This window comes from Colwellia sp. 12G3 (genome assembly GCF_002836775.1).
GTDB lineage: Bacteria > Pseudomonadota > Gammaproteobacteria > Enterobacterales > Alteromonadaceae > Colwellia.
Genome location: NZ_PJAQ01000012.1, coordinates 57,672 through 115,342 on the forward strand (window position 1 = coordinate 57,672; position 57,671 = coordinate 115,342).

The 57,671-nt window shown below is 37.9% G+C and carries 44 protein-coding genes and 1 pseudogene (2 of these 45 cut by a window edge); 30 read left to right on the top strand and 15 right to left on the bottom strand.

Going from position 1 to position 57,671, the window contains the following annotated elements:
• Positions 1-97, bottom strand: partial view of a met regulon transcriptional regulator MetJ gene (gene metJ / locus CXF71_RS04755; RefSeq protein WP_101228919.1) — the beginning only. Its footprint begins 233 nt before the window's first position; only the first 97 of its 330 coding nucleotides appear in the window; its start codon is at positions 95-97; its stop codon lies beyond the left edge, outside the window.
• Between the two features lie 239 nt (positions 98-336).
• Between metJ and metB the strand changes: the two genes are divergently transcribed.
• The 3 genes from metB to CXF71_RS04770 all read left to right on the top strand — a co-directional run bounded on the left by metB (position 337) and on the right by CXF71_RS04770 (position 5,755).
• Positions 337-1,503 carry a cystathionine gamma-synthase gene (gene metB / locus CXF71_RS04760; RefSeq protein WP_101231834.1) on the top strand — a complete coding sequence of 389 codons (1,167 nt, stop codon included), beginning with the start codon at positions 337-339 and terminating at the stop codon, positions 1,501-1,503.
• 106 nt (positions 1,504-1,609) lie between these two features.
• Positions 1,610-4,156 carry a bifunctional aspartate kinase/homoserine dehydrogenase II gene (metL, locus tag CXF71_RS04765; protein WP_101231835.1) on the top strand — a complete coding sequence of 849 codons (2,547 nt, stop codon included), beginning with the start codon at positions 1,610-1,612 and terminating at the stop codon, positions 4,154-4,156.
• Positions 4,157-4,375: 219 nt separating this feature from the next.
• On the top strand, positions 4,376-5,755 hold the full coding sequence (locus tag CXF71_RS04770) for a hypothetical protein (protein WP_101231836.1): 1,380 nt from the start codon (positions 4,376-4,378) through the stop codon (positions 5,753-5,755).
• A 90-nt stretch (positions 5,756-5,845) separates the two neighbouring features.
• On the opposite strand, the gene argE is transcribed toward CXF71_RS04770, so the two are convergent.
• Positions 5,846-6,994 (bottom strand): acetylornithine deacetylase, encoded by a 1,149-nt coding sequence (gene argE / locus CXF71_RS04775; protein ID WP_101231909.1) that lies wholly within the window; start codon positions 6,992-6,994, stop codon positions 5,846-5,848.
• Between the two features lie 157 nt (positions 6,995-7,151).
• Here argE and argC point away from each other — a divergent pair, with 157 nt between their 5' ends.
• From argC to argA, 6 genes are all read left to right on the top strand, one after another.
• The gene (gene argC / locus CXF71_RS04780) at positions 7,152-8,171 is read left to right on the top strand and encodes an N-acetyl-gamma-glutamyl-phosphate reductase (RefSeq protein WP_198559835.1); all 1,020 of its coding nucleotides are present in this window, start codon (positions 7,152-7,154) and stop codon (positions 8,169-8,171) included.
• A 31-nt stretch (positions 8,172-8,202) separates the two neighbouring features.
• Positions 8,203-9,000 carry an acetylglutamate kinase gene (gene argB, locus CXF71_RS04785; protein WP_442871915.1) on the top strand — a complete coding sequence of 266 codons (798 nt, stop codon included), beginning with the start codon at positions 8,203-8,205 and terminating at the stop codon, positions 8,998-9,000.
• 95 nt (positions 9,001-9,095) lie between these two features.
• Positions 9,096-10,037, top strand: coding sequence for an ornithine carbamoyltransferase (locus CXF71_RS04790; RefSeq protein ID WP_101231839.1), 942 nt, complete (start codon positions 9,096-9,098; stop codon positions 10,035-10,037).
• A gap of 230 nt (positions 10,038-10,267) precedes the next feature.
• A complete protein-coding gene (locus tag CXF71_RS04795) occupies positions 10,268-11,524 on the top strand; it encodes an argininosuccinate synthase (RefSeq protein ID WP_101231840.1) in 1,257 nt (418 codons plus the stop codon).
• Between the two features lie 2 nt (positions 11,525-11,526).
• Positions 11,527-13,464, top strand: coding sequence for an argininosuccinate lyase (gene argH, locus CXF71_RS04800; RefSeq protein ID WP_101231841.1), 1,938 nt, complete (start codon positions 11,527-11,529; stop codon positions 13,462-13,464).
• Between the two features lie 41 nt (positions 13,465-13,505).
• A complete protein-coding gene (argA, locus tag CXF71_RS04805) occupies positions 13,506-14,816 on the top strand; it encodes an amino-acid N-acetyltransferase (RefSeq protein WP_101231842.1) in 1,311 nt (436 codons plus the stop codon).
• A gap of 297 nt (positions 14,817-15,113) precedes the next feature.
• On the opposite strand, the gene CXF71_RS04810 is transcribed toward argA, so the two are convergent.
• Complete coding sequence (locus CXF71_RS04810; RefSeq protein WP_101231843.1) at positions 15,114-17,699, bottom strand: penicillin-binding protein 1A; 2,586 nt, start codon at positions 17,697-17,699, stop codon at positions 15,114-15,116.
• 126 nt (positions 17,700-17,825) lie between these two features.
• On the opposite strand from CXF71_RS04810, the gene CXF71_RS04815 reads away from it, so the two are divergent.
• From CXF71_RS04815 to CXF71_RS04855, 9 genes are all read left to right on the top strand, one after another.
• Entirely contained in the window at positions 17,826-18,905 is a 1,080-nt protein-coding gene (locus CXF71_RS04815; protein WP_101231844.1) for a pilus assembly protein PilM, read from the top strand.
• The gene (locus tag CXF71_RS04820; RefSeq protein ID WP_101231845.1) at positions 18,893-19,462 is read left to right on the top strand and encodes a PilN domain-containing protein; all 570 of its coding nucleotides are present in this window, start codon (positions 18,893-18,895) and stop codon (positions 19,460-19,462) included. Before CXF71_RS04815 ends, CXF71_RS04820 begins: the two co-directional genes overlap by 13 nt.
• A complete protein-coding gene (locus CXF71_RS04825) occupies positions 19,462-20,058 on the top strand; it encodes a type 4a pilus biogenesis protein PilO (protein WP_101231846.1) in 597 nt (198 codons plus the stop codon). The genes CXF71_RS04820 and CXF71_RS04825 overlap by 1 nt, the downstream gene beginning before the upstream one ends.
• Positions 20,055-20,612, top strand: a complete 558-nt coding sequence (locus CXF71_RS04830; protein WP_101231847.1) for a pilus assembly protein PilP — start codon at positions 20,055-20,057, stop codon at positions 20,610-20,612. The genes CXF71_RS04825 and CXF71_RS04830 overlap by 4 nt, the downstream gene beginning before the upstream one ends.
• An 11-nt stretch (positions 20,613-20,623) precedes the next feature.
• Entirely contained in the window at positions 20,624-22,717 is a 2,094-nt protein-coding gene (locus CXF71_RS04835) for a type IV pilus secretin PilQ (protein WP_101231848.1), read from the top strand.
• 241 nt (positions 22,718-22,958) lie between these two features.
• Positions 22,959-23,477 (top strand): shikimate kinase AroK, encoded by a 519-nt coding sequence (aroK, locus tag CXF71_RS04840; protein WP_101231849.1) that lies wholly within the window; start codon positions 22,959-22,961, stop codon positions 23,475-23,477.
• A 34-nt stretch (positions 23,478-23,511) separates the two neighbouring features.
• Complete coding sequence (gene aroB, locus CXF71_RS04845) at positions 23,512-24,576, top strand: 3-dehydroquinate synthase (RefSeq protein WP_101231850.1); 1,065 nt, start codon at positions 23,512-23,514, stop codon at positions 24,574-24,576.
• 60 nt (positions 24,577-24,636) lie between these two features.
• Positions 24,637-26,049, top strand: a complete 1,413-nt coding sequence (locus CXF71_RS04850; protein WP_101231851.1) for an SPOR domain-containing protein — start codon at positions 24,637-24,639, stop codon at positions 26,047-26,049.
• Between the two features lie 256 nt (positions 26,050-26,305).
• A complete protein-coding gene (locus tag CXF71_RS04855) occupies positions 26,306-27,115 on the top strand; it encodes a Dam family site-specific DNA-(adenine-N6)-methyltransferase (RefSeq protein ID WP_198559836.1) in 810 nt (269 codons plus the stop codon).
• A gap of 308 nt (positions 27,116-27,423) precedes the next feature.
• Here the strand turns inward: CXF71_RS04855 and CXF71_RS04860 are convergent, their stop codons facing one another.
• From CXF71_RS04860 to CXF71_RS04870, 3 genes are all read right to left on the bottom strand, one after another.
• Positions 27,424-28,518, bottom strand: a complete 1,095-nt coding sequence (locus CXF71_RS04860) for a WD40/YVTN/BNR-like repeat-containing protein (RefSeq protein WP_157826693.1) — start codon at positions 28,516-28,518, stop codon at positions 27,424-27,426.
• A gap of 194 nt (positions 28,519-28,712) precedes the next feature.
• A complete protein-coding gene (locus CXF71_RS04865) occupies positions 28,713-28,937 on the bottom strand; it encodes a DUF2970 domain-containing protein (RefSeq protein ID WP_332871768.1) in 225 nt (74 codons plus the stop codon).
• A 398-nt stretch (positions 28,938-29,335) separates the two neighbouring features.
• The gene (locus CXF71_RS04870) at positions 29,336-29,995 is read right to left on the bottom strand and encodes a TorF family putative porin (protein WP_101231853.1); all 660 of its coding nucleotides are present in this window, start codon (positions 29,993-29,995) and stop codon (positions 29,336-29,338) included.
• Between the two features lie 311 nt (positions 29,996-30,306).
• Here CXF71_RS04870 and rpe point away from each other — a divergent pair, with 311 nt between their 5' ends.
• Entirely contained in the window at positions 30,307-30,981 is a 675-nt protein-coding gene (gene rpe / locus CXF71_RS04875; RefSeq protein WP_101231854.1) for a ribulose-phosphate 3-epimerase, read from the top strand.
• A 48-nt stretch (positions 30,982-31,029) separates the two neighbouring features.
• Entirely contained in the window at positions 31,030-32,046 is a 1,017-nt protein-coding gene (gene trpS, locus CXF71_RS04880) for a tryptophan--tRNA ligase (RefSeq protein ID WP_101231855.1), read from the top strand.
• 295 nt (positions 32,047-32,341) lie between these two features.
• On the opposite strand, the gene CXF71_RS04885 is transcribed toward trpS, so the two are convergent.
• Positions 32,342-33,409: an FHA domain-containing protein gene (locus tag CXF71_RS04885; protein WP_101231856.1), complete on the bottom strand. Its 1,068-nt coding sequence runs from the start codon at positions 33,407-33,409 to the stop codon at positions 32,342-32,344.
• Positions 33,400-34,671, bottom strand: coding sequence for a S1C family serine protease (locus CXF71_RS04890; protein ID WP_101231857.1), 1,272 nt, complete (start codon positions 34,669-34,671; stop codon positions 33,400-33,402). The genes CXF71_RS04885 and CXF71_RS04890 overlap by 10 nt, the downstream gene beginning before the upstream one ends.
• Positions 34,672-34,842: 171 nt before the next feature.
• Here CXF71_RS04890 and CXF71_RS04895 point away from each other — a divergent pair, with 171 nt between their 5' ends.
• The 7 genes and pseudogenes from CXF71_RS04895 to CXF71_RS21485 all read left to right on the top strand — a co-directional run.
• The gene (locus CXF71_RS04895) at positions 34,843-35,709 is read left to right on the top strand and encodes a penicillin-binding transpeptidase domain-containing protein (protein WP_101231858.1); all 867 of its coding nucleotides are present in this window, start codon (positions 34,843-34,845) and stop codon (positions 35,707-35,709) included.
• Positions 35,710-35,888: 179 nt separating this feature from the next.
• Entirely contained in the window at positions 35,889-38,066 is a 2,178-nt protein-coding gene (locus tag CXF71_RS04900; RefSeq protein WP_101231859.1) for a TonB-dependent receptor, read from the top strand.
• A 345-nt stretch (positions 38,067-38,411) separates the two neighbouring features.
• Positions 38,412-40,247 (top strand): S8 family serine peptidase, encoded by a 1,836-nt coding sequence (locus tag CXF71_RS04905; RefSeq protein WP_101231860.1) that lies wholly within the window; start codon positions 38,412-38,414, stop codon positions 40,245-40,247.
• Between the two features lie 182 nt (positions 40,248-40,429).
• Entirely contained in the window at positions 40,430-40,837 is a 408-nt protein-coding gene (locus CXF71_RS04910; protein WP_101231861.1) for an MmcQ/YjbR family DNA-binding protein, read from the top strand.
• A gap of 92 nt (positions 40,838-40,929) precedes the next feature.
• Positions 40,930-41,361, top strand: coding sequence for a hypothetical protein (locus tag CXF71_RS04915; protein ID WP_101231862.1), 432 nt, complete (start codon positions 40,930-40,932; stop codon positions 41,359-41,361).
• Between the two features lie 266 nt (positions 41,362-41,627).
• Complete coding sequence (locus tag CXF71_RS04920; RefSeq protein WP_101231863.1) at positions 41,628-42,515, top strand: dienelactone hydrolase family protein; 888 nt, start codon at positions 41,628-41,630, stop codon at positions 42,513-42,515.
• A gap of 13 nt (positions 42,516-42,528) precedes the next feature.
• Positions 42,529-42,672 (top strand): annotated as a pseudogene (locus tag CXF71_RS21485) (MmcQ/YjbR family DNA-binding protein); the annotation flags it as partial.
• Positions 42,673-42,679: 7 nt separating this feature from the next.
• Here the strand turns inward: CXF71_RS21485 and CXF71_RS04925 are convergent.
• Positions 42,680-45,418, bottom strand: coding sequence for an EAL domain-containing protein (locus CXF71_RS04925; RefSeq protein ID WP_232771384.1), 2,739 nt, complete (start codon positions 45,416-45,418; stop codon positions 42,680-42,682).
• A 333-nt stretch (positions 45,419-45,751) separates the two neighbouring features.
• A complete protein-coding gene (locus CXF71_RS04930; protein ID WP_101231864.1) occupies positions 45,752-47,245 on the bottom strand; it encodes an alpha/beta fold hydrolase in 1,494 nt (497 codons plus the stop codon).
• Between the two features lie 152 nt (positions 47,246-47,397).
• On the opposite strand from CXF71_RS04930, the gene CXF71_RS04935 reads away from it, so the two are divergent.
• Positions 47,398-48,933 (top strand): LytR/AlgR family response regulator transcription factor, encoded by a 1,536-nt coding sequence (locus CXF71_RS04935; RefSeq protein ID WP_101231865.1) that lies wholly within the window; start codon positions 47,398-47,400, stop codon positions 48,931-48,933.
• Positions 48,934-49,060: 127 nt separating this feature from the next.
• Here the strand turns inward: CXF71_RS04935 and speA are convergent, their stop codons facing one another.
• Positions 49,061-50,992, bottom strand: a complete 1,932-nt coding sequence (gene speA, locus CXF71_RS04940) for a biosynthetic arginine decarboxylase (RefSeq protein WP_232771385.1) — start codon at positions 50,990-50,992, stop codon at positions 49,061-49,063.
• Between the two features lie 10 nt (positions 50,993-51,002).
• Positions 51,003-51,944 (bottom strand): agmatinase, encoded by a 942-nt coding sequence (speB, locus tag CXF71_RS04945; RefSeq protein WP_101231867.1) that lies wholly within the window; start codon positions 51,942-51,944, stop codon positions 51,003-51,005.
• Positions 51,945-52,370: 426 nt separating this feature from the next.
• On the opposite strand from speB, the gene CXF71_RS04950 reads away from it, so the two are divergent.
• On the top strand, positions 52,371-53,333 hold the full coding sequence (locus tag CXF71_RS04950; RefSeq protein ID WP_101231868.1) for an adenosylmethionine decarboxylase: 963 nt from the start codon (positions 52,371-52,373) through the stop codon (positions 53,331-53,333).
• Entirely contained in the window at positions 53,323-54,183 is an 861-nt protein-coding gene (gene speE, locus CXF71_RS04955) for a polyamine aminopropyltransferase (protein ID WP_101231869.1), read from the top strand. The genes CXF71_RS04950 and speE overlap by 11 nt, the downstream gene beginning before the upstream one ends.
• Before the next feature lie 142 nt (positions 54,184-54,325).
• Here speE and CXF71_RS04960 read toward each other — a convergent pair whose 3' ends face one another.
• The 3 genes in view from CXF71_RS04960 to CXF71_RS04970 are tightly spaced (at most 24 nt apart) and all read right to left on the bottom strand, a layout consistent with a single transcriptional unit that may run on beyond the window.
• Entirely contained in the window at positions 54,326-56,098 is a 1,773-nt protein-coding gene (locus CXF71_RS04960) for an alpha-amylase family glycosyl hydrolase (RefSeq protein ID WP_101231870.1), read from the bottom strand.
• Positions 56,099-56,122: 24 nt separating this feature from the next.
• Complete coding sequence (locus CXF71_RS04965; protein WP_101231871.1) at positions 56,123-57,355, bottom strand: glycosyl transferase; 1,233 nt, start codon at positions 57,353-57,355, stop codon at positions 56,123-56,125.
• A protein-coding gene (locus CXF71_RS04970; RefSeq protein WP_101231872.1) for an HAD-IIB family hydrolase crosses the window boundary here: on the bottom strand, positions 57,348-57,671 show its 3' portion. It continues 540 nt past the right edge of the window; 324 of the gene's 864 nt are visible here — the last part of the coding sequence; the start codon falls outside the window, past its right edge; it ends in the stop codon at positions 57,348-57,350. The genes CXF71_RS04965 and CXF71_RS04970 overlap by 8 nt, the downstream gene beginning before the upstream one ends.

A 57,671-nucleotide genomic window follows, 5' to 3' on the forward strand; every position in this document is an offset into this window, starting at 1 on the left:
CACGCAAAGGAATAGAAACGGTAATTTTCTTTACTTGCTCGCTCTTTTTACCGTGTTCGGCATAGGGATTTATATACTCGTCATTCCACTGAGCCATGGGTATTCCTCTGTTTTGTTATAATACCCAACAGATCAATAAATTAGTCCAGTTGGTATCGATATTCTATATTGTAATAGGGTAGATTTTACCTGTTGCATAAAACCAGTCAAGTAGAAGTTTAGAAGTCTAAAAATACTTGACCCTATTAATGAAAGTGTTTAGAGTTATAGACGTCCAAACATCTAAACGTAATTTATAATAATTTCACGAAAAAGTGATAATCATTGGAGAAAAATATGTCGATTAATCGCAAAAGTAATATTACTACTTCGGCAGTAAGAGCAGGCATTAATACCGACCAGCACCATGGCGCTGTAGTTGCTCCTATTCATTTGTCCAGTACGTATTCATTAAAAGGTTTTAATGACAAACGTCAATTTGATTATTCTCGAACGGGGAACCCGACACGAGCCACTTTTGGGGAAACTATTGCAAAATTAGAACAAGGTAGTGTTGGTATTGTTACCAGCACAGGCATGGCTGCAGTACATTTACTTTGCCAGTTATTATCGGTTGATGACACGGTTGTTATTCCACATGATTGTTATGGTGGTAGTTTTAGATTATTTACCCATTTAGCGAAACGTGGCCAGTTTAAACTTATTGTTGTTGACCAGAACGATCAACAAGCACTGGATAATGCCTTAGCACACAAACCAAAATTAGTTTTACTGGAGAGTCCAAGTAATCCTTTATTACGTTTAGTCGATATTGAAGAGGTAACCAAAGCGTGTCACTCTGTTGATGCATTAGTCGCGGTAGATAACACTTTCTTATCGCCAGCGTTGCAACAACCCTTGACCCTTGGCGCTGATATTGTTTTTCACTCAACCACTAAATACATTAATGGTCATAGTGATGTTGTTGGCGGTGTTTTAGTTACCAAAACTGCAGAGTTAGGCGAAAAATTAGCATGGTGGGCCAATTGTATTGGTATTACCGGCAGTGCCTTTGATAGTTTTTTAGCGTTACGTGGTTTAAAAACTTTACCTGTACGTATGAAACAGCATCAAGAAAATGCACTGCAAGTGGCTGACTTTCTAAAAAACCATGATGCCATTGAGGCGATATATTTCCCTGGTTTTCCGGAACACAAAGGGCACCATATTGCCAAAAAGCAGCAATCTGGTTATGGTGCAATGTTAAGTTTCGAAGTTAAAGGTGGCGTTGAAGCGGTTAAAAAGTTATTTGATAACCTTGAATTGTTCACTTTAGCGCAATCATTAGGTGGTGTTGAGAGTTTAATTAGTCACCCATCAACCATGACCCATGCGGGTATGGAAATAGCCGATCAGTTAGAAGCGGGGATTACCCAATCCTTAGTACGCATCTCTGTCGGCATTGAAGATATTGAAGATATATTGGCCGATTTAGCGCATGGTTTAGTGCAAAGCCAACAGTAATAGCAACCGGATTAACTCTTACTAAGTGAGTAATAAATTGGTCCGATTGAGATATAAATCAAATAAACAATTGTGATAATAATCTAGCAGTTGAGTAGGCACAGAGATGACACAAGAAAATATTACGCTAAATAAGGTTAATGAAGATAAAGTAGTGTTGAGCAAAAACATTGCTGAGCATGAACTTATTACAGAGGTAACCGCAGAAAACAAATTGGCTAAGCATGCTATTCAAGTACACAAATTTGGTGGTAGTTCATTAGCAACGCCCAAATGCATTAAGCGTGCGCTTGAAATCATCCGCGAAAACTGCCAACTAAATGATATCGTTGTGGTATCAGCCAATGGTAAAACTACTGATAGTTTATTTGCTATTTATTCTCTGGTCGAACGAACCATTGCGGACCAGGCCATACAAACAAGCGATGAGCTAACGAAAGCTATCGCTGACTTAGCAAATGAACAAGCACAGTTAATTACCGAATTATTAAATGACAATAATACCAAGCAATTATTGCTTCGTTTAAATAAAGACATAGAGCAATTAACTACGTGGTTATCGGCTGATATTACTCAGCATCACAATGATATTTTAGCGTTAGGCGAAGTATGGTCAGCAAGGTTGTTGTCAGCGTTACTTAATGAGCAAGTGTGCCCAAGTAACTGTATTGATTCTCGTGATTTTTTGGTTATCGATAATGAACAAAGCTGTGTGGTTGATACTGCGATAAGTGCTGCGCAATTAAGACAAAGGCGTCAGTTTGGTAAATTAGCCGTAATTACCGGTTATATCAGTAAGGACTCTCGTGGTAAAAGCTGCACTTTAGGGCGAAACGGTAGTGATTATTCGGCCACTATTATTGCTTCTTTAGTTGCCGCAGGTAATGTGACTTTGTGGACGGATGTCGATGGTATTTATAGTGCTGATCCTCGTGTTGTGCCAAGTGCTAGAAAATTACACCGCTTACCTAATGGTGTTGCAAAAGAATTAGGTCGTTTAGGTAACCCCGTTTTACATGCCAAAACCTTATTGCCGCTTATTAATCCATTAAGTGAACATCACACCCATTTACATGTTGCTAGTAGTTTTGATGCACAAGTCATAGGCACTGAAATTGGTCGGTTTGGTCAAATAGCCAAACAAGAGTTATCAGTAACTTATCTTAATGATTTACTGCTAGCGCAATCAGTGAGCTTTATCGGAGAAGCTGCAGCGAAGGCTAAAGCAGAGTTTTCTCCTATTTGTATGGATGACCAGCAAGGTTTTATGGTTATCACGCAAGCACAGCAAAAGTCATTAAGTCAGTGGTTGGCGAGTCACGATGTTGAAATAACTTTTAAGCCAGTAGCGATTATCGCAACCGTTGGCCATCGCGTGGCTGAACGTGGTGATATTAGAGCGCGTTTTAAACGTTCATTAAAAACAGCTAAACCATTAAACTTAGTTGGTAGCGATAATAGTCATAGCGTTATCGCCGTTTTACCTGAGTCTTGTTCGATCGAATTATTAAATACCGTGCATCATGAAATGACAAAAGATGCTCGTCATATTGGTTTAGTTGTTGCGGGTATGGGTAATATAGGTGAGCGCTTTTTAGAGTTATTACCCGCACAGCTTAATAAAGTCTACGCATTAGAAAATTTGCATTTGGTTGGCTTACTTTCGTCGAAAAAAGCCTTGATAAACAACGATGGTATTGATGTAAACCAAGCGGCATCACTCTTCGCTCAAGAAGCGCAAGATTATGATAGCGAACAGCTTATTACTTGGTTGACTCAGAACCCATACGACGAGTTAATTGTTGTTGATATCACCCCTAGTGAAGATTTCAGCTTATTGTATGAACGCATGTTTTCTTTAGGAATTCATGTCATCGGTGCTAATAAATGGGCTGCTTCAAGTAGTACGGCTCACTATAATAATTTAGTAAATACTGCGGATAGTAATAACAGTTTATGGTTAGGGAATACTACTGTGGGTGCGGGTTTACCGATTAATTATGCTATTGACGACTTACGTCAAAGTGGCGACAGTATTAGTGAAATATCGGGTATCTTTTCAGGCACACTTTCTTGGTTGTTTGAAACTTATGATGGCAGTTCAAAATTTTCAGAATTATTATTAAATGCTTTAGCACAAGGTATTACCGAGCCAGACCCTCGTGAAGATTTATCAGGTCGAGACGTACAACGTAAGTTATTGATTTTAGCGCGTAAAGCAGGTTTTGAATTAGCGTTAGAAGATATTGATTGTCAAAATTTAGTACCAGAGGTATTACAGTCATTATCAACCAAGGACTTTTTGGCCAGAGCTAATGAATTAGATGCGTACTTTGCTACAGCACTATTTGACGCAAATAGTACCGGGAAATGTATTCGTTATGTTGCTCGTTTTCAGCATAATGAAACCGCAGGCGTTAGCGCAAAAGTGAGTTTAGAAGTATTACTTCAAAGTGATGCTTTCGCCAATTTAACACCCTGCGACAACATTTTCCAAATAAGTAGTCAATGGTACCAAAATAATCCATTAATCATTAGTGGGCCGGGAGCTGGGCGAGATGTTACTGCTGGCGGTTTACATTCAGATCTCGTTAAGGTTTGTCAGCAACTGGCTCACAAACAAAATCAAGTAAAAATAAAGGGCATAAACTAATGCGTTGCTGCGATTAATAATCGTACAACATGATCCTATGACTTATGTCGTCCATTAGGCATAGGATCACTAACATTAAATTGTTATCACTTTGTTAGCAATGTTAATGTAATCATTTAATTTGTTCATCAAAATAACAGCCCTTGGCTAACTATTGCTTTTAGTAATAATTACTAGCATTATAGATATTATTTCTTATATATTTGCTTCAGCGTTGCAATGGCTACAGACTCCCCTAATCAAACACATTACACACGACAAATTCAGCACTTGTTAGCAAAAGTCTACGGGAAAAGTGCCGTTAAAGACTCTTTGTTAGATCGCGCTATCGGATATTTTGAGCAGGAAGAGTTTCGTCCGTCAGATGAAAAAACATCCACAGATGAGTCCCAACTCGAACAAATGCAACGCACTGAACGTCACTCTTGTTTACAGTCTATTTCGCTAACGATTCTTGAATTAGCAGAAGGGGATAGTTATGCTGAAAATAACCGAAAGTCAGCACAATTTCTGGGTACTATTCAATTATTAAGCCCTACTGAAGGCAAACGGATAGCCACGAGTAATGAGCAGAATAAATCGATTTATAAAGCCGTCTTATGTTTACGTTTACTAGACCGTTTAATTATTGATGGTCAGGTTGTTGAGCCTTATATCAATAAATTTTTAACCGAGATTACTCCTGAGCAATATATTGATTTTGCTAGTCATGATAGTGATGGGCATCAACGTTTTATTGAGCAAGTAAAAGTGCCCCTTATCATGGCTGCACTATTACAAGATATAGGTAATTATCATCCTAAAGCGCAAACTATGCTTTGTGGTGCTGATGGTAAATTAGATGCTTTTCGTACGCTTGAAGTTAAACAACGAAAAGAGCTATTACAAATCAATTATCGTGAAACCCTGAAATTTTTAAGTGAAGGTATTGGTATGCCAACCTTTGTTGGTAACACTAAAGCTGAGCGTGATAAATTTATCGTCGATGAGCAAGGTAAATTTTCCTTTATTAAACAGCTTTTAAAAACGAGTGTAAATCCGAAGAATACTATTGGTAACATATTAAAGGTTCCGCAAATTTATACGTCAATAATCTTGTCGACCAAAGCAAGTTATAACTACAAGTTATTGCCCCAAGTCTTCCAGGTGCTAAATAAAAATGCAGAGCTTGGTGCCTGTGCAAAAAGTGTCGTTGATGCCTTATATCAAATTACTGGTATGTTCCCTCAAGGTTTCGGTGTTGTGTATATGCCATTAGGAGAATTTGGCGAGCAAACCGATTGTTATGAGTATGCTATTGTAAATAGCCTTTACCCCGATAAAGCAGAGCATCCGCATTGTCGAATGACAACACGACAACTAACGTTTATCGGCTATGGGCAAAATTTGAAAATATCAAATAACAGTAATCTTTATTTCACTCAAACGGCAAAAAAATTAGCCGCCTTGAGTAAAGAGCGTTTGAATGAAATCTTAGAGTTATTAAGTTCAAATTCTCATGAACGGAAAAAATTAGATTTATTGCCTCGCTGCTGGGATGCCAATGAGTTTTTCTCCATAAAAACCAATCAAAACCTTTGGAATAAAGTTGTTTCATAAGGTTATTCAATAGTTGTATCAGTGAATATACATTTATTTAGGGTGTCATAACTTAAAGATCAACACCCAGGTACTATGTAGTTAAAAGAATTATAAACAGTAATGCTGGATCATTTTTGTTAATAGCAGCTCAGTTTTATCAATTTCGCTATGTGCCAAAAATTCATTAGGTTGATGAGCTTGCTCAATAGAGCCAGGACCTAGCACGATAGTTTGACAACCTAGTTGTTGGATATAGGGTGCTTCAGTCGCGTAATTAACAGCACAACAACTATGGCCACTAATCTCTTCGGCAATATCAATAAGCGTACTTGGTTTCTTTTGCTCAAAACTCGGTGAACTCGGATGTAATTCTGTGAAGGTGATTCGACCGGGGTAAAGTTCCGCCAATGGTTTTAAGGCTTCGCTCAGCCAATTAATTAATTCATCATCACTCATGCCAGGCAGTGAACGTAAATCAATATCTAAATTACAATGTCCGCAAATTCTATTGGCATTATCTCCGCCAGAAATTGCCCCCATGTTTAGCGTAGGAGCTGGAACATCAAAGGCTTGGTTTTTGTAATTGAGCTGAAATTTTTCTTTTAATTCTATCAACTGGCCAATGACTTTATACATGATCTCTATAGCATTAACACCAAGATTTGGCTGACTTGAATGGCCAGATTTACCTTCGACACTAATACGGTGAGACATGTGCCCTTTATGCATAACCACGGGCACTAAATTGGTTGGTTCACCAATAATGGCGACATCAGGTTTTATTGCTTGGCTTTTGGCAAAAAAACGTGCGCCAGCCATAGTGGTTTCTTCATCTGCAGTAGCAAGAATATATAACGGTTTTTTAAGCTGAGTCGCGGGTAAATTTTTACAAACTTGTAAAATAAAAGCGAAAAAACCTTTCATATCACACGTACCTAAACCAAAAAATTTATCATTTTGATTAAGGACTTTATGGGGGTCTGATTGCCAACGGTTTTCATCAAAAGGTACTGTGTCACTGTGGCCTGCCAATAATAAGCCACCTTCACCATTACCTAACTTGGCAAGTAAGTTAAATTTGTTGCTGGTCTCAGGAACTGCTTGAATTTCAATACTAAAACCAAGTTGCTCAAACCAAGTAGCTAATACTTGTATCACTTCTTTATTTCCTTGGTCCCAACTTGGTTGTGTTGAGCTGATGGAAGAACAAGCGATTAACTGGCTTAAGCTTTGACTGAAATTAGGCAGTTGTGTCATATAGAACCTATAAATTATTGAATAAATACGTAAATAGTTATGCTGTTTAGTTGCATAACTACCCATGCGATGTTACCTTAGCTTTATAGTGTAAATAACCTGCTTTAATAAGGCTACTTCAAAAATGACAAAGGCTATACCCGATTCGAATAACAGTATGCAAAAAGTGGCAGTTATTGGCGCCAGTGGCTACGCAGGAGCAGAGCTTGTTGGCTTATTGTGCCAACATAGTCATGTACAACTTTGTCATTTAGTTGTTTCTGAAAATAGTAGTTCAGAAGGTAAGTTGTTTAGTGAATTACATGGTCGATTTCAAAGCATATGTGACTTACCGCTAGAAGCGTTTTCATCAGCATGGTTTGATAAAAATTCAACTGAATTAGATGTGGTCTTCTTCGCTACACCTCATGAATTCAGTGCTGAATGGGCCCAAGCGTTTGTTGATGCTGGCGTTAAAGTTTTTGATCTTTCCGGTGGCTTTAGATTAAAAAACGCTCATGATTACCCTAAGTACTATGGCTTTGAACATGCAAATATTGATGCCTTAGCTGCTGCGAAATATGGCTTAGCTGAATGGCAGCAAGATGATATTGCTAGTACAAATTTAGTAGCTGTACCAGGTTGTTACCCAACGGCAAGTTTACTTTGTTTGAAACCGCTTACCAGTAACAATTTAGTGGTAGAAAACTCATTGGTTGTGGTTAATGGTATAAGCGGCGTGAGTGGAGCCGGCAGAAACGCCTCATTATCGACTAACTTTAATGAAGTAAGTTTAAAAGCTTATAACGTATTGCAGCATAGACATCAGCCCGAAATTTCTCAAGAAGCTGCTATCGAGGTTATATTTAATCCGCATTTAGCACCTTACAAAAGAGGGCTTTTAGCAACAGTAACCTTACAACTTAAGGCAGGAGTTACTCATGCTCAAGTACAGCAGGCTTTTGAACAGGCATATAGTGATAAACCTTTAGTACGATTAGTAGCAAGTTGGCCAGAAATTGGCAATGTCGCTTATACGCCATTTGCCGATTTGCACTGGAAATTTGATGAAGAAAAGCAAGTTGTAGTGGTAAGTTGTGCCATAGATAACTTACTTAAAGGTGCGGCTTCACAAGCCGTGCAATGTTTTAATATTTCTCTTGGTTTGGCCAGTGAATTCTCGTTAATCAATACATAGAAAATTAGCAATAAGACCGAATTAAGGAAGAATGATGAACAGCCTGTTACTTAAACCAGAAGTTAAACCATTAGTTATCAAAATTGGTGGCGCCATTCTTGAAAAAGAATCTGCTCTTAATGCTTTATTTAGCGTGATTTCACAGCTGAGCAATAAACAAGTGGTTTTGGTTCATGGTGGTGGTTGTGTGGTTGATGAAATGTTAGCGCAAGCAGGCTTCACAACCGAGAAAAAGCACGGTTTACGTGTAACGCCCAAAGATCAAATAGCACTCATTAGTGGAGCGCTAGCTGGCACGGTTAATAAAGCTATTGTTGCCACGGCTAACAGTATGGGGTTAGCAGCGGTAGGCTTATCGTTAAATGATGGCGATATGATCAGTTGTACGCTATCTCCGCAAGACCTAGGTCAAGTAGGCGTACCACAAACGAATAACAGTAAATTATTAGACTGTTTGCTAAAGGCAAAGTTTTTACCGGTCATTTCTTCAATTGGTGCACTCGATAATGGTGATTTAGTTAATGTAAATGCCGATGATGCCGCTGTTGCCATTTGCCAGTTACTCAATGCGGAACTTTTGTTACTCACCGATGTTAATGGTGTTAAAGGCGCAGATGGTGAATATTTACCGACACTTAATGCAGATCAAGCTCAAAACCTGATCAAGCAGGGCGTTATTGCTGGTGGAATGACCGCAAAAGTTAATGCGGCCTTGCATGCTGCTCAACAATTACGACGAAGTATCGCGGTTGCCAGTTGGCAATCGCCAGAGCAAATCACCCAATTACTTGATGGTTACGGTGTTGGCACACAAATTCAGCCTAACTAACTAACTAACTAACTAACTAACTAACTAACTAACTAACTAGCTTGCATGCGAAGCGATTATCAAAAGCTTTAAAGAAATATTGAGAGAAAATACTTATGTCGACAAGTACAGCATTACAACACTTAAACAATTTTTTAGCTGATGATCAGTTAAATAAAGACGAATTATTAGCGTTAATCGAATTAGCGATTAACATTAAGAAAAATCCTGCGGACTATAGCCAAGTATTAGCGGGTAAGTCAGTGGCAATGATTTTTGAAAAACCTTCTTTAAGAACACATGTTAGCTTTGATATGGGCATTAATAAGTTAGGTGGTCATGCGTTATATTTAGGTCAACAAAATGGCAAATTAGGTGAGCGTGAGCGAGTTAGTGATTACGCAAAAAACTTATCTTGTTTTGCTGATGTTATTGTTGCTAGAGTTTTTAGCCATGAATCTATTCAAGGTTTAGCTGAGCACGCAAGTATTCCCGTTATTAATGCCTTGTGTGATGTTTATCACCCTTGTCAGGCATTGGCTGATTTTGTCACGCTATCAGAGAGCTACCCAGATTTAAGCCAAGTAAAATTAGCCTATGTGGGAGATGGTAATAATGTTTCTAATTCATTAATGATCATGGCGGCAACGTTAGGTGTAGATTTCACCTTAGTATCCCCACAAGGACATGAAGCACAAGCAGACATCGTAGCAAAAACTAAAAAACTTGCACAAGCGTCAGGCAGTAAGCTAATACTTACCAATGATATCGACACCATTGGTAAACAAGATGTCATTTATACCGATACTTGGATTTCTATGGGTGATGAAGATTCAACTAAGAAAGCTGAGATTTTAGCTAAGTTTGCACCTTATCAAGTCAATCATGACTTGATGGAAAAAGCGCAAGCGAGCATGGTATTACACTGCCAACCTGCGCATTTGGAAGAAGAAATAACGACGGAACTATTTGATAGTGAATTATCAAAAGTATTCCAACAAGCAGAAAATAGAATGTGGGCACAAAATGCCGTATTAGTAGCCCTATTTACTAATTAATCATTGTTCTAACTATTTTATGCAATAGCGGCGTCAAAAGTGCTCACATACAACAGTATGCTCCGTGCTTTTTTCTTGCTCTAGCATTAAATAGCATAACGAACATTGATTAATTAGGAAGAGTTTGAACAAATTAGCTAAGAAACTTATTCGCAGTAACAACCAAATAATTTAGGCTAAGTTGGTAATAATACTAACTAGTCCTATCCAAAAATTTAAGAGAGAAGAAAATGGCTTTAACTAAGAAAACAATCAAAAAAGTAGTGTTAGCATACTCAGGTGGATTAGATACGTCAGCGATCATTCCATGGTTAAAAGAAAACTATGATGGCTGTGAAGTCATTGCATTTTGTGCTGATGTTGGTCAAGGTGATGAAGAACTTGAAGGTGTTAAAGAAAAAGCCATTGCTTCAGGTGCTTCTGAATGTTACGTAGTTGATCTTAAAGAAGAATATGTAAAAGAATATATTTACCCAATTTTAAAAACAGGTTCAGTTTACGAAGGTCAATATTTGTTAGGTACGTCAATGGCACGTCCTATTATTGCTAAAGCACACATAGAGCTTGCCCTTAAAGTTGGTGCTGACGCAGTGTGTCATGGTTGTACCGGTAAAGGTAACGACCAAGTACGTTTTGAATCATGTTTTGCAGCGCTAGCACCAGAGCTTACCGTAATTGCGCCATGGCGTGAGTGGGATATGGTTTCGCGTGAAGACTTACTTGATTACTTAGCTGAGCGTAATATTCCTTGTGCGGCTTCATTAACTAAAATCTACAGTCGTGATGCAAACGCTTGGCATATTTCTCATGAAGGCGGTGAGTTAGAAGATCCATGGTGCGAGCCATCAAAAGAAGTATGGACCATGACTGTTGATCCAATGGATGCGCCAGATGTACCTGAAAAAGTGCAATTAAGTTTTCTTGAAGGTGAATTAGTTGCTATTGACGGCAAAGACTTTTCACCAAGTGGTGCAGGTGCTTATGAAGCGCTAATGTATTTAAACGAGAAAGGCGCAGCACACGGTGTTGGTAGAATTGATATTGTTGAAAACCGTTTAGTCGGCATGAAGTCTCGTGGTTGTTATGAAACACCTGGAGGCACTATTTTAATGGCTGCCTACAAAGGTTTAGAAACGCTTATTCTTGACAAAGAGTCACTTAAATACCGTGAATCGGTAGGACTTGAATTCTCTCATGTTATTTATGATGGTCGTTGGTTTACACCACTTGCTAAAGCACAGTTAGCTTCAGCTGCATCGTTTGCTGAAAAGCTAACAGGTGATGTTGTTGTTAAGTTATACAAAGGTATGGCGCAAGTGATTCAACGTCGTTCGCCAAATAGCTTGTATTCTGAAGCATTTGCAACGTTTGGTGCAGATGATGTTTATGACCAAAAACACGCGGAAGGTTTTATCCGTTTGTTTAGTTTATCAAGCCGTATCACTGCGCTTTCTCAAAAAGACTCTCTAAAAGATAAGGCGAAATAACCATGGCTTTATGGGGCGGAAGATTTAAAGAAAAAGCGAGTTTACAATTTAAGAAATTCAATGACTCGCTACCGGTAGACTACCGTATGGCTGTGCAAGATATTGTTGGCTCAATCGCTTGGGCGCAGGCTATCCATGAAGTGGGTGTAATAAACGATGATGAATTAGTCCGTTTAACTGCAGCACTGCAAGAATTAAAAGCGTCTGTAGAAGAAAATCCTAAGCAAATATTGTTATCTGATGCAGAAGATATCCATAGTTGGGTTGAAATCCAGTTAATTGAAAAAACCGGTGATTTAGGTAAAAAGCTCCATACGGGCCGCAGTCGTAACGACCAAGTAGCGACTGATTTAAAGCTCTGGTGTAAAGAAACTGGAGGTGAATTACTGTTTGCCTTAGTGAATTTACAGCAAGCAATGATGAATTTAGCTGAACGTGAAAAAGACACGGTATTACCAGGTTATACCCATTTACAAAGAGCACAGCCGATAACTTTCGGTCATTGGTGTTTAGCATATGTGGAAATGTTCAATCGTGATATTGGTCGTTTAAAGGATGCACTTTATCGTTTAGATGTTTCACCACTTGGCTCTGGTGCCTTAGCGGGTACAGCATATCCAATTGACAGAAATGCCTTGGCTAGCCGTTTAGGTTTTAGAACGGCGACCATGAACAGTCTTGATGCCGTTTCTGATAGAGACCACGTTATTGAATTATTGGCCTCAGCCAGTATTTCAATGATGCATTTATCGCGTTTTGCAGAAGATTTAATTTTCTACAACTCAGGTGAAGCTGGTTTTGTTGAAATGAGTGACTTAGTTAGTTCTGGTTCATCATTGATGCCACAGAAGAAAAACCCTGATGCGTGTGAATTAATTCGTGGTAAATCAGGGCGTGTTTTTGGTGCGTTAACGGGCATGTTAACCACAATGAAAGCGTTAGCGCTTGCGTACAATAAAGATATGCAAGAAGACAAAGAAGGTTTATTTGACGCGCTTGATACGTGGCAAGAATGTATGGAAATGGCAGTGTTAGTTGCGGATGGTTTGAAAGTGAACCGTTCACGTACGTTAGCCGCAGCACAGCAAGGTTATGCTAACGCAACTGAACTGGCCGACTATTTAGTGGGTAAAGATATTCCGTTCCGTGAAGCACATCATATTGTGGGCGAAGTCGTATTAGCTGCTATTGATAAAGGCGTGCCTTTAGAGGACTTAACCATAAGCCAACTGCAAGAGTTCAGTGACAAAATTGAGCAAGATGTCTATCAACACCTTTCAATTGAATCGACGCTGAATAAGCGTGAAGCACTGGGTGGTACGTCACGTTCACAAGTTCAAAAAGCGTTGGCAACTACGCAATCGGGCAATGAAGCTATTTTAAATGAGCAAGTTGTTGGTGCGCCAGGTAAACAAAGAATTCAAGTGGCGCTTAAACAGGTTAAGCAACGTTTAAATGCTCAGCGAGCCGCGGCTATGTCGGTTCGTAGAGCAAGAATGTCAGATGTTGACAGTATTTTTAAATTGACTACTTTTTGGGCTGATAAAGGAGAGATTCTCCCACGTACTCGTGACAATATAATTCACGACATCCAAAACTTCGTGGTTGCGGAGCTTGATGGTAACGTTGTTGGTACTGCATCACTGTATATATACCAAACAGGTTTAGCGGAAATACGTTCGGTTGTTGTGCAAGATAATGCACAAAAACAGGGACAAGGTGAAGCGCTGGTACAGTATTTATTAGAATTTGCTCATCAAATGGAATTAGAACAAATTATTGTTTTAACTTATATTCCACAGTATTTTGAACAGCTTGGTTTTAACTTAATCGATAAGAACTCGCTAGCCGATAATATTATTGAAGACAGCGAACCAAGCCCACATAAAGATCCTGCTGATGAAGTGGCGATGGAATATATTCTTGGTCAAAGTAAGTAATATTCACTGTAAATAGTTAAGTTATATTAAGAATGGAAAACATGAATAATAGCGAGCAGAATTACGTAAAATGGTTTAGAAATGCAGCACCCTATATTAATGCGCATCGTGGAAAAACGGTGGTGCTTATGTTTGGTGGTGAAGCTGTGACGCATCCAAATTTTGCTAATATTATTCATGATATTTCATTATTGCGTAGTTTAGGTGTGAAATTAGTAGTGGTGCATGGCGCACGACCACAAATTGAAGATCGCATGCAGCAAAGAGGTCTTGAAGAGAACGTTGTAAACAATATTCGAGTTACGGACGCACAAACTTTAGTTGCTGTTAAAGATGCGACCGGCTCCTTACGCCTTCATATTGAAGCCTTGCTCTCTACCGGTTTAGTTAACTCACCGATGCACGGCTCACAAATTCGTGTAAGTACCGGCAACTTTGTTATTGCGAAACCCATGGGCGTTCGTAATGGTATTGATTATAAATATACAGGTAGTGTCAGAAGAATTGATTCCGATGGCATTAACATGCAGTTAGATTACGGTTCAATTGTTTTACTTTCACCAATTGGTTACTCACCAACAGGTGAAGTGTTTAACCTCGCCTTAGAGGATGTTGCCACACAAACAGCTATTTCGCTGAAAGCAGATAAGCTGATTGCTTTTACGGAAGACGAAGGGCTTATTGATAAGTCTGGAAAGTTAATTCGTAGCTGTAGTGTTCGCACGGTAAAAACCTTACTTGATGAAAATGACTGCCATGTTCGTCAGTTATTACTTCGCTCTATCATTCAAAGTGGTGAAAATGGTGTTGAGCGTTGTCATTGTGTCAGCTATCAAAGTGATACTGCACTGTTACAAGAGTTGTTTACCCGTGACGGCGCAGGAACTTTGATTGCCAAAGATCATAAAGAATTAATTGCTACCGCTACAATAGATGATGTGGCCGGCATCTTAGAGCTGATACAGCCACTTGAAGAAGAAGGGGTTTTAGTGAAGCGATCTCGTGAATTACTCGAGATGGAAATAGAATATTTCACTGTTCTTAAAAAAGAAGATGTGATCATAGCTTGCGCTGCCTTATATCCCTACCCGGAAGCTAACTCAGGAGAAGTTGCTTGCGTAGTTATTGATCCTGATTATCGTAAAGGTAATCGAGGTGAAAGAATTATAAGTGCTTTAGAGCTTAGCGCAAAAAAGAAGGGATTAACGTCTTTATTTCTCTTAACAACAGTGAGTGGCCATTGGTTTAGAGAACAAGGCTTTATCGAAACATCTCTGGAAAGGTTACCTGAAGGGAAAAAGAAGATGTATAACTTCCAGCGGAATTCGAAAGTCTTTATCAAAGATATATAATAAATCCATTGGGCTTCTGTGTGTTGCTAAGTAACCTGAACTTCGGATAAGCGAATTTGCCCAATAACGCTATTTAAGCGCCTGTCAGCGTTATTTTTACTCCCAATAACCAGTTATTGGTTTGTAAAAATATCTTAATAGACACTTAAATTTCGTCACTGGAACTTTAAGTTAATTTGTTCACCTAACTTCAATAAGTTACAAAACTCTTATCCAAACCTCAGGTTAAGTAGATACACTGTAAATAACAAAGCCGTTAGCTCAAAAGCTAACGGCTTTTTTCTTATTCAGTGATCGTTAGAACAGTTCTTCTTCTTTTTCTTTACTGCCAGATAATATCTCACTGCTGTTATCTTCAGCAACATACTCTGTTGGCACATTGCCAAGACGGAAGTACTCAAATTGACTCGTTGTATCAGTCTTGGTGGTCAATTTCCCTGTCGCTTTATCAATGCGGACAGATACAATATCAACAGGCGGCTGGAAATCTTCAGCTTCAATATCAGCTAATGCGATGCGCATAAAGTCTATCCAGGCAGGTTGTGCAGATTTAGCACCAAATTCCGTACCTGTTGTTTGATTCTTTCCTAAGTTATTATTATAAACCGATTGTCCAAGCATATGGCGAGGGTCATCAAAGCCTATCCAAGAGGTGGTGATTAAACGGCGGCTAAATCCAGAAAACCAAGCATCTTTAGCTTCATTTGTTGTACCTGTTTTACCGGCAATATCTCGGCGTGCAAGTGTTCTAGCGCGCCATCCGGTGCCTTGCCAACCTGGTTTTACAGACCAATCGGAACCCCAAATAGCACTGTTAAGTGCTTGAGTGATTAAAAAAGCATTTTGGGCGCTTATCACACGAACTGCTTGTTTAATTGCTATCACTGACTCGTCAGCTTGAATGACTAATTCTTCATTATTAACCTCGATCCCATCGGTCAACATCGTATCCGTATGAAGTATTGCTATATCCTGTACTGGTTCTTCAAGTTCAATAATTTCAACACAAGGATCGCAAGCGAGGGCTGGATTGGCTTGATAAATAATCTCTCCATCACTATTTTCAATACGTTCAATTAAATAGGGTTCAACTAAGAAACCACCATTGGCAAAAGCAGCAAAACCGGTAGCAACTTCTAATGGGGTTAAGGAAGCAGCACCAAGTGCTAATGTTTCGCTACGAGGTAAATCACTCTTATTAAAGCCAAAGGTGGTTAAGTGATTTATGGTATTACTGAGACCAATACTTTGAAGTAAGCGTACTGCTATAACATTTTTAGACCGTGCTAAAGCTTCGCGAACTCTAATAGGTCCTGCATAATTTTCTGGGGAATTCCTAGGTCGCCAAACGGCACCTGAACTTCTATCCCATTGGTTTATCGGGGCATCATTAACTAACGAAGCAAGGGTAAAGCCATGTTCAAGAGCAGCAGAGTAGATGAAAGGTTTTATATTTGAGCCAACTTGTCGTTTAGCTTGGGTAACCCGATTAAACTGACTTTGTTCGAAACTAAAACCGCCAACAGCTGCTTTAATGGCTCCATCATCTGTAGATAAAGACACAATGGCAGCACTGGCAGTTGGAAGTTGTCCTAGACGGTAATTACTGTCGGGCATTTTACTAACTAAAATAATATCGCCATATCGTAGGATGTCACTTGCTAACTTGGGGGGATTACCTTGCTTTTGATCATTAATATAAGGACGAGCCCAAGCTAGCCCTTGCCACTTAATGTTCGTAATTTTTTTACTGTGAAGTTGAATGCTAACAGATTGTTCTTCAACGGCAAGAACAACAGCAGGCTCAAGCATTTGGTAATAATCAATCTCTGAAAGGGCTTTTGTTATTTCTTCTTGTGATAACGGTAATGCGTTAGCATTAGGTACATTTGTAGAAACTGTTGATTGAGGCCTAAGTGAAATCAGAGGACCACGGTAACCATGACGCTGATCATAATTCAATAAATTATTCACCAGGGCTTGTTCAGCTGCAGTCTGTAATTTTGCTGTTACTGTGGTAAATACTTTGTAGCCTTCAGTATAGGCTTTTTCTTTTCCGTAACGTTTAAGTATTTCATTATGAGCCATTTCTGCAACATAGGGAGCATTCAACTCAATTTCTGCGCCATGTTTTTTACCTGTTATCGGCTCATTTTTGGCTGTCTGGTATTGTAGGTCAGAGATGTAGCCGCTAATTAACATACGTTGTAAAACTACAGAACGGCGAGCTTTAGCACGCTCAGGAGAGCGGATAGGATTAAGTGTTGAAGGTGCTTTAGGCAGCCCCGCTAATACCGCAATTTGAGCCAGATTAAGGTCGCTAATCTCTTTGCCGTAATAGACTTGTGCAGCTGCACCAAAGCCGAAAGCCCTATGACCGAGTTCAATTTTATTGATGTACAACATCAAAATTTCATCTTTGCTAAGTAAGCTTTCAATATGAAAGGATAAGAATATTTCTCGTATTTTACGTGTATAAGTTACTTCACGAGTAAGGAAGAAGTTACGTGCAACCTGCATGGTAATAGTACTAGCACCACCTTTGTCCTGTCCCATGAGTTTACCTAGTACCGCTCGTCCCATGCCTATTGGGTCAACACCAAAATGCATATAAAAACGGTCATCTTCAGTAGCTAATAACGCATCGATGAGTTGTTGAGGCACTTGCTCTAATGTTAACGGTGTACGCTTTTTTTCACCAAACTGGGAAATTAGCAATCCGTCCTGGCTATAAACTTGCAATGGTGTTTGCCAATGCAAGTCTTTTAATGATTCAACACTAGGTAATTCTGAACGCATTGATAGATATAAACTATAAATGCCAATTGATGTCAAAATAAACAGTATCAGACTGACTTTTAATAAATATTTGATTGAAAACACAGCAAAAGACCAATAAGTGGATTAAAATGTAAGATATTACTAGTATATCGTGTAAAAGCATGTAATAAATGTATTTATGCGTATTTTGCGTCTAAAATAATTACAAAAATAAAATTGTAGGTCTTTATGCTAGACAAACTGTGGAAAAAGAAAAACTCAATGATGGTGGGGATTGATATTGGTTCCCATTCTGCGAAAGCGGTATTGTTAAGTCAGGGAAGTGAAGGCTTCGTAATAGAAGACTTCGCTATTGAACCAATGCCACGAGGTTCAGTAGTAGATCGCGAAATTCAAGATATTGAAGCCGTTGGTGCGGTAATAGCTAAAATACGAAAGAAAATCTCACCTAAGGCTACCGACGCTGCGGCTGCTGTGTCAGGGCAAACTGTTATCACTAAAGTGATCTATATGGATGTTGCTTTGACTGAGGATGAACTTGCTAGTCAAATAGAGATTGAAGCAGATAGCCTCATTCCATTCCCACTTGACGAAGTCAGCTTAGACTTTGAAACCTTAGATGTTAATGAGTCTGACCCAAGTAAAGTCAATGTATTGCTTAGTGCGGCTCGGACTGAATCAATTGAGGCACGTGTTGCAGCATTAGACGCAGGAGATTTCCACGCCAAAGTAATTGATGTTGAATCTTATGCCGTTGGCAGAGCTTATGAACTATGCTTAACACAACTACCAGAAGATGCGAAAGATAAAGTAGTAGCAATTGTTGATATTGGCTCAACGGTTACACTTTTCTCAGCGACGAATGCAGGTAAACATATCTATAGTCGTGACCAAATGTTTGGGGGAGAGCAATATACTCGTTCTATTGTGTCTTATTACAATAAATCATTTGAGCAAGCGGAAGAGGCAAAAACCACTAACGACTTACCACCCAATTATACCTTTGAAGTATTGGCACCTTTCCATACTGTTTTAATGCAGCAAATACGCCGCGCGATTCAAATGTTTTTGACTACTAGTGGTCAAGAAAAAGTTGATTATTTGTTGATTTCTGGTGGTACGGCCGCATTAGAGGGGATTGAAAGCTTACTTACTGATGAATTAGGCATACATACCGTTATTGCTAATCCATTCAATGATATGTCTTATGGTGACTCAATTGAACCAGGCGAACTTGAAATTGTTGCAGCTCAATTAATGGTGGCAACAGGTTTAGCCTTAAGGAGTTTTACGCCATGGCACATATAAATCTACTCCCTTGGCGCGAAGCTGCATTAAAGGCACAGCAAAAAGAATACTTTACCATTCTAGCTGCGGTTGTCTTACTGACTTTAGCACTGGTTCTATCTACAAACTTTTATTTTCAAGCGCGTATTGATGGCCAAAATAGTAAAAACCAATACCTGAAAAATGAAATTGCACAACTTGACATTCAAATTGATGAAATAAAAACCTTAAATGATAAAAAAGCGGCATTACAAAAACGAATTAATGTTGTGGAACAATTACAGCGTAGTCGAAATGTAGGTACGCAAGTACTTGACGAAATAGCTAAAATTATACCAAACGGTATTTATATCATTGAGTTAGAAAAACAAGGCAATACTATACAGTTGTCAGGGAAAAGTGAATCGAATAATCATTTAGCTAATATGATTCGTGCGGTGGAGTTATCTGATTTATTTATTGATGCTACCCCTGAGTCGATCACTGCGGATGACGGTTCACCTAAACTACTTAGTAGCTTCAAAATGAAAGTTAAAATTAAAGGTTTAGTAAATGATGCTAAGAAAGGGAGCAAATAATGAAATTTGATGCATCCCAATTTGACAATCTTGAACTTGATAATATAGGGCAGTGGCCAGCAGCAGCAAAACTACTCTTGGCTGTTTTTCTTGCAGGTACTGTCGCATTTCTAGGTTATATGGGCTTGATTAGCGACCAGATGAAAAACCTTGAACGTGCTTTCACTGAAGAAAGCACTTTAAAAGCATCTTATCGTAGTAAATATCATGTTGCGGCTAATTTAGAGTTGTTTCGTGCTCAGATGGTTGAGGCAGAAGATACCTTTGCTAATCAATTACGAAGTTTGCCTAATAGTCATGAAATTCCAGGGTTATTAGATGATATTACTTTTGTTGGTACAACCAGTGGCCTAGATTTTGTAAAATTAGAATGGCAACCAGAAATTAGTAAAGAAATTTACATCGAGTTACCGATTGATATTGAAGTCATAGGTCCGTATCACTCCTTTGGGCAGTTTGTAAGCAAAATTGCAGGCTTACCAAGAATTGTGACCTTGCATGACTTTAAAATAAGTATTTCACAAGGCGATAGTGAAACTTTACATTTAAAGTTGCAAGCTAAAACCTACCGCTATCAAGAGGAGGCAACCAAATGATAAATCATAATTTAACTTATAATACGTCGAAAATATTTAGCGTAATAGCGTTAACTTTGGTGTCAGGTTGTTTTGACGATACGACTGAAATAAAAACACATATGGCACAAGTCAAAGCAACAACAACTAATTATATTGACCCAATGCCTGAGGTAAACCCATTTAATCACATCGCTTATTCAGCAGATGATTTGCGTAGCCCATTTGTATTACCTAGACCGGAAGCTATTCAGCAAAAAATGCAACAAATGGCAGGGTGTTTAAGTCCTGATACTAATCGTCGTAAACAACCGTTAGAAAAATATGCCTTAAGTGACTTAACTATGCGCGGCACCTTAGGTGATGCAAGTATGCTCTGGGCTCTATTAGAAGCTTCAGATTTAAGCCTACATAGAGTTGCTTTAGGAAATTATCTTGGCTTGTATAATGGCCGAATTACACAAGTGAGTGCAAAGACAGTGAAAATAATTGAATTAGCTCCAGATGGTGCAGGATGTTGGGTAGAGCGTGAAGCTACATTGAATATAGTGCAATCTGAAGAGTCAAATAAGTAAAGGAATTAATAATGCTATTTAATCAAACGAAAAATTATAAAAGCTTTACTGCTATTAAAGAGCTCTGGCTAACCACTGTGTTTTTATTGTCTACAGTCTTGCTGTCATTTTCAGTAAATGCTGCTGATGAAGGTGACTCTGTAAATAACAATGAACTGGTTGGCATCTCATATAACACCATTCAAAGTGACCAAATTGTGCTTGTTTTCAGCTTTGCACAAAATATCACTAGCCTTCCTGAAGTTAAAACATCCATGACACCTGCTTTTGTTGAAGTGATTTTTGATGCTAATGCTTTTGCTAAAGACCAAAAGGAGACGCTAGTTAACCATGCTGGCGTTAAAGCAATTAATTTAGATGCTTCTACAGGAAAAGTTGTCGCGTTAATTAGTTTAGAGAAACTTGGCGTTTTTGATGTTTCATTAAATAACGACAAAGAATTTTCTATCACTTTTAACTATGGAGAATCAGCTGAAGTTGTTGAAACATTGAGCCCAGCAGGTGATGAGTTTATTAACCATATAGAATCAATAGACTTTAGGTTAAATAGTGATAATGAAGGACAAATATTAGTTTACCTAAAAGATAACATGCTCGCTGCAGATGTTAATGATAAATTAGGTAAATTAAATGTTGAATTCCATAACACTGAAATTATTGAAGATTTACTCTATAAATTAGATGTGACTGATTTTGGCACACTGGTTACTAGTATTGAGACTTTTAAAGAAGGTCGAAACGCACGCTTAGTTATCGAAGCAGATAGTGATTTTATTTTTACCCAGAAACAAGAAGAAAATTTATTTATTCTAACGGTAAAAGAAAAGCCTAAAAAAGAGCCTACTTACATCGGTGATACTGACGACTTTAATGGACGCAGTATTTCACTAAGCTTTCAGGATATTCCAGTTCGTACCGTTTTACAGATTATTGCTGATTACAATGAATTTAATTTAATTATCAGCGATACAGTAACAGGCAATATCACTCTTCGTCTAGATGGTGTTCCTTGGGACCAAGCATTAAGTATTATCTTAAAAGTGAAAGGCTTAGATAAGCGAATGCAGGGTAATATCTTAATGGTAGCTCCTGCCGATGAATTAGCGGCTCGTGAAGCACAAACCTTACAAGCAAAGCAACAAGTCGAAGAGTTGGCTCCTTTATATTCTGAGTATGTTCAAATTAATTACGCTAAAGCTGCTGAATTTTCTGAGTTAATCAAAAATGAAGATACTAGCATATTATCTATTCGTGGCAGTGTGTCAGTTGATGAACGTACCAATACACTACTGATACGTGATACAGCGAAAAGTATTGAAGATATTAAAAGAATGGTTACGATTCTTGATGTTGCTGTTCGTCAAGTTGTTATTGAAGCTAGAATGGTTACCGTTAAAGATAACATGAATGAAGAACTTGGTATTCGTTGGGGGGTCACTAATACTGATGGAGAAGGTACAGTTTCTGGTTCTTTAGAAGGGGTTGACACCGCACGCGGTGGTGATGTGCCTTCATTAGTCGATAGATTAAATGTTAACTTACCGGTTGCAACGCCAGCAGGTACTATTGCATTTCAAGTTGCTAGGTTAGCTAATGGAACTATTTTGGACCTTGAGTTATCAGCCTTAGAAAAAGAGAATAAAGGAGAGGTTATTGCTAGCCCGCGTATTACTACAGCAAACCAAAAGGAAGCTTATATTGAACAGGGTGTTGAAATCCCATACCAAGAAGCAGCTTCAAGTGGTGCTACTGCAACACAATTTAAAAAAGCCGTCTTAAGTTTAACGGTAACGCCACATATTACCCCTGATGATAAAATTATTTTAGACTTGGTCGTGACACAAGATACAGTATCTGAAGTGAAAAGCGGCCTCGCACCTGCGATTGATACTCAGCGTATTGGCACACAGGTTTTAGTTAATAATGGTGAGACTATAGTGCTAGGTGGTATATATCAACAAGCGATCATTAGCACAGTATCTAAGATTCCGGTTTTAGGTGATATTCCTTATCTGGGTTGGTTATTTAGAACTTCAAGCCAGTTAAATGAGAAAAAAGAACTGTTAATTTTCGTTACACCACGAATTGTAACTGAACACTTTTAAATATTTGTATTGTGAAAATCCATTAAATGACGTGTTGTTTCGTCATTTAATGGATTTTTTATTTTAATAAGTGGGTTTTTAACAAAGATAATACTATTGTTGCTTGCAATTTATGCATAACAATTGCGATAATTACGCCCTTGAAATTTCCGGGGGAGACCTCTTTTGCGTCAAAAGTACTATTTTATAGTATTTCAACTTTTGACTGTTCTGTTAACACAACGAGTATTAAGTAAATCTAATGGCAGAAAAACGTAATATATTCCTTATAGGCCCTATGGGTGCTGGTAAAAGCACTATCGGTAGAGAAATTGCAGACCGATTACATCTTGAGTTTTTTGACTCTGACCAAGAAATAGAGCGTCGTACAGGAGCAGACATTGCTTGGGTTTTTGATCTTGAAGGTGAAGAAGGTTTCCGCAGAAGAGAAGAAACGGTGATTGAAGACTTGAGTGAAAAACATGGTATTGTTTTAGCTACAGGTGGTGGTTCTGTAATCAGCACCAATGTTCGTAATCATTTGTCTGCTCGCGGTATCGTTGTTTACCTTGAAACAACTATCGATAAGCAAGTTGCTCGTACGCAACGTGACCGCCGCCGCCCACTTTTACAAACATCTGAAGAGCCACGTACAGTGTTGGAAAACTTGGCTGTTGAGCGTAATCCGTTTTATGAAGATATCGCTGATATTATCGTACAAACAGACGATCAAAGTGCAAAAGTTGTTGCTCATAAAATTATTGAGCGTCTCGACTTTTAATTTAACCCGCGTTGGAATCTAGTAGTATCCTAATATGGCAATTCTTAATCTTGATTTAGGTACGCGTAGTTACCCTATCTATATTGATTCAGGTCTGATAAATAAAACAGACCTGCTTTCAGCACATATTCGTGCAAAACGTGTATGCATTGTAACAAACGATATTGTTGCTCCTTTATACCTAGATTCATTAAAAGTGAAGTTAACAGACTTTACTGTAGATGAAGTCATACTTCCTGATGGTGAAGCTGAAAAAAGCTTAGCTAATTTTGAGGTTATTATGTCCCACTTACTTACAAATGAGCACGGTAGAGATACTACCTTAATTGCTTTAGGTGGCGGTGTTATAGGTGATATAACCGGCTTCGCAGCAGCATGTTATCAGCGTGGTATTGATTTTATACAAATTCCAACAACCCTACTTTCACAAGTAGATTCATCAGTTGGTGGAAAAACCGCGGTAAACCATCCTTTAGGTAAAAACATGGTAGGCGCTTTTTATCAGCCTAAAGCTGTTTTTATTGATATTGATAGCCTTACAACTCTGCCGACTCGTGAGTTTAATGCAGGAATGGCAGAAGTTATTAAGTATGGTATTTTAGGTGATAAGTCATTTTTCGTTTGGCTTGAAGATAATATCTCAGCGATTAAAACTGGTGATAAAATAGTATTAGCCCAGATGATTGAGCGATGCTGTCAATGCAAAGCTGACATTGTTGCGAGTGACGAGACTGAAGCAGGTATCAGAGCATTATTGAATTTAGGCCATACCTTTGGCCACGCTATAGAAGCTGAGCAGGGTTACGGTAATTGGTTACATGGTGAAGCTGTTGCTACTGGCATGGTACTTGCTGCTAAGTTAGCAGTAGCAATGAATTTGCTTGAAGTGTCAGAACTTCGTCGTATGGAAAAATTGATAGCAGCGTTTGATTTACCTGTAATTGCTCCTAAAGGTATGGGGTTCGCTGAATTTATTCGCCATATGCGTCGAGACAAAAAAAATATAGCCGGTAAGCTTAGGTTTATAATACCAACAGCTATTGGTCAATCTGAAATTCGTGACGATGTCACTCAGGATACGCTTCAACAAATTCTATAATTATCTTTCTCGTCGGTGAGTAACTGACGAGAAGAATTTTAAGCATAGAAAGGATTAAGCATGTCAGCAGCCGCAAACTCTTCTTCGGCATACCAAACACAACAAAAGCTAACAGAGAGTGATTCAATGTTGGCCGATGGAAGTTTGGGGATCAGTGTAACTTCACGGATCGATTACAACTTACGTTTCACTAAACAAGCTGTGTTAGTCGTAGGTAATAATACTGACCAATATACACAACTGGCTAGCCAGTTTCTTGTTAATCTATCCAATGTAAAGCCTATTGCCAGCCAAGTTGATAACCACATTAATGTGGCGTTTGTCTCAGCTTCTTCAAAGTTAAATGATATCCAAATACGTTGTCGATTAATTGAGCAATTATTTGTAAATACCTTATTTGATCCTGAACAATCTCTCGCTGTAAGTGTTTTACAATTCGGTAAGCAGCATGGTGAGGCTATTTCAATTGTTATAGACCATGCACATGCACTTTCTTTGCAAATTAAATATGAATTGTGCCAGTTAGTAAGTTTAGCCAAAAAAAATAAGCTTACAATTAACGTTATATTTTTTGGGCTAATTGAAGCTGCACAGCAACTTGCGATCAATAAAAGTTTGTTTAAAAATAAAATTGCTGTTATTGATGCTGGAACTGGCCAGGTAATGAGTTTAGATGATAAACAATTTATACTAAAAAAGGATGTGGATCCTTTATCGTTATTACAAAAGGTAAGTTTACTTGGCGCTATGGTACTTCTAGCTATTGCACTCATCTGGGTCTATCTGTTAATTGCAGAGGATGTAAATGTGCAAGCTTTCAACATTACGGAAAAAACTGTTCTGGAAAAGAGTAGTGAACATAGTTTATTACCAAGTAAATTGAACGACACCTCAGGTAATACATCGACCAGACAAATGCAGAAGAAACATAAAACTGAACCCGCGGAAAGTTCAAATAATGTTAGTAAATTGCCAGTATACGTCTTGGCAAGCAGTGAAGAAATTAATCAAGCTCTAATGACTATCTACTTAGCTAATCCTATTGAGAAAATATCCGCAGAAGTTGATGATGTTATGCAAGCCCTAGTTGTTGCAGATGATAAAATCGATATCCATGTTGATAATGCAGCAAGTAAAGAAATAGCTAACCAAATTAAAGTAGCTGAAATTACAAATAACTATTATCTAACTAAAGCAAAAGAATATGAAAATGGATATGTCGTCCAAATTGCTGGCTTTACAGATGAAACATTGTTGCAACGATTCTTAGCGCTTTACCCAGAAGAGAATTTTTATAACTATCAAAGAAAGCTTAATGATAAAAGCTTTACGGTTATCACCTCAAAGGTTTTTCAAAATAAAGCGGAAGCTAAAGCCACAATTCAGTTGTTACCAATACAACTTATCGAGCGCAAACCTTGGGTTAAGTCTATTTCATCCGTTATCAATGAAATTAATACCTTTACGCGATAATTCAAGCTACAATCCGCTCTGAATTTATTAAGTGAAGCTACTGCTTAAATCGGTAGCAAGAATAATAAAGATCGAACTTAGTTGAGGAAGGCTCTTACTAATACTTATTTTTATAAGATTAGACTTCTACACAGGGTTCCTGCACAGATCTATGCAAAATATAATAACTGCTATTATTCTCCTGAAAATAACGCCAGCATAAGTTGCAGTATTGGCAATAAGGCCTAGAGTGAGTAAAGATACATTGCAACCCAATATGCGATCTGCCTTAAAATGGGCCGGTGGAAAGAAACGAGTTATTGGTGATATCATGAAAGTTTTACCTGTTAAAGGTAAAAAAAGATTAGTAGAACCTTTCGTGGGTGGTGGCTCTGTTTTCTTGAATATAGACTTTGATGAATATTTATTAATAGATATGAATAAAGATCTTATTTCTCTGTTTAATATCATTAAAAATCAATCTGCTGAATTTATATTGGATGCTGAAAAATACTTTAATGGTGATAATAATCATTCTGAAAAGTATTATGATTTACGTAAACAGTTTAATGAATCTAATGACTCATACGAACGCTCAGTGCTATTCTTATATTTAAATCGACATGGTTATAATGGCCTTTGCCGTTACAATAAAAGTGGTGGCTATAATGTACCATTTGGAAGATATAAACATCCTTACTTTCCAAAAGCTGAAATAGAGTTTTTCTCACAGAAAGCGCAAAGAGCAACGTTTATCCAAGGTGATTTTGAAACAGCATTTTCTCAAATTAAAAGTGATGATGTTATTTATTGTGATCCACCATACTCGCCAATTAACAGAACAGCTAATTTCACCGCCTATGCAGGGAACTCATTTACGGATCAGGATCAGATACGATTAGTCGCTTGTGCTGAAAAAGCAAAAAAGCAGGGTGTGCCGACGCTTATTTCCAATCATCACGTAGAGTTTACTCGCGAACTTTATAAAAATGCCGATAAAAGAGAGCTTTTCCAAGTGCAGCGCTCAATTAGTCCGAAGGCTAAAGGACGAGTAAAAGTTAAAGAAGTATTAGCGCTTTATAAGTAACCTGAACTCTGGACAAGCAGCACTTGCTCAACATTCCCTTTTATCCCATTCTCAGCGTTAAAACGTCGATAAATAGCCAGCTATTCATAAACGTTTTGCCTTGATAATAGAATAGAATGAAACATTGATAGTGGATATAGCAACCTTGACCTTGTTATATCTTTGTTTTATAAGATAAATCAGTCTCTTCGCTTAAATATCAAGCACTCATTATCCAGAGTTCAGGTTAAGTAATATTTATATAGCTAAGTTAAAAGCATCAAGCTAATCTGCCACTAATTTTGGTGATATTACCTTATTTGAGATACTTAACGCGTTTTTACAGCTATAAATGATAAAACCCCCACTTTACCTTCAGCGCCAGCCGCAAGAAATACACTGTCATCACTGGCTAAACTGTAAAAGCCCTGATCAAATTTACCCGTTTTACTTGGTTGGTTACTAACAAGTGCTTGCCAAGTATTACCCGCATCATATGATATATCTGTGGCCGTTTTACCCGTAGTCAGACAAATCCAAGCTTGGCACGACATTGCCGTTCTCAATCCGATACTGCCAGTTTTTACTGATTGCCATTGACCATTAGATAACCGAGCCATGTTAGCGTATTCACTTTGTCTTTGTAGGTAATCTCCGCCGATAACAAAAGGCTGCTCTAGATGGTTTAATGCGACACCATACCCTCCAGACGTCTGCGTATCTTGATAAAGCGGCACTGAGTTACGCTGCCAAGTTTCACCGTAGTCATTACTTTCATAAACGGATGCGGAAAAACCACCCGTAGCAATCCATGCTTTGCCATTATTGCCAACAATTATACTATTACCACTCGCAGCAAAAGCCGCTTCTTTTGATTGAAGGCTAGGTATATTTTTTTTAGCTATTCGACGGAAAGTTTTACCACCATCAGTTGTTTTTTTAATGACATAATAACCATCAACAGGGTCACCTATTAACAAACCTTGTTGTTGATTCCAAAAGGCAATAGCATTAAAGAAGCCAAGTTTATCCCTATTTTGATAAAGTAATTGCCAATGGTTACCTCCGTCAGTGGTTTTGTATAAAGTTGAAAGTGCACCAGTACCAGCTCCCATTATTATTGCTGTGTGATTATCGAAAAGCTCGATATCTCGAAAGTCTCTTTTTAGCGCTATGGAAATGGATTTATCTTGCCATGTATTTCCTGCATCTTGACTGACAAAAATACTGTTATTGCTACCTGTTACCCAATAGGAGTCTTGTTTTATTGCCGTACCTCGTAAAGAGGCCTTATTTGGGATTGTTGAGTATGCCCATTTGGGTAGCTCACTCACCCTATTTACCTTGCTAATGCTTGCTGAGAATAAAGTTGATGAAAAAGTCGCAGAAATTAGCAGCGTATATAGAACGATTCTATTAAACATATTTGTCTTTTATTACATTATTGGTAGCAAAAGAATAAATTATTAGCTTTTAATAGCAAGGATTTTGTATACGATTTGTTTTTTGTGACGATGAGAGTACTTAGTATGACAAGGATAAACCTTTGTCAGAAGAGATTGAAAGTTAGATCCTAGAAATAATACCGAGCTATTCATTTTTACATAAGAGTGCTGGCTCAGCTTGGCATAACCAAACTAACAACCGCTATCAAGCATGTTATAAAAATTAGCACCGCTATGATGCCCGCAATAATAAAATGAGAGAGTTTACCTTGAGAGAAATCTCTTTTACGGTTACTTTCATTTTGTACGCCAAAGAAAGCCGCCGCAACACTTTTAAAAGTATTGATGATACTGCTTTTGGCGATAAAAGCTAAGGTCGATCTAATGGAGGCTATAATTGATCAACTCCACTAAATCTACAAAATGTAAATGTGTTGATTTGCTCTCACCAGATAACCAAGATATCCAGCTCTTACTGGACATATTGTTTGTGTGGCATGGATGATTTATATGGTTCATCGGTAAATTCGACTCAACAACCATACATGAACTGAGCAACTGTGCTTGTATGCTTTGACTGTTAGCATGTTTGTTCAGAATAAAAAGAAAAACCAGCGTAAGGGTGAAAGCAAAAGATAATTGCTTAAACCTTGAAAAATAGAAGTTTGTCATGATCCGTTTTGACATTTTCATATACTTTAAACTAAAAGAGGTGAACAATTATAAGCTATGTTCACCTCAATGTCTTTGATTGTTTTTTCTACTATTAATTATTCATTACTATGAGTAGTTATGCTTATAGATCGATATCAATGCTATAAGCAACATAGAATTTCATATCATCACTACTGCCACCATCATCGTAATCAGTTTTTGATACACCGAAGGTGAAGTTGTTTTTGCTTAATGAAACACCAAAGTCAGTTGAGTCTGTAGAGAAATCACCACTGTAATTACCAAGGTGAAAATTAACTTCTACTTCATTAGCAAGGGTTAAGGCATAATCGGCATTAACGTAAACAGAATCTCCAGCATCAATGCCGTCAGTTGAAGCCGATGTTAATACAGCTACACCTACTGTTAAGCCAGTAAAAGTAAAGCTACCGTAGATTTCAGAAAAATCAGCATCATCAGCATCGGGGTAAGCGTAATAAATGAAACCGACATCATATGACATACTTTCATTGATATCTGCACCAAAGCCACCGTACAAATCTAATTCAGTACCACCCCATGCATTTGATACCCAAGTACCAGCATAAAAACCTGAATCATTAGCATAATCAATACCACCAGAAACAGCAGCATCACCACCTGTTTGCTCAAGCCCACGCCATAAATAGTTGTTAGTAGCAGCTACGTTAGCTGATAAACCCTCAGTAGCTGATGCTTGGATAGAGATAGTTGAAGCCGCGAGTAATGCTGTCATAGCGATAGTCGTTATTGCTTTTTTCATAAAATGTCTCGTTATTGTTTGTTATAAAAAGTGTCTGACGATTAATTTGCAAGCATGATGCCTAGATTATAAATTATGACCGTTATTCTTCATGTTTTTTATATCTATAATAATCAGATGGTTAGTGTTTTGGTTGATTCTTATTATCGTAATTTTGTTTAGGTATCGGTAAGTTGATGGACCATATTGGTGCGCATTTTTAGTAAATGCTCATAAAAAGTGCAATAGGACGATCAATAGCAATAGCTAGGAACTCGCATTTTTAACTAGCATGGGTATAATACCTGCATATTTTTTTAGGAAACTTGCCCATGTCACCATTTTTAATTGCTCCTTCTATATTATCTGCCGACTTTGCTCGCTTAGGTGATGATGTTGCTAATGTCTTAGCGGCAGGTGCCGACGTTGTTCACTTTGACGTAATGGATAATCATTTTGTTCCAAATTTAACGTTTGGCCCTATGATATGTAAATCATTACGTGAATACGGTATTACGGCGCCAATTGATGTGCATTTGATGGTTAAAAACGTGGATACGCTTATCCCTGGTTTTGCTGAAGCGGGTGCTGACATTATCACCTTCCACCCTGAAGCCAGTGACCATATCGATAGAAGTTTACAATTAATTAAAGACAGTGGTTGTAAGGCTGGTTTAGTACTTAATCCAGCGACACCTTTACACTGTTTAGATTTTGTTATGGATAAACTTGATGTTATTTTATTAATGTCAGTTAATCCTGGTTTTGGTGGCCAATCTTTTATTCCAACAACATTAGACAAATTACGCTTGGTAAAAGAAAAAATTAAGCAAAGTGGTTATGACATTCGTTTACAAGTCGATGGTGGCGTTAAAGCAAATAATATCGCAGAAATTGCTGAAGCAGGTGCAGATATGTTTGTAGCCGGTTCGGCAATATTTTCTCAAGCTGACTATAAAGTAGCAATCGATGAGATGCGTAGTGAGTTAGCTAAAGTTTCTCAGTAAGTATGAAGTTAAAATTAGTAAAGCATTCAGAATTTAAAGGGTAAAAAAATGACAAGTAAACCTATTGTATTAAGTGGCTGTCAGCCGTCAGGCGAGTTAACTATTGGTAATTATTTAGGTGCATTGAAACAATGGGTTAATATGCAGTCAACACATGAGTGTTACTACATGCTTGTTGACCAACATGCAATAACCGTTCGTCCAAAAGCCGCAGATTTACGTAACGCAACGTTAGATGGTTTAGCTTTGTATTTAGCCTGTGGTGTTGACCCGGAGCAAAGCACTATATTTATTCAATCACATGTTCCTGAACATGCGCAATTGAGCTGGATACTAAGTTGCTATACCCAGATGGGTGAATTAAATCGCATGACTCAATATAAAGATAAGTCACAAAAGTCTGAAGCGAATATGAATGCTGGTTTATTTACTTATCCAGTATTGATGGCTGCTGATATTCTTCTTTACGGTGCAGACCGCGTTCCGGTAGGTGATGATCAAAAGCAACATTTAGAGTTAGCTCGAGATATCGCGACGCGTTTTAATAACCTTTACGGTGATATTTTCACGGTACCAGATCCGTTTATTCCTGAGCATGGTGCCCGTGTAATGAGCTTGCTTGAGCCGACTAAAAAAATGTCTAAGTCTGATACTAACCCAGGTAACTTCATTGGTTTATTAGAAGACCCTAAAAAAATTGCTAAGAAAATCAAACGCGCAGTAACTGATTCAGATGAGCAAGCTCGTATCTATTATGATCTTGAAGAAAAACCAGGTGTGTCTAACTTACTGTCATTATTATCGTGTGCAACAGGTAAGACTATTGCCGATTTAGTGCCTGATTATGAAGATAAAATGTATGGTCATTTAAAAGGTGATGTGGCGGATGCGGTAGTGGCTTTGTTAGAGCCCATTCAAGCTAAGTTCCATAAATACCGTGCAGATGAAGCCTTCTTAGAACAAGTCATGCGTAATGGTGCTGAGAAAGCTTCTGCTCGTGCTAGTAAAGTACTTACTGCGGTATACGATGCAGTAGGCTTTATTCCTCGTCCATTAATAAAGTGATTGAGTCTTAGGGGTTATACCAATCACACAAAATAAGTGATCATTTCTACTTGTTAAAAGTAATAATTACTGCGTTATTTATTTAATAATTAGAACAACTAGTTAGTTAAATAAATGCCTTGTACTTATCACTTTTTCCTACGTATAAAATAGGTCACTTAATTAATGTAATTGGTATTATAGTAAAGCTCAGCATTTAACGCGTTACAATATTGCTAGTACAGCATAATGAAAAAGGCTTGTTTTCGAAAGAAAATAAGCCTTTTTTGTCACCTTTATTTATAGTGTTTTCTTTTTATTCTTGCTGAGCTGCTTTATTTGCTTGTTCGAATAAAGCATTACTTTGCTCTAAAAAGCTAGCAACACTGTTGCTTTGTGCAATTAAATAGCTAGGTGCCATGATGGTAGCATTGTATTGTGGGTGTGGATTAAACTCTGGTTTTTTACTGTATTGTAATAAATAAGTACCACCGAACAGTAGTGTGGTAATGCTTAGTGCCACAATAATTCTGCGCTTCGCGCTTACATGAAAACCAATATAGCTATTTAACCAAAACAGACTAAACGCTAGGCCAATAGGAACTAGCGTAATAATCAAACCGAGTACTGAATTACTCGCGGAGTTAAAAGCAATAATCTCTTCCAATAGGTCACTGAGCCACAACAGAATAAAAAAGGTAAAGCTAATACCAAGCTGGGCTAGTATTCGCGGATCATGTTTGGTGAGGTGAGACACTAATGCCACGCCTGCAGGCCATAAAGCAAAGAGTAAGCTCATACTAAACGCACTAACAAACAGTTGGCTTATATTTGTTTCTGTCGGTTGGTTCAAATAGGAAATATTACCAGCGATAAGAATAAATAAAGCAATACTGGTAAATACCGCAACAGGATGGCGAATTAAATCAATGAGAGATTCAAATGGGCTAAAAGCAATAGTATCGGCAATGCTATGGTTCTTGAAGAGTATTCTTAGCTGGCTTTTACCTAAAATGATCACATCACCATCATTAATCACCTGTTTATGACCATCTTGTTTTTTGCATTCGCTGTTTTCTAAGGTGGTGCCATTAACTGAATTATTATCATGAATACACCAAGCGCCTTGAGAATAGTTTAACGATAAATGTTGAGGACAAATATGAGGGTCCGTTAAAATAATATCATTTTTATAATCTCGACCAATGGTAATATTATTCTGCTTTAGCCTATGACGATGTAACAACTTATGATTACGGGTGATTTCTTCAATAATAATCTCACCTTGCTCTATCGGTAAGTCATCATTTGAAACAGGTATTGTTGGCTCTGTTTCAATGATGCCAACTTTAGCATCTTTCATTATGTCTATCTCTACTTCCATGATACCGCCTCCATAAATTTACCGGTAAACTCCATGGCATTCTCTTGGCTAACACCAGCCAAAGTAAAGTGGCTTACTAAAGCTTGCTGGTTTTTATCAACACTCGCACCTAAGTACAAAACATCAAACAAGCCAGGGAAGTCTTTGTAAGCACGAGTACAGAAAACGCTTTTGTTCGTAATAGTATTACTTGTATTAGCGGTACTTGAAGGCGTAATTAAATCATTATTACACTGATATTCACTGACATCATCTTTGCCTGCTCTATTACCGGTACCCGCTCGAGATATTTGTTTCTGATATAAATGATAAAATTTATTATCACTTAAGTTTTTTGCCTGCATATAGCGAAATTCAATTTCGACACTACCGGTAAAAAAGTGTGATGAAATATAAGTGTTTTCATCTAAAGAACAATTAGCTATGGCAGCTAAAATAAGCGCATCTTTTTTATCCGCATTGGAATCCCCCCAACAGCGAATAAAGGGCACTTCAATAACAGGGAACATTGCCTTACCGGCAAGTTCTTTACTTTGCCAAGTATTATTAAGCAGTGCTTTCATCAATTTATTTTGATTTGAAAATAACTGTGCTGCCATTTGTTGCTTTATATCTTCAGGCGCTTCTTTATTGTAATCGTGAAATAGTTCAATCAACTTCTCGTGCGGAACTAAGAAGCCAATTTGATTACCTGAGGTAGCGACATTGATACCCACTACCTGTTCAGATTTATTAACGACAGGTCCGCCACTCATGCCTGAATTGATAGAGCCGGTAAAATGAATACGCTCATTGAAAGATTCTTTTTTCAAGCCATTGTAAGTACCAGGTACCACAATCATGCCTAAATCATGAGGATTACCTAAAGCAAATAATTTCTCACCTTTAATGGGTTTTGTATCAGAAAGCATAAAATAGGGCATGTCACCGTCAACCTGACGTTTGACTAACGCTAAATCATTAATAACATCGACACTTACCAAGTCCATTTCAGCAGTGTTGCCTTGGTAGTCTAAGTACTCAATGCGATACTTCTCAGGATGGCGTGCATAGCTCGAGATCACATGATAATTAGTGGCAATAATACCATCAGGACTTATCTGAAATCCCGAGCCAATCGACGACTTTTCACCGCTGGCTTTATCAATTAATTTAATTTGGTAAAGAGAGGGGGTGAGTTGGGCAAATATTTCTTCAGCTTGCTCAGTGGCAAAAGTAGTATGACTTAATAGTATAAAAACTAAGGTAAAAAAAGTTCTCATTCATCTTCCTATGGATAACCTATTCATCCATTGTGACATTAAATTAGTATTTGTCACCTATCAATCACATAAATAGTTAAGCTTGATTTGGATCGTAGTGTGTAAGTGAAAAGCCGCGTATGATTTTGGTAATCATTACGTGGATGGCGTATAGCTTTAGGAGCGGTTTTTGTGAAAAAAATATGTAATATTATTAACGCAGTTATGTTGGCAAGTTTAAGTTATTTAGTCGTTGCCAATGTCGTTGTTGCGCAGCAAATTGAAGCATTATGTATTGAAGGAAATACAGACTGTACTTTTGTGTTACTAAGTGAATTAACGAGTCAGCCAAGCAGTGGCGTGAATACTACGGCAAATGATAGCCTGATTTTGATCAATGAAAGCCGAGCGATAAAGCGCTTCTCTCCTTTTTCTACTTTTAAAGTACCAAACAGCTTAATAGGACTCGACACACAAATAATCAAAAATGCTAAACAGCCATTAACCTTTGATAAAGAAAAATATCCGGTGCAAAAGTGGTGGCCATCTGTGTGGAAGCTACCAGAGTATAACCTTAGTTCAGCCATTAAATTCTCAATGGTGGCGGTCTATCGTCAACTAGCAACGGATATTGGTCAGCAGAATATGCAATCTTATATCACTAGTTTTGCTTACGGCAATCAAGATATATCCTCAGGGCTAGACAACTTTTGGCTTAATGGCAGTATGAAAATATCAGCCGTTGAACAAGTACACTTTTTACAGAAAATGCATCAAGGCCTGTTAGCGGTAAAAGCCAAAAGTGTGGAGACTTTAAAAGAAGTGATGCTTGTTGAATCTAATGAAAATTATAAAATGTATGCAAAAACGGGTGCTGGTAAAGCCGACCCAGCAGATAAAAATAGTAAAGTCATGCTCGGTTGGTATGTTGGTTTTGTCGAAAATGGGCAAGGAGTGCATTATTTTGCCTTTAACTTTACTCGTGACTCTTATGCAAAAATGAAAGCCCTACGTGTTGGCATTGCTCGGAATCATTTGAAAAAGTTAGGTGTTATTTAATCTTTTTACGTTGCCAAGTATCACTTATTTGACCTAGCGCAAATAAGCGAGGTTTATGGTGCGACACTTTGTCGCACATTGCCAATTTCACTTTGTTTTCAAATGTAATCACTTACAAAATAAGGGGATATCAATTCTATAAATAGAATTCCTTTAATATTAATGTAAGTGAATAGTCCATGAATTTTCCTCTTAAACCTCTTGCTGTCGCAGTTAATCTCATTGTATTGGGTACTAGTGTTTTAGTGTTTCCTAGCTTAGCATTCCAATCTTCAACAAATATGGCCCAAGGCACTATCAAAGATATCGAAGTTATCACTATCTCAAATCAGCGTCATAATTCGCTAACAGATAATCAAAGTTATGCACAAGGTAAAACTACTGAAGCTGATTTAGCCAATTGGTTAGCTTCGGTGCCCGGCGCCAACATTAACAGTAATGGTCCTATTACCGGCATTGCACAATATCGCGGTTTATTTGGTGATAGGGTTGCCACCTCACTTGATGGTCATCCTATTATTGGCGCGGGTCCTAACGCTATGGATACACCGTTAAGTTATTCAACACCACTTATCGTTGATTCTATGACGGTTTATCGTGGCATTGCCCCTATATCTGCAGGTATGAATACACTAGGCGGCAGCATTGATATTAAAATGCGAAAAGCAGAGGTGATGAACACTGACAATGTACAAGCATCAGGTGATTTGCAAGCGGGTTACCGCCGTAATAACAACGCCAGTTCACTTTCCGGTGTAACCAATCTAGCTAAAGGTGATGTTGCGATATTACTGTATGGTAATACTCAAGCTGGCAATAGTATGGAGAGCGGTGATGGCACCGTTATAACACCAACCGACTTTGATAAAACCCAAGCAGGTTTTGATGTCAGACATTCAGTAGAAAATAATACGGCTGGTTTAAGTTATCACTACACTAAAACGACCGATTCGGGAACGCCAGCGTTACCGATGGACATTGAATACATTGAAAGCCAGCGTATTAATCTTGATGGTAACTTTCAACTCACTGATTGGCAAGGTGAGTGGTCTTTAGGTTACCTTGATGCTGATCATGGTATGACTAATTTCCTTATGCGTGCGCATGATCCCATGAAGAAGCGTCGTAACACCGCCGTTGCAGATACGACTGATTTTAAATTTGTATTAAATCGTGAGTTTAGTTTTGGTGAATTAAGTTTTGGACTTGATGGCTACCTAGCAAGCCACGACTCTGTTATCACTAACCCAAGTAATGAAATGTTTGAGGTGGTTAATTTTAACAATGTCACAGATGACCGTGTTGCCTTATTTACTGAATGGCAAAATACTTATCGCCAAACGACTATTCAGTTAGGTGTTAGAGTGAAACACGCTAAATCAAATGCTGATGAAGTTAGCGGTAACATGGCGATGAATATGGCAATGGGCGATATGAACTCAAATATGGCTAGCATGACAATGCCAAGTATGGGCGAATTATTAAGTGATCTTGAACATAATTTCAATAATGCTAACCGAAAAGTATCCGATACAAATGTCGATATGGCACTAAGCACTCAAACCCAGTTGAGTGAATCTTTATCGCTTTATGTCGGAGTTGGCATTAAAAACCGCGCACCATCTTATCAAGAGCGTTACTTATGGACACCAATGGAATCGACGGGTGGTTTAGCGGATGGTCATACCTATATTGGCGATATTAACCTTGAGTCTGAAACTGCTTTCCAAGGTGATCTTGGCTTAACTTGGCAAAGTAGCGACTTTATGATTGCGCCACATGTTTTTTATCAAAATATTGATAATTATATTCAAGGTACGCCAATGGAAATGCAAGATGCTTCCGCTAAAATTCTGGCTTCTATGATGGCTAGCGATGATAACGCGCTTAAATTTAGTAACGTTGATGCTAAGTTATATGGTGCGGATGTTAACTGGTATTACAATATTAACGATATCTTCCAATTATCGGGTATTGCCAGCTACGTCAAAGGTGAACGTGGTGATATTGATGACAACCTATATCGTATTGCGCCACTTAATGGCCAAGTAAGCTTTACCTACCATAGTGATAATATCATTGGTAACTTAACTCTAGTCGCGGTTGCAGCACAAAATGATGTATCAGAAACGAATACCGAGCAGGCTACCGCCGGTTACGGTTTAGTCAATATCGATCTTGAGTACTTTGTTACGACAGACTTTACCCTTCGTGGCGGTGTTGATAACTTACTTGATAGGGAATATCAAAATCACTTAGGTGGTTATAATCGCGTTAAAGAGGTTGAAACGCCAGTAATGCATAGATTACCAAGTGAAGGTTTGAGTGCTTGGGTAGAAGCAACCTATTCTTTCTAGAGAGGACATTAATAAAACGCTACTTTCCAGATGAATCTATTTTAACATTCAATAAAGCCAATATCACCAATATCTTTAATAGTGGTGATATTGGCTTTTTACGGATGACTCATCCTTAATGGCTATCGATTGTAGTTCAAATCGCCATGATAGCCTGACTTAATTCAGGCGATATTTTAGATCGAACCCTAATGAATGATTTTAGGCTATTATTACTAATAGCGTGTCTTAATATTAATGTTGGCTTTTTGATTGTGTCACTATTATCAAGATAATGATAAAAGCATCATTATTACTAACATAACTAGGTGAAAATAAATATTTCCAATGAAAAAGGAAGTCCTTATGAGTTTATTAAAATTTACTGTTTCAGCACTAACCGTTGCTATTTTATCGAGTGTGTCGGCCAATTCAATGGCAGAGCGCTTTATCATTCAAGTTGATAATAATAACAAAGGTGTCGTTAAAGCTCTGGCTAAAAAATTAGGTGGTGATGTTCACCTTGATGCCAATGGTTTTATCGCTGCAAGTTTTGCAGGAAAGGATCTTGCTCAAGTAAAAGGACTTCTTAGTAACCCACAGATTAAATTAATTGAAGTCGATCAAAAACGTCATTTAATGTCACTTTATAATGATGTTGGCAATCTAATAACGGGTCAAGTAATACCTTATGCTGTTGAGCAATCAGAAGCTGACCAAGTTGTTTTTAACAAAAATACGGGGATTAAAGTTTGTATTATTGACTCTGGGTTAGATCACACTAATCCAGACTTTTATCGCGATAATGACAATATAACAGGATCAAATGATACCGGCACTGGTAATTGGTTTGATCATGGTGGTCCTCACGGCACTCATGTTGCCGGAACTATTGGTGCTGATGATAATAGCTTTGGAGTTATTGGGATGGCTCCCGGTGTATCAATGCATATTGTTAAAGTATTTAATGAAGATGGTTGGGGTTACTCCTCTGATCTAGCGCATGCAGCAGAGAAATGTACAATTGCTGGCGCCAATATTATTAGTATGAGCCTTGGTGGCGGTGGGGCAAATAACACTGAAGAAAATGCATTTAAGGCATTTACTGATGCAGGTGGTTTAGTGGTAGCGGCGGCTGGTAATGACGGCAATAATGCTCGCTCCTATCCTGCTGGCTATGCTTCCGTGATGATGGTTGGTGCAAATGATGCTGATAATAATATTGCTAATTTTTCACAATATCCAGCTTGTGAAGTAACTTTTGTTGGTCGTGGCAAACCTAGAACTATCAGTGATGAAAATATTTGTGTTGAAGTCACCGCAGGTGGAGTTAATACTTTATCAACTTACCCTGCCGGTATGGCTACATCAGCGAGTATGACCGCTGGCGATGTTCCCTATGAAAGCTCAGCTATGGAAAATTCGGGCTCAGCAGTGGGAGATACTTATTATATGGGCACAGCTGAAGCAATAGATAATGGTGCTAACGGTAAGATTTGTGTTATCGACCGTGGTGTTATTTCATTCCATGACAAAGTTAAAAATTGTGAAGATTCATATGGTCTTGGTGCCATTATAATTAATAACGTAGCGGGTATGCTATATGGCACTTTAGGTGGTACTAACACAACTAGCATTCCTGCTGTTGGCGCAGCTCAAGAAGATGGCGTTGCTATTCGTGCAGCAGGTACAGCAACTGTTGATGTTGCCGCAAGCGATTATGGCTATATGAGTGGTACTTCCATGGCAACACCTGCGGTTTCAGGGGTTGCTGCTCTAGTTTGGTCTAATTATCCTGCTTGTACTGGTGCGGAAATTCGTCATGTATTAAAAGCAACTGCACTAGATGGTGGTGCAGCAGGAAAAGATGTGTATTTTGGTTATGGTATTGTCAAAGCAAAAGCTGCCAGTGATTATTTAACCGCTGGGGGCTGTGGTGTTATTACGGATCCAAAACCGGATCCTGAGCCTATAGATGCTATTACTTTAACAGCTAGCTTTAAGGGAAAGAAAGTGAACTTATCTTGGTCTGGTCTAGCAGGTACTGCTGTTGACATATTTCGAGATAGTATAAACATTTCGACCACAGCCAATGATGGCAGTTATAATGACCGTATAAATGAAAATATCAATTCATATACCTATCAGGTGTGTGAAGAAGGAACCGATACTTGTAGTGAACTTGTTACTGTTTATTTTTAAGCAATGCAAAAGTAATTAGTCATCCTTAATCAGATGAAAAAAAAGAGAATGAGCCAAGACTTTAGGTCTTGGCTTTTTTATGGTCATTCTCTTTATCAGAGGGTAACGATAGCGTTTCTAATCACAGTTTAATCCTATATATTGAAACTGATTAACGATAAAGCATTAGGAAGGCGTGCGTCATGATTAATTTTACCCACCAACAAGTTGAGCAATACTTACTTAATCAACCTGAAACCACGTTAGACTTTCCCTTTGGTGATGAAGTTAAAGTATTCAAAGTGAAAAATAAAATGTTTGCTACGCTAGCGATCGGAAAAATGGGTAAGGGTGATAATGAATTTTCTTCTTCAGGAGAGGCTGATTGGTGGATGAACTTAAAGTGCGATCCTGATGAAGCCGTTATGCTACGCGATATATTTCCTTCAATCATTCCTGGCTATCACATGAATAAGCGTTTATGGAATACCGTCATTTTAGATGGATCAATCCCCAAAGGTGAGATTGAGCGCATGATAGATAGTTCGTTTAGGTTAGTGGTGAGTAAAATGACCAAGAAAGAGCAGCAATCGATCATTATTCATCTTTAGTCATCATAATTGTAATAGACACAACGGGCATAGATAATGTCAGCTGATCTGACAAAAAAGCCGCTAACTTCTTTTTAATGAGGCTGTACACAATGAAAACGACACTGGTTTTTTTACTGTTACTCACCTGTATTAGCTGTAGTGATGAGGCTGAATTTTACTCGATTGAAAGTTTCAATGACCAATTTACCCATGGGTTATTTCTTACAAAATTAATGAATAATAATATCCCGTATCAGTTCGACTACCACATGGGGGAGGATTATGTTTTAGTGCACTTTAGTTTCAAAGAACGTTTAATTCAACTGCGTAAAGATAGCTTAACAGAATCAAAATCACTTTCGTTAATACACCTGAAAAATGTGTGTAGTCAGAAAAACTTATCTCAAAAACTAAAAGAATCTAATGTATTTCATATGACCTTGAGTAAAAGAGGTATCCCTGTTATTAGAGTGACGAATAACGACCACAGTAGTAAAAATGTATCTGCCATTTTAAGTGCATATGATTGGCGCTGTGATTAATATGACCAAGAAAGATCTGCGGTCAAATTTGGTGCATTTATAACGAATCAATAAGTTACCTTAAAGCTGCATTGAAAGCAGCAGATAAGACAAGCTCATTTTGGTGGCATGAAGCCGACATAAATTAAATATTTTTATGATGTTTATAGAACAATAACCTAAAGTTTGTTTGCATTTTTTTCAATGTTATCGCATATTTCTTTACTAATATCTCGTCACTAACTCACTTTTTAGATGACAATAGCTAATTCAAAATAGGATGAAGCATGCCAAATAATAATATCCCAGAAGAAGCATTTGATTGGTACGATGACTATGCACATGGTGGCATGGATCGTCGAACATTTATGAAAAAGTTAAGTGGCTTAGTCGTACTTGGCTATTCTATGTCTGTTTTAACCTCAGCATTTCTACCTAATTATGCATTAGCAGAGCAAGTATCATTTAACGACTCCGATATAAAGGCAAGCTACCAGAACTTTCCTTCACCACAAGGCTATGGAGAAGGCAGGGGCTATTTAGTTGTCCCTAATGAAAATACGAAGAAAATGCCTGTAGTATTAGTTATCCATGAAAACAGAGGGCTAAATCCCTATATTAAAGATGTAGCACGTCGATTAGCTAAAGCGGGATTTATTGCTTTTGCCCCTGATGCCTTATTTTCTTTAGGTGGCTACCCAGGCAATGATGATGAAGGTCGAGCAATGCAAAAAACACTTGAACGAGAAAAAATTGAACACGACTTTGTTGCAGCCGCGAACTTTATAAAATCTCATCCACGTTCTAATGGAAAATTAGGCTGTATTGGATTTTGTTTTGGTGGATACATAGTCAATTATTTAGCGGCAGTTGACAGTAATCTCATTGATGCTGGCGTACCCTTTTATGGGACACCAGCAACAAAAGCGCTAAGAAAAAATATTAAAGCACCGTTAATGATTCAATTAGGTGAATTAGATAAACGGGTGAACGCTTCTTGGTCTGAATATGAAGCTGATTTAACTGCAAATAATGTTGATTATGTTATGCACATGTACAAAAATGCGAATCACGGTTTTCATAACGACTCAACGGGGCGATACGATAAAAAAAATGCTGAATTAGCTTGGTCAAGATCTATAGCATTTTTTGAGTCAAAGCTGATCTTGAAATAGTAGTGCTAACGATTACATGAATAAATCGACTTGGAACAGCGTCATATTAGACGGCTCAATTCCTCAAGGTGAAATAGAGCGCATGATAGATAATTCATTTAAGTTGGTGGTCAGTAAAATGACCAAGAAAGATCAGCAGTTAACTTCTGCTAGGTGAGTATTGGTTATCTAGATAACAACCAATCACCAATATCTTGTAAAGACTTGGGCTTACACAACCAAAATCCTTGCAGTTCATCACACTTAAGCTCTTTCATAAGTTGATACGTTTCAGTATCTTCGACACCTTCAGTGACAACCTTATATCCTAGGCCATGCGCCATATCAATTGATGCTTTAACGATAATACGTGAACTTTCACTGTTAGTTATATCTAAAATCAAAGAACGATCAAGCTTAATTTCTGAAGCAGGAAGTTGCTTCAGATAAGATAATGAAGAATAGCCAGCACCAAAATCATCAATAGAAATTTTTAAGCCAAGTGACGTCAATTGATTCAACGCTATCAATCCAGCTTCAGGCTCATCCATCGCGGCTGTTTCTGTCAATTCAAGAAAGATTTTCGAAGGATCAACTTGGTATTTTTCAAAGATTACTTCAATTTGATCTTTTAGCCGATTACTTAATAAGTCTTTCGCTGAAATGTTGATAGACATATTACCTGAATAACCAATGCTTCGGAGCCATACGAGATCTTTTGCTGCACGCTCAATGACCCATAAGGTCAGCTTTTTGATAACACCGGTTTGTTCTGCCAAAGGCACAAAGTCAGCAGGTGAAACAAATCCTTGTTTGGGATGGTGCCAACGAATCAAGGCTTCTAAACCGACTATGGTATTGTCCTTTAAATTTAGTTTCGGCTGATAATGCAATGTTGGTTCATCATTCTTGAGCGCCTCTCTTAAATCAGACATAAGAGTTAACCGACTTTCATTATAAATATCTAACGCATTATCATAATAACGAATGTGATCGGTCGATTTATGCGAACTTTCCATAGCCACTAGCGCATTACGAATTAATTGCGCAGCATCAAGACCATGCTCAGGATAAAGCGCACCACCAATTAAGGGCTCAAGCTCTATGGAAAGCAAATCCATTTCAATAGGTAATGAAAGTTTTTTGGTAAAACTATGGTACTGTTCTCGGTTTTTCGCAAAGATACTTTGCCTTATTAATACCCCAAAAGTATCGCCAGTTAACTGAAATATAGCATCCGTAGCTCCTTGTGATCTTTGTGTTGTAATCACTCCAGGCATACGGCTGAGAGACAGATTAAGACGTTCTGAAATCGTACGGAAAATACGCTCTACACTTGAAATACCTAATGTTCTAGTGATCTCATTTATACGCGTGACTCTTGCAACAAAAATAACAAAATGCTGATCCTTGTGCTTGCTGAATATTTTGTTGGCAAGTAATTCAAAACGGTTTCGGTTGGCCAAATTGGTAATGGGATCGCGCATCATCGCTTCTGATAACTGGCTCTGAATTGCGAGTCGCTGCTGCTCTTTTTGTATGTTTGCAGCTTGGGCAATAATTTTTTCTTCTCTTTCTCGATACAATCGGTCAGCCAAAGCTAATGTTAAGATTAATGCCTCTAAACCTGATCCTAATTGCATCGCATATTCGGTAAAAAAATTGTTCTGTAGAATACCTGATGATCGCCCTGCAGTTGCTGCGAAACCTACAGTCAAAGGTATCCAAGCGATGGTAAAAAATACCCCCGCTCGCCTTTTAGCCCACCACGAGATAGGACCAGCAAAAAACAATACAATAAATAACACCAATGCAGAAATGGCCGATATGCGAACTGCAGTGTTGTAATCTAATACGACGGCAGCAACCATATTAAAGTATTCGAAATAGATCATGCCACGAATAGCCATATCCAACACACGACTATGTTGCTTGGTTTGTAAGAATTCGCGCGCAAATAGTAAGGAGAATAATGCAAGGAAAGGCATTGAAGAGAGTAATAGTTGGCTATTAAGTGCAGGCGAGTCAGGGAAAAATAATTGCTGCCCATAACCTCTAAAGGTAAAGAAAAATAGAATGTAACCGGTCGTTGCTAATGAATAGTACAGATAAAGTTTTTCACGTAAGGTAAAAAATATAGCCAAGTTAATCAGAATGATGACGGAAAGGGCGCCGTAGTAGAAGAAATGGAATTTTTGTTCTTTAGCCGCAAATTCGAAAAAATCATTCTCTTGCCATATTCTGACTGGCAGGATCATAGAGCCTTTGGTCTGTACTCGAGCATATAGATCTACGCTTTCACCTGCTTGCAATTGCAAACGAAATAACATGTTAGGGTGTTCAATATCGCGAGGATAAAAAGGCTTGCTGTCACCAATATCTAAGGACCGCACTGATCCATTCTGCTTGATTGCATAAAAGGTGACATCATCTAGCAGTGGATATGCTATTTCAAAGACAATATTTGTCGTCTTCATTTCCGCATTATTAATGTTTAAACGTAACCATAACTGTGAGTGACTAAATCCAAGAGATACGTTGCCTTCTTCAGTTTTTGTCCAGTGCACGTTAGGCAATTTGATTATGCTTTCAAAGCTATGCCCTTTATTTGCATCTTCAAAATATTCAAACTTGATATTAGCGTCGGAGAATATGGTTTTATTGAGAGAATTAACTGGCAGGCTAGCACTTGAAGCACTAGCGTACAATAAAGTAAAAATAGCTAGGAGCCAAGTCAGTACACTTAACTTAATACAGGTAAGTTGAGGTTTATACCCGTTATCATTCAAGATACAGGTTTCAGAGTGCTTGAGAAATTTCAATTCAAGGCGCTGTGATGAAATAATGGTTATTCCCTTATAAATGACAGTAACGATGGAGTGATGTTGCTCAAGTGCTTCTTTGATGGGTAACAGGTTATACACGAAGCTATCTTTATCCTTAATACAACAAACATAACACAATAGTGCCAACATGACATAAGTGTATCTAGTATAATGAGTATAGGAAGGCACGCTATCACTGATCTATACAAGAGTTCTAGATTGAGAAAATACTGATACTGATTACTATAGGTTAATTGTTGGAAATGATTAAAAATTATGGAATAACGTAACCTTTAAGACTCAAGGTCACAAACTGCGTTTACCTTAAATTATTGAGCGTATGAAAAATAACTGATAAGTGTTGGTGAGAGAAAAGTGACCAAGAAAGATAAGTAATCTATCTTGGTGTATTTGTCATTTACTAAACAATATTTATTGTTTTTGTGGGGAAAATTCTGGCAATTTGATAGTAATTGATTGTGTCGTTATTTCTCTATCACTTAAGAATAATTTAATCACTTCCGTTACTTCTGGCGAAACCATGAAAAGGTTATGCCCCGCATTAATAACGCTAACTTGCGTTAAATTCGATAAGCCTCGAGTCGCCGATTTTTGCGAGTCTATATAAGTTCTTCCATCTAATGTCCCGGTCAATAAAAGTGTAGGTATGTCGCTAACAGGGTCCTCACGAAAACTATCACCTAAATCTAGTCCTTTAACTGCTTTATTTAGTTGTGGCATAGGGAAGTTGAGTGCCAAGCCTAATAATGAAGTTTCTGCTTGTTGGTTCACTAATGCTAATCTTTCCTCGGTAATACCGGAGGCAATATCCATAGCAAACGACATTGCATTAAATGAAATGGGTTTATTATCAAAATAACCCCGCTTTAGTATTTCTACAAGGGCTGTATCTACACCTAGATCTAAGGTTTTATATAGCATCAATAAATGTTTTACGCCCCGTTGTGGATCGGCAATCATTGAAGAGGCAATAATTTGTAAATGCATTTTTTGAAACAGTATATTAAGCAAAGAGCCATCTTTTTGAGGAATGCTTACTGTCATTGGCGTTTTATCTAGTTTGTTATGTACGCTGTGCATGAGTTTTACAATGTCTGGATAAGCCTTAGCCGCATTTTCTTGGGTGTTGATGGCTTGTTGTAATCGAGTAAAATAGGCATCTGTTTCTGCAGGTAGCTTTACTGTTTGATTTAGCCCTTCAGCACTAGCAATAACTACTTTATCAATCTTTCCCTTTAACGCTTTCATTGCTGAAAAAGCAAGATGGCTGCCGTAAGATATACCCCACAAGGTTACTTTTTTCGCTTGTAGATGCTTTCTTAAATCATCTATATCTAAAGCGCTTTGTGTTGTTGTATAACCTAAAATATCAACACCTTCGCTTTGCCAAAACTTGACACATTCATTGGCTGATTTTTGGTATAACTGGGTTAGCAGAGTATTAGTCAACTTGGATGTTAACGGTAAAGTGTTTGATGAAATACACTGAGGTATTGTTTTAGAAGATCCCGCACCTCTTTGATCTAGCGCGATGACATCACCAAACTCTCTTAATGCCATAAATAATGGAAAACGAAAGTTTGGGTATTTAGCCGTATCTATGCCTGATCCGCCAGGGCCACCCGATAAATAAATTATTGGTGAGCCATTTTTATTACCCGTTGCAGGAAAACGAACATACTTAACGGTGATTAATCGGCTATTAGCGCTATTTCTATTTTCGGGTACTTCAATATAGCCTTCAAAGGCATCTGTAGTTTTGTTATCCATCGTTTTAAATATAATCGCTTGCTCATTAGGGTATATTTTCTGCGGTTTTTTTCCTCCTATAGCTTGGCTTGATATTATTAGCGTAAGTATTAACAATGAAGTTTGTATTGTGGTATTTAATTTATGACTTAGCATGTGAACTACACTCATTCTTGTTGGTAAATAATTGAGTTGATTAAAACGTATAGAAGATAACAACGCATGTGTTATTCTTTTAAAGCTACTGATTTTATGGATGAAAATGACAAGCGGTATGAAAAAATCGATGAACGGTAATAGAGAATAGTATGAATATAAACGGATACATAGCTTGTGTACTTTTGATGTTGAGTTGTTTTATTCACTCATCGGCTTTTGCTCAAGCGCTGATCGCAATGGCCGATGAATCTCTTATTGTTTGTCCAGCTAAAGCCGATCAAAAAGGGCCGCCTGAATTTACAGAGCCTGAATGTCAGCAACGCCATTTGTATAATGTCGATCCACAAAATATTGAAATTTGGATGAAGGGAAATTTACTTGTTACGGACGCTTATTTGAAAAGGCAGCAACCGTCAGCCTTGTTTGTCTTTGCTAAAATGTCGAGCGAGGTTTATTTAAATGGTGAGAGGTTAGGGAACAATGGTACGCCTAGCTTTTTTAAGGAGGAAGAGTTTTCAGGAAATATGGATACTCGATTCTATATCCCGCCAAGCATCATTAAACAGGGAGTCAATGAGGTTATTATTCATGCGTCAAGCCATCATGGCTTTCTGACCCTTGCCACACCAATCCATTTCATCGGTATTTCAGAATATGGACAAACGAGTGAATTCTTTAAGCGGGATTTACTGATATTACTTAGTTTATTGGGTGCAATGTTACTGGGTTGTACTTATTTAATAACCTTAGTTTTTAGTGCTGAAGATAAAGAAAATCCGATTCTTATTTTATTAATGTTAGCTGCAGCTAGTGGGCAATTATTTACAGAAATTAGCCGAGTTCTTTTTAACTATAGTTACCCAATGCATGATATTCGTTTAATCGCTATCGTCTTTTTATCATTAGTTTTTGGCTTAAGTTTTTTATTATTCACTATTAAAAAGTTTGCTCGTTCTCGCAAAAAACTTTGGTTAACACTAGCCGTGCCACTCACCTTATTCTTATCCTTAATGATCACTGGCTTTGATGGGAAGTCAGCGATAGCTATATTGGTTCCTGCATTGTTTAGTGTGGTTATAAGTGGCCTTAGTTGCCGGAAAAAAGCCTCACAAGAATCGATCTCCTATTTTATTGCCTACAGTTTATTTTGCGTAACTATCGTGTTTACTTTTGGCCAATTTAATTCTATGTATTTTTATTATATCGTTACGGGCATGATGGCATTTTTTGTTATTAAAATAGTGAATAAATCTGTCCAAGAGAAAAAACTAAGAAAAGAAGAAGATAAGCAATTGGTCAAATTACAATTAAAGGTTGATCAACTAGCACAACAAAAATCACCGACAAAACTGCAACTCACCAGCGCGGGTAAAATTGAATTAATACCAGTTAATGACATCGCTTACTGCAAAGCCGCAGGCGATTATGTTGAGATTTTCCTCACTAATCAAAGCCAATCATTATTTAGCGGCACATTAAAAAGCATTGAGGAATTACTTCCGTCAACATTCTTGAAAGTACATCGTTCTTACATCGTAAATTTAGAGGAAGTACTCTCTATTTCGTCATCTAAAAAAGGCGCACTGAGTAGTGGTATACTGGTGTTAAAAATGGGAGATGACATACCTGTGAGTCGCCGGATATTACCCCATGTACGTGGTGTGATTAAAGGAAAAGTGCTTTAGTTTAAAATACATGTAGCTTGTTATTAGCAAAGTTATTGAGCGGATGATAGATACCTCATAACCTTAGTGAAGAGTAAAATGACCAAGAAAGATACAGTATCTTTCTTGGTACATATGTCGTTCTTATTTATTGTTTTAAATAGGTGTAGCCATTCAAACAAGCTTCGTAAAAATCAATCAAGTTTACCCCTTCCCTCGGTTTTATTTTTCCGCGTGCTATTTGTGCATCAATTTCTTTTTTTATCATTTGCGCCATGATTGCTGGCGTATATTGCATGGTAGATAATACATTATCGACCGATGAACCGTTGACGACTTCTTCAATATAAAAGTCTTTCGGATCATCGTCGTAGCTGACAATATGTACTTCATTTAAACGACCAAATAAGTTATGCATATCCCCCATTACGTCTTGATAAGCGCCGGTTAAAAATATACCAATAAAGTAATCTTCCTCTTCTTTAAGTGTATGCATAGGAATATTATTTGCCACGCTGTCTTGACCTATGAATTTATCTATTTTTCCGTCACTATCACAGGTTATATCTACCAAACTACAGAGTTTAGTTGGTTTTTCGTTTAAACGAGAAATAGGCACTACGGGCAGTATTTGGTCGATTGCCCAAGAATCTGCGGCCGATTGGAAAACAGAAAAGTTAGCTAAATACTGTGATGACAACATCTCAGAAATATCATTGAGTTCTTCTGGGATAAACTCATGTAAATGCATCTGTTGTTCAATGGTATTGAGAATGCGCCAGTATAGTGTTTCGACCTTGGCTAACTCGTCTAAACTCAATATTCCGAGTTTAAATGCTTGCATGGCCTGCGACTTTAATTGTGTAACATCGTTATAGATTTCTTGATGACTATTATTTTTTTCGGCCTCAATAAGACCTTTTTCTAAGTCACGAATGTTGGTGACTATAATGTGTTCGCCCGTTGCTTTACCTGTTGAGTATTGCGTACCACTGGGGTGGATTTCTCCAATAATATTAGTGATAACACAAGAGTGATGAGCCGTCATCGCACGGCCACTCTCACTGACTAAGTGGGGGTGAGGAACAGATTCTAAGTCACAATTTTGCTTAAAACCGTAAACTATATCCGACACATATTCAGCGAGGTTATAGTTACACGATGAATCGTTGGTAGATTGAGAACCATCGTAATCAATCGCTAAACCACCACCCACATCAACGTATTCGAGCGGCACACCTAATTTGATTAATTTACTGTAAACTAACGATGCTTCTTGAACGGCTTCTTTAATGGCACGAATATCGGTTAATTGGCTGCCAATATGAAAATGTAGAAGTTTAACACAGTCGCTTAAGCCAGCATCTTCTAAATAAGCCACCGCATTAAGAATTTCGGCAATGCTTAAACCAAATTTAGCGCGTTCACCACTTGAATGTTCCCATTTGCCACGACCTTTCACCATCATTTTTACACGTAGACCAATAATGGGTTTTATATCCAGTGTTTTGGCAAGCTCAACGAGTTTTATCAGTTCACTAAATTTCTCGATAACAATAATAATATTTCGGTCAATCTTTAAACCTAATAAAGCTAGGCGTAAATATTCTTCATCTTTATAACCATTTAAAATAGTTAATGAGTTCTTGTTAGTGTTATAAGCTAGTGCGGCAATGAGTTCAGGTTTTGAACCGGCTTCTAAACCGTAATTATAACGGCTACCCGCTTCAACGATTTCTTCAATAACCTCGCGCATTTGGTTTACTTTTACCGGAAAAACACCAAAGTATTGCCCTTCATAATTGGCTTCTTCTATGGTATTACGGAATGTTTTGTTCAATAGCTCAACTTGAGACCGTAAAATATCATGGAAGCGAATTACGGCAGGAAACTGTATACCCTCGCTTTGCATTTCCTTGACGACTTCTTTTAAATTGATCTTTAAGTTGGGTTGGTCATAACGTGGAATCACATGAATGTCGCCGTTTTCACCAATGTCAAAATAGCCATTGCCCCAGCGCTTTACTTGATAGATGTTTTCAGCGTCTTCAATTGACCACTGTGTTAAAGAAGTTTTCAAGGTGGAATCTCTACTTATGGTGTAAACAAATAATGAGTTCGCGTACAACTTTGGCGGCGAAAACATCACTATTGCCCGTTGTGTCAATCTCTGGTGAAAGCTCTACGACATCACACCCGACAAAGTTTTTATTTTTTAGTATTTTGCAAAGGCTAACAAAAGAATGAAAATCTTCACCACCAGGTTCTGGGGTGCCTGTTCCAGGGAAAAAGCTAGGGTCGAAGTAATCAAGATCTAACGTTAAATAAATAGGACGCTGATCGTCAATTTCGGCCACGGTTCTTAAAAATTCATCACGACTATTCTTTAAGGTTTTATTAGCACGCATCCATTGATATTCATCTTTAGTACCTGAGCGTATACCATACTGAATCAGTTGATGTTGTTCGGTGAAATGGTCGGTCACGCGTTTGATAATAGAGGCATGAGAATGATGAAAGCCTAAGTAGCCATCACGTAAATCAGCATGGGCGTCTAAGTGTAATAAAACCAGATCATCATAAGCCTTTAAATAAGTGGTAATGGGCGCATATGAAATGGAGTGTTCACCACCTAAGGTTAACGTTTTTATATGGTGATTAACCAATAGTTCAGGGCTAAATTGTGCAAAGTAATCATCCGTTGCCGTTTGCCATTGTTGTTCAATATCTTTGTGTTCATTACTGGTCGGCGTGATTTTAGTGGATAGATTACCTAAATCGTAAAAGCAAATATCATCAATATCTTCATCTAAATAGGGCGAGTATGATTCTATGCCGTCAGATACTGCACGTAATGCATTAGGCCCTGCTTTTGTACCTTTTCTAAAACAGGCGGTACCGTCAAATTCAAAACCTAATAGATAAATGGCATTTTCGTACAGACAGTCTGCAGTTTTCGCACAATCATAAATTGTTTCTGGTTGAGTAAAATTGACACTGAGTTCACAAACTTTATGTGGAAAGTTCGTCATGTTGATCGTATTCATCGCTAATAACTACGTTAAGTGTGGGTAAAATTAAATATCGCATTATGCTGAAAAACGCAATAAAGTATAGCTTTTTATTTCAAAAAAAAATTATCAATAAATTGATTAAATTTATATTGAAATCTACACTTTTTTTTGTAAAATAGCGCAAATTTTGTGTGTGCTCTATTTACAGTACACAGCCTCATACCAATTCCATTAAGTTTGTGATCTTGTTGTGCGTAGAAAAAATAATTCAAGGGTAGGCGCTTGATTGACCAATAGCTTGCTATTGGGATTGAAAGCAACGCAGACTTGGAATATTTTAGCCCGTATAAGAGGGCAATAATTTAACGAAATTGGTATTCTATTTTCGACTTTATTTTTAGTCATAATTTGTTGAAATAGCAACATGATATTTTAGGAATGCTTGTGTTTTTTGAAGGTTCAGAAAAAAAGGTTGAGATATTAGTTCATCACGAACAACTTTCATTGCTTAATGATTTAAGCGATGATTTTTGGTCTGAACTCGTTAATCGTTGTCATGCCCAAATACTGTCGAGTATTCGTAATGAACATTGCAAAGCATTTTTATTATCAGAATCTAGCTTATTTGTTTGGGATGATTGTTTTCTTATATTAACTTGCGGTGAAACCAATTTAGTCAATTCTGTTGAGTATTTTATTCAACAACTTGGCGTAGATAAAATTAAGCATTTAACCTATCAGCGTAAAAACGAGTACTTCTCACATGCTCAACCGAGTTGTTTCGGCGATGATATAAAGCGCTTAACTCAATATATCCCAGGTAAAGCGCTGCGATTTGGCGCAATGGACAGCCACCATAATTTTGTATTTCATCAAGATAATGATTTTCAGGCATCAATTGATGATAAAACATATGAAATATTTGCTTATCAAATTAGTGAGGATGCTTCAAATCACCTGACTCGTCCGGGATTACAAGCCAATGATATTCGTCAATTTTTAAGGCTTGAACAACTGATCCCCGATTTTCAAATAGATGACTTTGTTTTTCAGCCTTATGGTTATTCTGTTAATGCTATTTTGGCAAAAAAATATCTGACAATCCATATTACGCCTCAATCTGATAGCAGTTATGTAAGTTTTGAATCAAACATTAATTTAATTAAATTAGTACCGATTATTTTAGCCGTATTGCAGCCGTCATCGTTTGATCTACTGAGTTATAACGAAACTGAATTTGAGGCATTAACCGCTATAAATGTTCCAAATAATTACGTGAGCCAATCGTTGGTTCAGCAAAAATTAACCAATGGTTTCTTGGTTAATTTTGCTAACTATATTTTACCTAAACAACAATTTATTCAAGCCACTGAGTTTGATATCGCGGGAGAAAACCATGAACTCTAACTTATGGATTGAAGAGACGTTTAAAGATTTTTTGGGTCTAAAATTTAAAGTTGAAAAAGTATTATTTTCTGGAAAAAGTGAATTTCAAACGGTTGATGTCGTTGAAACAAAAGGCCATGGAAAAATGTTGCTCAATGACGGTTTAATTATGGTCACTGAACGAGATGAATTTGCTTATCACGATATGATTTCCCACGTGCCGTTATTTGTTCATCCTTCACCGAAAAATGTTTTGATTATTGGTGGTGGTGACGGCGGTACAGCGAGAGAGGTTTTGCGTCACAGCAATGTTGAAAAATGCACTATGGTTGAAATTGATAGTATGGTTGTTGATGCTTGTCGTGCGCATATTCCACAAACGGCTAAAGATCTTGATCATGAAAAATTAACGCTAATTATTGGTGATGGCGTTGAGTTTGTGAAAAACACGACTGAAAAATTTGATGTCATTATTGTTGATAGTACCGATCCTATTGGTCCAGCGCAGCCCTTATTTGGGGAGGCTTTTTATCAAGATGTTTATCACTGCTTAAGTGATGACGGTATTGTGGTTTCTCAAGGAGAGTCTTCTTGGTATGCCATGGACATCCAGCAATCATTATTAAAAGTATTGAATGTAGTTTTTCCTCAAACCTATTTATACAGTTTTAGTAATTTAACCTATCCGGGCGGTTTGTGGAGTTTTACCTTTGCAACCAAAAAACATCATCCAACCAAAGATTTTAATGCGGAACGAGTAGAAAGCAGCGGTTTATCTTTTGACTACTATAATGCAGCGCTTCATAGTGCCGCATTTGCTTTGCCAAGTTTTGCTATAAAAGGTTTGCAAGGCTTGATTGATAACGACTAAGCGGACGGCCCAATAGTGTTTTCATTGCGACGGTTCTAAGGTGTAGTCGCGTTGATTACGGTCAGTGATAACAGGTTTAAAGGGGGGAGTTAGCAACATTACCAAAAAGGTTAGTTGTCAATTTTACTCCCTTTATTAACGCCTATTCGCATGCTAGAACTTTCGTATTTACTTTATTTGAAATCCATACCGTTTGATAAGGTGTTAAGATTAATTCTTGTGTTAACTCCGTTATTTCACGCTTGCTAATCAGTTCAAACCACGAATCGGTAATAATTAAGTTGAGCTCACTTAATGGCAAGGCTATCGATTGGTCAGAAATATTACTCACACAAAATATGCTTTGTTTTCGGTCTTGGCTTTGACGCCAAAAACCAAAGAGCTGCAAACCTAAATGAAGGGTAAATTGCGTCGCATTGGGGTGAAAGGCTGGCTGCTTAATACGGATGTTTAGTAGAGCCTTTAACCTTGATAGCACTTTTACATGATGTAAGTTTTTGTCAGCAAGTGCTTTTTCTAAAACATCTTCGTGCCAACGACGTCGATTAATAGAGCGGTTATGGTGGGTATTTGCTAATTTTTGATAATCGTTTTGCGTGCCTAACAGGCTATGAATATAGAGTCCCGGCACACCTTCAAGGGCAAACATAATGGCATGAGCACAAATAAAACGTTCAAAGTTCCATTCATCTTTACCGTTAACAGTACCTTGCATCGCATCATAGAGTGAGATGTTCATTTCATAAGCTTTCTGCTTACCATTATCAGCCGTGCGCCACGATATTTTACCGCCAAAATTTTCAACCGTATGCACTAATTTATCAAGTTCATCTTCACTTAATAAACCTTCAGCGGGACGTAAACCTATACCATCATGTGAGGCAATAAAATTAAAGTACATAGTGCCGTCTTGTGATGGTGGCATACTCATTAACCAACGTTTTAAATATAAACAATTACCGGTGAGCAAGGTGTTTAACAGTAAGGGTGGTAATGAAAAGTTATAGATACCATGCGCTTCATTGGCATTGCCAAAATACGTTAGGTTTTGTGTGTTTGGAATATTGGTTTCGGTAATGATAATGGCTTGAGGCTCTGCCGATTCAATGAGTGTTCTCAATAACCGAACAACCTCATGGGTTTCGGGTAGATTGATACTCGGTGTTCCCACAACTTTCCATAAAAAGGCGATGGCATCTAATCTAAATATTTTCACGCCCATGTCTAGGTATTGTCTGATGATGGAGGTAAATGCTTTTAATACTTCAGGATTACGAAAATCAAAGTCGACTTGATCGTGACTAAACGTGCACCAAACCCATTGTTTGCCATTTCCCGTTTCAACTTCTTTGAGTAATGGAGATGTGCGTGGGCGTATTACCTCAGATAAGTTATCTTCTGGCAGTGCCGTGAAAAAGTAGTCGCTGCCTTGCCCTTCGCCTTTAATAAAATTATCAAACCAAGCGCTCCGACTTGAGCAATGGTTAATCACCAGATCAGACATCAAATGGTAGTTTTTACTGATATCTTCAATATCACACCAGGTTCCCAATGACTCATTGACCGAAGAATAATCAATGATGGAAAAACCGTCATCTGAGCTGTAGGGAAAAAAGGGTAAAATATGGACACTGTTAATGGTATTTTTAATGGTGCGATCTAAAAAATTCTTTAAGGTTTGTAGAGGCGGTTCATCTGTTTTGATAATACTATCACCGTAGGTAATTAAAATAATATCTTCTTCAGACCACTGATTGCTAAAAGGTTTTACCTCGGCGACCTCGCTTGATAATTGCATGATGTTAAGTAGGTCTTGTGCTATTTCGTCCAATGACAGCTCAAGTGGCACATCGTGATAAATAGTCGCAAGTTGCTGAGTTAACTTATCTTTTAGTTTTTTTACCTGTGTGTTCATGTGTGTTCCGCCCTACAAGATTGACTACTTTATTGATTGACTAAATTCTTCATTGTCTAACTCAACGGCTTCCTTTAATTGTAGTAAAATGTCAGGAATCGCACTAACAACGCGGTTCCAAGAAGGGATGAAAGGTGTTTCCATTGGTTGCTCTAAAAAGATACTTCCTGCCGTTAATATGTTTTCAGCGAACATTTCTACCGCTTTTTCTTCGCTATGAATATCTAGCTTAAGGCCATTCATCATAGCGTCATTTCGATAGGTTTCCACGTAATCTAGCGCGATACGATAATAGGTTGCTTTTAAGGTTCTAAAGGTTTCAGGGGTGAATGTTTCACCTTGCGTAGCTAATTTACGAATAAAGGCCTTACTGATATCAATCGACATTTTAGATAATCCACCAGCGGTATTATCTAAGGATAAATCTTGATGTTTATGATCATAGGTTGAAGCTATATCTACTTGGCATATACGATTGGGTGAGTAATTACGGTACATTTCAGAGAGGACACCTATTTCTAAGCCCCAATCACTTGGAATACGTAGGTCGTTTAATACATCTCGACGAAAAGAAAATTCACCGGCTAAGGGATACAAGAAGCTGTCCATATACTCAAGATAATCACAATGGCCCACTGTTTTTTTCAAGGCTTTGATTAGTGGAGTAACGAGTAAGCGTGATACGCGGCCATTAATTTTTCCATCGGCAACACGCGCATAAAAACCTTTAGAAAATTCATAGTTAAACAATGGGTTAGCCACAGGGTAGAGTAACCTATCAAGTAAATCTCTTTCATAAGTCAAAATATCACAGTCGTGCAACGCAATAGACTCAGCTTTGCCCGAAGCCAAAATGTATCCCATGCAATACCAAACATTACGACCCTTACCTAGCTCTTTAGGGGCTAAGCCTAGCGCTTTTAATTTTGCATCGATTGCCTGTAGCCTTGGGCCATCATTCCACAATACACGATGATGTTGAGGTAATTGGCCAAAAAAGGATAACGCATGTTTATACTGTTCGAGATCCGCTCTGTCCAAGCCAATAACAATTTCAGATAAGTACTTCACGTCTTTAATTTTATTAATAATATCAGGTAAGGCTTTACCTTCTAATTCAGAGAACAAAGACGGTAACATTAGCCCTAATGAGCGTTTCTTAGAGAACTCCAATAGTTCAGCTGCCATATCCGCAGGTTCACGTTGCGCCAAATTGTGTAATGTTGTCACTGTGCCATTTTGATAAAAATCAGCCATGATTTTCTCCTGAGTTAATTGAAGGTGAGAGCAGTTGATTAGCTAAAAGTTTTTGAATCGCTTCCGCCCAACCTTCCGGACCGAATAATTGGGTTTGAGTGGTTTTATACTGACGATATAATGTCGGGAAATCATGAACCGGAGAGCGCACTTGAACCGCTATATCTGCGGCTTCTAACATAGCGATATCATTTTCACCGTCCCCTAAGGCAATAGTGAATATTGAAAGGTTATCAAAATGCTCGCGGTATCGTTCAGTTAACCAAATAAGCGCTTGGCCTTTATCGCAAAAATCCCCGATATGAATAAATCGTCC

What these genes read in the sequence shown, in the direction of transcription:
- CXF71_RS04905 (WP_101231860.1), top strand. Translation starts at nt 38,412, where the DNA reads ATGAGTTTATTAAAATTTACTGTTTCAGCACTAACCGTTGCTATTTTA.
- CXF71_RS04815 (WP_101231844.1), top strand. Translation starts at nt 17,826, where the DNA reads ATGCTAGACAAACTGTGGAAAAAGAAAAACTCAATGATGGTGGGGATT.
- CXF71_RS04885 (WP_101231856.1), bottom strand. Translation starts at nt 33,409, where the DNA reads ATGGAAGTAGAGATAGACATAATGAAAGATGCTAAAGTTGGCATCATT.
- CXF71_RS04850 (WP_101231851.1), top strand. Translation starts at nt 24,637, where the DNA reads ATGTCAGCAGCCGCAAACTCTTCTTCGGCATACCAAACACAACAAAAG.
- metL (WP_101231835.1), top strand. Translation starts at nt 1,610, where the DNA reads ATGACACAAGAAAATATTACGCTAAATAAGGTTAATGAAGATAAAGTA.
- CXF71_RS04835 (WP_101231848.1), top strand. Translation starts at nt 20,624, where the DNA reads ATGCTATTTAATCAAACGAAAAATTATAAAAGCTTTACTGCTATTAAA.
- CXF71_RS04770 (WP_101231836.1), top strand. Translation starts at nt 4,376, where the DNA reads ATGGCTACAGACTCCCCTAATCAAACACATTACACACGACAAATTCAG.
- rpe (WP_101231854.1), top strand. Translation starts at nt 30,307, where the DNA reads ATGTCACCATTTTTAATTGCTCCTTCTATATTATCTGCCGACTTTGCT.
- aroK (WP_101231849.1), top strand. Translation starts at nt 22,959, where the DNA reads ATGGCAGAAAAACGTAATATATTCCTTATAGGCCCTATGGGTGCTGGT.
- CXF71_RS04855 (WP_198559836.1), top strand. Translation starts at nt 26,306, where the DNA reads ATGCGATCTGCCTTAAAATGGGCCGGTGGAAAGAAACGAGTTATTGGT.
- CXF71_RS04900 (WP_101231859.1), top strand. Translation starts at nt 35,889, where the DNA reads ATGAATTTTCCTCTTAAACCTCTTGCTGTCGCAGTTAATCTCATTGTA.
- CXF71_RS04930 (WP_101231864.1), bottom strand. Translation starts at nt 47,245, where the DNA reads ATGCTAAGTCATAAATTAAATACCACAATACAAACTTCATTGTTAATA.
- CXF71_RS04795 (WP_101231840.1), top strand. Translation starts at nt 10,268, where the DNA reads ATGGCTTTAACTAAGAAAACAATCAAAAAAGTAGTGTTAGCATACTCA.
- CXF71_RS04910 (WP_101231861.1), top strand. Translation starts at nt 40,430, where the DNA reads ATGATTAATTTTACCCACCAACAAGTTGAGCAATACTTACTTAATCAA.
- metB (WP_101231834.1), top strand. Translation starts at nt 337, where the DNA reads ATGTCGATTAATCGCAAAAGTAATATTACTACTTCGGCAGTAAGAGCA.
- CXF71_RS04960 (WP_101231870.1), bottom strand. Translation starts at nt 56,098, where the DNA reads ATGAACACACAGGTAAAAAAACTAAAAGATAAGTTAACTCAGCAACTT.
- trpS (WP_101231855.1), top strand. Translation starts at nt 31,030, where the DNA reads ATGACAAGTAAACCTATTGTATTAAGTGGCTGTCAGCCGTCAGGCGAG.
- CXF71_RS04870 (WP_101231853.1), bottom strand. Translation starts at nt 29,995, where the DNA reads ATGAAAAAAGCAATAACGACTATCGCTATGACAGCATTACTCGCGGCT.
- CXF71_RS04830 (WP_101231847.1), top strand. Translation starts at nt 20,055, where the DNA reads ATGATAAATCATAATTTAACTTATAATACGTCGAAAATATTTAGCGTA.
- argA (WP_101231842.1), top strand. Translation starts at nt 13,506, where the DNA reads ATGAATAATAGCGAGCAGAATTACGTAAAATGGTTTAGAAATGCAGCA.
- speE (WP_101231869.1), top strand. Translation starts at nt 53,323, where the DNA reads ATGAACTCTAACTTATGGATTGAAGAGACGTTTAAAGATTTTTTGGGT.
- argC (WP_198559835.1), top strand. Translation starts at nt 7,152, where the DNA reads ATGCAAAAAGTGGCAGTTATTGGCGCCAGTGGCTACGCAGGAGCAGAG.
- CXF71_RS04915 (WP_101231862.1), top strand. Translation starts at nt 40,930, where the DNA reads ATGAAAACGACACTGGTTTTTTTACTGTTACTCACCTGTATTAGCTGT.
- CXF71_RS04790 (WP_101231839.1), top strand. Translation starts at nt 9,096, where the DNA reads ATGTCGACAAGTACAGCATTACAACACTTAAACAATTTTTTAGCTGAT.
- CXF71_RS04965 (WP_101231871.1), bottom strand. Translation starts at nt 57,355, where the DNA reads ATGGCTGATTTTTATCAAAATGGCACAGTGACAACATTACACAATTTG.
- CXF71_RS04890 (WP_101231857.1), bottom strand. Translation starts at nt 34,671, where the DNA reads ATGAGAACTTTTTTTACCTTAGTTTTTATACTATTAAGTCATACTACT.
- CXF71_RS04935 (WP_101231865.1), top strand. Translation starts at nt 47,398, where the DNA reads ATGAATATAAACGGATACATAGCTTGTGTACTTTTGATGTTGAGTTGT.
- CXF71_RS04860 (WP_157826693.1), bottom strand. Translation starts at nt 28,518, where the DNA reads ATGTTTAATAGAATCGTTCTATATACGCTGCTAATTTCTGCGACTTTT.
- CXF71_RS04920 (WP_101231863.1), top strand. Translation starts at nt 41,628, where the DNA reads ATGCCAAATAATAATATCCCAGAAGAAGCATTTGATTGGTACGATGAC.
- argE (WP_101231909.1), bottom strand. Translation starts at nt 6,994, where the DNA reads ATGACACAACTGCCTAATTTCAGTCAAAGCTTAAGCCAGTTAATCGCT.
- aroB (WP_101231850.1), top strand. Translation starts at nt 23,512, where the DNA reads ATGGCAATTCTTAATCTTGATTTAGGTACGCGTAGTTACCCTATCTAT.
- argH (WP_101231841.1), top strand. Translation starts at nt 11,527, where the DNA reads ATGGCTTTATGGGGCGGAAGATTTAAAGAAAAAGCGAGTTTACAATTT.
- CXF71_RS04825 (WP_101231846.1), top strand. Translation starts at nt 19,462, where the DNA reads ATGAAATTTGATGCATCCCAATTTGACAATCTTGAACTTGATAATATA.
- speB (WP_101231867.1), bottom strand. Translation starts at nt 51,944, where the DNA reads ATGACGAACTTTCCACATAAAGTTTGTGAACTCAGTGTCAATTTTACT.
- argB (WP_442871915.1), top strand. Translation starts at nt 8,203, where the DNA reads ATGATGAACAGCCTGTTACTTAAACCAGAAGTTAAACCATTAGTTATC.
- CXF71_RS04820 (WP_101231845.1), top strand. Translation starts at nt 18,893, where the DNA reads ATGGCACATATAAATCTACTCCCTTGGCGCGAAGCTGCATTAAAGGCA.